Origin of the sequence: Streptomyces sp. NPDC127129, from assembly GCF_042671585.1 — a bacterium.
Classification (GTDB): domain Bacteria; phylum Actinomycetota; class Actinomycetes; order Streptomycetales; family Streptomycetaceae; genus Streptomyces.
In genome coordinates, this window is sequence record NZ_JBHXTV010000013.1 from 239,642 (window position 1) to 281,106 (window position 41,465).

Consider the following 41,465-nt stretch of genomic DNA (forward strand, 5'->3'; position numbering starts at 1 on the left):
CCGCCGGCCTCCCCGCGCGGCGGGGGCGTGACCCCGCCTCCGGCGCGGGGGGGGGGCGGGGGGGGGGCCCGCCCCCGCCCCGGGCGGTGTCGGAACCGGCGCATCCCGCCGATGCGCTCAGTCCAGCTGGAGCTCGGGCTTCCGCAGCTCCAGCCAGGTGTGCAGGTCCAGCACCCGCTCCAGGCCGGCCCGTACGGCGACCGTCACGGCCGCCGGGTCCAGTGCCACGGTCTGCTGCGCCCAGCTCCGGTCGACGAGGGCGAACACCTGCGCGTCCGGCTCCGCCACCAGCTCCTTCACCTGCTGCTGCAGATGCGCCGCGTACCCGGGGTTCTGCGGCGACGGGTAGGGGCTCTTGACCCGCTCCACGACCGACCGCGGCAGCACGGGCGCGGCCGCCGCGCGCAGCAGGCTCTTCTCCCGCCCGTCGAACGCCTTCATCGCCCAGGGGGTGTTGTAGACGTACTCGACGAGCCGGTGGTCGCAGAAGGGCACCCGGACCTCAAGACCGACCGCCATGGAGAGCCGGTCCTTGCGGTCGAGCAGCGTGCGCACGAACCGCGTCAGGTGCAGATGGCACATGGAACGCATCTGGCGCTCGAGACCGGACTCCCCGTCGAGGTGCTCGACCTCGGCGAGCGCCGTCGCGTACTGGTCGGCGGTGTAGGTCCCCACGTCGAGCTGTTTGCGCAGACCGGGCTCGATGTGGTCGGTCCGTGAGGAGAGGCTCATCGGAGGGATGAACATCATCCACGGAAACGTGTCGGCCTGCCGCGCCGCCTCGATGTGGAACCAGGGGTACCCGCCGAACACCTCGTCGGCCGACTCCCCGGAGAGCGCCACCGTCGACTGCTCCCGGATCGCCTTGAACAGCAGGTAGAGCGAGCTGTCCAGGTCACCGAAGCCGTTGGGGATGTCGCGCGCGCCGACGGTCGCCCGCCGCACCTCGGGGTCCGAGATGTCGGCCGGGTTCAGGACCACGTCGTGGTGCGCGGACCGCACGTGGGCCGCGACGTCGCGGACGAACGGCGAGTCGGGGGTCTCGCGCATCTCGTCGGGGACGAAGTTCTCCTCCTGGCCCGCGAAGTCCACCGAGAACGTACGGAGCCGGTCGCCGCGCGCTGCGAGCGCCTGCGCCGCGAGGCCGGTGATGGCGCTGGAGTCCAGCCCGCCGGAGAGCAGCGCGCACTGCGGCACGTCCGAGATCAGCTGCCGCCCGACGATCCCGGTGAGCATGTCCCGCGTCCGGACGACGGTCTCGTCGCGGCCGTCGGTGTGCTCGGCCGCGCGCAGGCTCCAGTACGTCCGCTGACGCAGGCCACGGCGGTCCACGGTGACGAGCGTGCCCGGCAGCATGTCGTGCATGCCCTTGTAGAGCGCCCAGCCCGGGGTCTTGGTCTGCGCGAACAGCTCCCGCATTCCGTCCGTGTCGACCACGGGACGCACCGTCGGGTTCGCCAGGATCGCCTTCGGCTCGGAGCCGAACAGCACGCCGTCGGGCGTCGGGTGGTAGAAGAGGGGCTTGATGCCCATGCGGTCGCGCACGAGCACGAGCTTCTCCTCGCGCTCGTCCCATATCGCGAACGCGTACATGCCTTCCAGGTGGTCGACGAGGCTCTCGCCCCACTCGAGGTAGGCGTGGAGAACGACCTCGGTGTCGCTGTCCGTACGGAAGGCGTGCCCGCTCGACGCGAGCCGGCTGCGCAGCTCCTGGAAGTTGTAGGTCTCCCCCGAATACACGATGGCGACGTCACCGGCAGGGGTGCTCACGCTCATCGGCTGGGTGCCGCCGGCCAGGTCGATGACGGCGAGGCGACGGTGTCCCAGTCCGACATGGGTACGCAGGTACGTGCCGCGACCGTCCGGCCCGCGGCACGCCATGGTCTCGGTCATCGCGTCCAGGGTGTCGCCCCGACGCGTCAGGTCGGAGTCGAACGAAACCCATCCTGCGATACCACACATTCCACAACCCCATTTCCCGTACGGTTCCGTGCATTTCTCATGCAATTCGAAGTGCAGCTGGCGCAGGCCGGGCAGAAACGAAAGTCCGCGGCGACGATTGATCCCCTCGCCGCGGGAGCGTAGCAATCCGATTCCGGGCCCAACAATGTTCGCTCCACCCGTCCTTGTATGAGGAATGCACATTCCCGCTCGTCCGTCCGGCGGAAAGGCGTGGGAGATGTCAGGGGACGGGGCGGAGGCGCAGCTCGCGGTCCGCGGCGAGGTCGAGGAGATCGGCGTCGTGGCTGATGAGGACGACCACCGCGCCCTCCTGGGCGACATCGCGCATCGCGGCGGTCATCGATCTCAGGTGGCGGCGGTCGACACCGGAGCTGGGCTCGTCGAAGACGACGATCCGGCGCCCGCTCAGGCGCGCCGTGGCGACGACCAGGCGCTGCTGCTGGCCGCCGGAGAGCGAGAGGGGGTGCCGGTCGCCGAAGGCGGCGAGGTCGAGGTCGGCGAGCACCCCGGAGGCATGTTCCGCCCGCTCCGGAAGGGCGCCGAGGCGCAGTTCGGCGGTGACGCTGTCGGTGAAGAGCTGGCGCTCCACGTCCTGCATGACGATGACGGCCTCGCGCTGCCGCTGTGAGCGGGACAGCGGGCGACCGTCGTGGAGCACCTGGCCGGAGTGGCGCTGCAGCCCGGCGAGGATCCGGGCCAGCGTGCTCTTCCCCGCTCCGTTCGCGCCGGTGACGGCGGTGACGGCGCCGCGGGGCAGATGGGCCTCGGCGATGTCGAGCACGGGCCGTCCGAGGAACGTGCACCGTACGCCGCGCAGCGTCAGCCCGCCGGCCGGTCCGGCCGGTTCACGCGGTCCGTGCGGTCCGGCCGGTTCACGCGGTCCGTGCGGTCCGGCCGGTTCACGCGGTCCGGTCGCCGTCGCGACGGCGTCGTGGTCGGGGTCGTACGCGGGGGCGGGGGCGGGGGCCGGGTCCTCGCCCGTGCCGTGACGAGGGGCCGTCGGCGGCTCCCCCGGCTCGACGCTCGGGCCGTGCGCGTACGCCCGGAGCATCCCCCGCCGTGCGGGGGTGCGGAGACCGCGCAGTCCCTCGGCACGCAGCATCTCGTCGGTCAGTTCGGGGAATTCGGCCCGCGTCCATTCCCGCCGGACGCGCCCGTTCTGGAGGACGACGATCCGGTCGGCCAGGTCGCGAAGGTAGTGGAGCCGGTGCTCGGCGATGACGAGGGTGGTGCCCCGGTCCCTGAGGTGCCCCAGGATCGCGGTGAGGTCCGCGATGGCCTCCGGGGACAGGTTGGAGGTCGGTTCGTCGAGCAGCAGCACCGGCGGGCCGTGGGTGACGGCCGCCGCGCACGCCACCCGCTGCTGCTGGCCGCCCGACAGCTCCCGCAGCCTGCCGTCGAGTCCGGCCAGGCCGAACTCGGCGACGACCCGGGCGACCCGCTCGCGTATCCGCGGCGGCGGCGTGCCGAAGTTCTCCAGGGCGAAGGCCAGTTCGGTGTCGACGGCGTCGGTGAAGAACTGCCGGCGGGGCTGTTGCAGGACGGTGCCCGTCACCCGCCCCACCTGGGCGAGGTCGGTGATCGGTGCGCCGTCGACCCGTATCTCGCCCTCGAGGGCGCCGTCGTGGAAGTGCGGTGCGAGGCCGTTCATCAACCGGAGCGCCGAACTCTTGCCCGATCCGCTCGGTCCGCACACCACCACGGTCTCACCGCGCCGGATGCTCAGGTCGAGGCCGTCGAGCACGGCGGAGTCGCCGCCCTCGTACGTCCACCTGACGTTCTTGAGCTCGATCATTGTGTGGACCTCCACCAGAGCGTGGCCGCCGTCAACAGCGCCACGGCGAGGACGGCGCCCGCGTCGGCGCGCCCGAACCGCGGCGGGTGCATCGCCGTCGGCCAGGGCTGCGACCCCAGCCCGCGCAGCAGCGCCGACGCCGAGAGGTCCTCCGCCGAGCGCAGGCTCGACGCGATGAGGGGAACCGTGAAGTACTCGATGCTGAGCAGGGGGTGGCGCAGCATGCCCGTCGCTCCGCCGAGCCCGCGCAGCCGCATGGCGTCGCGCACGGCGCGCGCCTCGGCGACGATGGTGGGGACGAACCGCAGCATCACCGCCCCGGACACGGTGAACGCCTCCGGCACCCGCATGGCCCGCAGGGCGGCGGTGAACCGGGTCGGCGGGATGGTCCGGATCAGATGGGCGGCGATGCCGCCCACGGCCACCAGGCGGAGCGTGAACTCGCCCATGACCCCCATCAGGCCGAGCAGCGGCCACGGTGCGGCGAGCGGGAGGAGGTAGGCCACCGCCGCGGCGGCCGCGGCGGCCGCCGGGAGGCCGATCGCGCGTTTCCAGGCCCGCTCGGAGAGCGCGAGCAGCACACCGGCGGCCAGGGTCGCCGGAACGAACCACATGCCGCCGGGCGCCATGACGGTGATGCTCGCGGCCAGCAGGATCGCGACGGCGGTACGCGGGTCGAGCGACCGTCGTACGGCCGTCCTCCCGGGTGCGGCGGTGACGCTTCCGGGCAGGGTGCGGTGGCCCGGCCGCGCGGGGGCTCCGCTCACGCCAGCCCGGCTCTGCGGAAGTGCTTGTCCAGGAGCCGCAGCCCCAGTACCCCGCCGATCAGGCCGAACACCAGCGTGGACACGTCGAACGCGATCAGCACGCCCGGCGACAGCAGGTCGTCGAGCCGCGCCACGTAGTCGCCGTCCATCGCCTCCATGTACGGGCTGGAGAGGAAGTCCTCGCGGGCGTAGAGCATCGGCAGGAACAGCCCGGCGAACCAGGTGCTGAAGACGGCGTAGCCGAGCACCGCGAGATACCGCGAGCGGTACCGGCCCGCCCAGAGCAGCGCCTCGGCGACCAGGGCCGCCACCACGCCGACGAGCAGGGTGACGGGCGGGCTGCCGATCAGCAGCATGAACCCGGTGACGATGACGGCGAGCACGGTGACCATGCCGGCGTGCCTGACCCGGGTAAGGAAGAGCATGAACGGCACTCCGGCAGCGACGATGCTGACCGCACTCGTCACCAGGGTCATCACCGGGCTGATGAACTCGAGCAGGTTGAACACGCCCACCGTCACGATGTAGAGGGCGCTGAAGACTCCGATGTTGATCAGGTCCTTGGGGCTCATCCGGACATCTATGCGGTGATCGGCGACGTCGGCGGTCACGGTGTCCTGTCCTCGTGTCGGTCGGGATGAAGGGTGGGGCCGCCGTCCGGCCACGGGGGCCGAACGGCGGCTCATGCGCCGCTCGTGGCGGTCAGGGGGCGGAGGGCCACGGGACCGCCGACTCCTCGGAGGCCGCACGTGCCCGCGCCGTCAGGAGCTCGACGACCGTGTCGCGGTGCTCCTCCAGATAGAAGTGACCGCCCTCGAAGGTGCGCAGTGCGCACCCGCCGTCGGTCACCTCGCGCCACCCCTCGGCCTCCCAGTGGTGGATCTCGGGGTCGGCGTCGCCGTACAGCACGTCGACCGGGCAGCGCAGCGCGAGGCTGGGAACCGGTCGGTAGGTCTCGCTCAGCCGGTAGTCCGCCCGGATGATGGGCAGGAAGGCCTGGACGAGTTCGGCGTTGTCGAGGATGTCGCGGTGCGTCGCGTCCGTGCGGCGCAGCTCCTCGACCAGTTCCTCGTCGGTGCCGAGATGGACCCGGCCGCGCCGGGTCAGCGCCGGGGCGGGGTGCCCCGACACGATGAGCCGCGTGGGGGGTTCGCCGGCCGCCGCGAGGCGGAGGGCGACCTCGTAGGCGACGACGGCGCCCATGCTGTGGCCGAACAGGACCGTCGGAAGCCGGGGGCCGTCGGCCGTCAGATCGGCCGCGAGGGCCTCGGCGACGCCGTGCAGGTCCGCCGGTATCGGATCGGAGTACCGGTCCTCCCGGCCGGCGTACTGCGCGGCGAGGAACTCGACGTCCCAGGGCGCCGCCGCGGCCCACGCGCGGTAGTAGCTCGCGCTGCCTCCGCCGTGAGGGAGGAGCAGCACCCGGGCCCGGGCGTACGGCCGCGGTGTGAGGCGGCGGAACGCGCCGAGGTGACGGTCGTGCGTCGCTGGATCGAACATGTCGGTTCAGTCCCTCGCTACCGGTGCCATGGAGATGTTCCAGAAGTTCGCGTAGCGGCCGCCGCGGCTGAGCAGCTCGTCGTGCGTCCCCTCCTCGACGACGTGTCCACCGTCCAGGAAGACCACCCGGTCGGCGCGTTGGACGGTCCGCATCCGGTGCGCGACCATCACCACCGTGCGCCCGGCCATCAGCCGCTCGATGCCCTCGTGGACGGCCACCTCGTTCACCGGGTCGAGGGCGGAGGTGACCTCGTCGAGGAGGACGACGGGCGCGTTCTTCAGGAGTGCCCGGGCGATCGAGACGCGCTGGCGCTCGCCGCCGGAGAGCAGCGCGCCGCCCTCGCCGACGTCGGCCGCCCAGCCGTCGGGCAGCCGCTCGATCACCTCGTCGAGCCGGGCCGCCGTGGCCGCCGCCCGTACCTCGGCGTCGGTGGCGTCGGGACGGCCGAGGCGGACGTTCTCCTCGATCGTGCCGTCGAAGAGGTAGACGTTCTGGAAGACGATGGAGATCTGCGCCATCAGGACCTCGGGGTCGACGTCCCGGACGTCGACGCCGCCGACGCGCACCGCGCCCGCGTCCACGTCGTAGAACCGCGCGAGCAGCTGCAGGAGCGTGCTCTTGCCGGCTCCGGACGGTCCGACGACGGCGAGGCGCTGGCCCTGCGGTACGGAGAGCGAGGCGTCGTCGATCACCGTGCGGTCGCCGCGCCGGAAGACGACGGAGTCGAACTCCAGGTCGTGGCGCTCCGGCAGGATCGGTTCGGCGGCCTCGGGCAGCGGCTCGGTGCGCAGGACGGTGTCGAGCCTGGCGAGGACGGACCGGGCACCGCGCAGCTTGCCGCCGATGTCCGTCAGCGACAGCAGCGGGTCGGCGCAGCGCGCCGCGAGGACCAGGATCGTGAGGATCTCGGCCACGCCGATGTCCCCGTCGAGGGCGAGGTAGACGCCGAGCACCAGGACGGCGGTGAAGAGGGCCTGGACCGTGAGCGTCAGGCCCACCGCGCCGGGCAGGGCCGAGAAGGTGGAGCGGCGGGACGCGCGCTCGACGTCCCGCAGCGCGTCGTCGAGGAGCCGGAAGCGTTCGGTGGTGCGGCCGCCGGCGCGCAGGACCGGTTGGGCCTGGAGGAACTCGATGACCCGGCCGGTGGCCTCGTGGTCGCGTTCCTCGCGCTCGACGTCCTCCGCGGCGGAGGAGCGTGCGGTCCAGATCTGGATCGCCGCCACGATGGGCACGCCGACGAGCGCGGCGAGGCCGAGCTGCCAGCTGTAGGCGAGCATGACGGCGACGATCGTCAGAGGGGTGACGGAGGCGGAGATGAAGGGTGCCAGCAGGTGGGCGATGACGCTCATCGCGTCGAGGACGCCGCGGCTGGCCAGGACGGAGACCTCGCCGAGACGGCTTCCGCTGTACCAGCCGATGGGCAGCCGGGCCAGATGGTCGCCGAGGCGGTGGTACATGCCGCGGAGCAGCGCGGTGCCGACGTGGAAGCCGGACAGGTCGCTGATGTAGCGCAGGGCGGCGTAGACGGCGATCGTGATGCCGAAGGCGGTCAGCCAGGGCCACGCGTCCTCGGGGGTGTCCCCGAACAGCTCCCGCAGGACGGGGACGACCAGCGCGTAGGACAGTCCCTCGACCACCGAGGTCAGCGTCATCAGCGTCACGGTGCGGCGCAGGGGCTGGGCGTACTCGCGTCCCAGTACGCGCAACAGCATTCGGATCATCGGGACTCGTCTCCTCGCAGTGCGCGACCGTCGGCTTCGGCGTCGTCGGCGACCGATGGGTGGGACTGCCAGAAGGCGGCGAACTTTCCGCCGGCGGACAGGAGTTCGGCGGGCCTGCCGCGTTCGACGATCCGGCCCTCCTCCAGCATCACCACCGTGTCGGCGTCGGCGATCGTCTCCAGGCGGTGGGCGATGACCAGGACGGTCCGCTCGCCCTCCAGCGTCCCGAGGGCGGCGCGCACGGCCTGTTCGGTCTGCGGGTCGGCGAAGGCGGTCGCCTCGTCGAGCACCAGGACGGGTGTGTCGGCGAGCAGGGCGCGGGCGACGGCGATCCGCTGGGACTCGCCACCGGACAGTCCGGCGTCCTCGCCGATCACCGAGTCGTATCCACGCGGCAGTTCGAGGATGCGGTCGTGGATGTTCGCCAGCCGGGCCGCGCGCACGACGTCCTCACGGTCGGCGTGCGGGACGGCGAGCGCGATGTTGTCGGCGATCGAGGCGCGCAGCAGCCGGACGTCCTGGAAGACGAAGGAGACCGTCTGGTACAGCTCCCGGCTGCCGAGTTCGCGCAGGTCCACACCGCCGAGGACGACGGAGCCGTGGCTCGGGTCGAAGAACCGCGGCAGCAGCTGGACGAGGGTGGACTTTCCGCTTCCGGACGGCCCGACGACGGCGGTGACCGTCCCCGGCTCCAGCACGAGGTCGATGCCGCGGAGCACCTCGCGGTCCTCCTCGTAACCGAAGCGGACGTCGCGGAGCTCCACGCGGTGCCCGCGGGGCAGGACCGGGTGGGCCGGCTCCGGCAGCGCCTCCACCGACAGCACGTCCTTGATCCGGCCGATGGCGCGGCCCGCGGTCTGCATCTCGTCGAAGCCGTGGCCGAGGGCCGCGACCGGGGCGGTCAGGCCGAGTCCCAGCAGCAGGAAGGGCAGCAGGTCGGCGGGGGCGAGGTCGCCGCCGGTGATGCGGATCGTTCCGCCGATCAGCACGACCAGCAGCACGAAGGGCGGCGAGAGGACGAGCTGCATCCCGGCGGCGATCTTGGAGATGCCGTGCACCCATCGGTTGAAGGTGTCGACGAAGGCGTCCGCGGAGGTGAGGAACGTGCGGTGGGCGCGCTTGGACCCGCCGAACGCCTTGACCACCGAGATGCCCTGGACGAACTCGATGACGGAGCTGGAGATCTGGGCCATGGCCCCGTCGAACTCCTCCTGTTCGCGCACCCGGGTGGGCGTCATCATCAGGGGGACCAGCGCGATGGCGAGGAAGACGGGGATCAGGGTGATCAGCGTGAGCTGCCAGTCGATGGTGAACAGGTAGATCAGTGAGGCCAGCGGGACGACGAAGGCGGACACCAGTTCGCCAGGAGTGTGGGCGATGAACGGGTGCACGGCACCGACGTCCTCCCCGACCACCTTGGCGAGTTCACCGGTCCTGCGCCGCGAGAACCAGCCGATGGGCACGCGCCCCAGCTGCGCGGCCAGCTGCCGACGGAACGTCAACTGGACCTTCCCGTCCAGGACATGGCCGATGCCTGACGACGCGGCCGTGAACACCAGCCGTACGAAGAGGCCCACCGCGCCGACGATCACGACCGTCCACGCGTGATCGCGGTCGACCGGTCCGGGCTCCAGCAGGGTGCGCCCCAGCTCCACGACCGCGAGCAGCGGCGCGAGGCCCGCGAGGGCGCCGATCACCTGCAGGACGACGACGGTCGCGAAACTCCAGATATGGGGGCGTACGAGCCGTCCCATACTCTGCTGTGCCCCTGAACCGGTACCCGATAACGGCGCGGACCGCTCGCTCACCGCAGCAGAGTCAATCGCGTTCATTGGACTCCTCATTGTGTTTTGAAACGCGTTCCGATATCACTGTAGCGCGAGCGGTCACGGTGGGCAGCACGGCTTCGGGCTAGAGATCCGCGGCCGTCAACGGGCTTCCGAGTTCGGGGGTCGCCACCTCCGGATATCCCAGAACCTCCGTCAGTTCCTGCCAGGTCCGGGCGACGGCGAGATGCCGCTGGCCGCCCCGCAACGGGTCGGCGCCCGCGTCGATCCGCCCGCGCAGCAGCTCCAGGGCGGTCAGCACCCCGTCACCCCACACGTCGTGCATCGCCGCCCTCCAGGTGGGCGTCTCGGCCGGCCCCACGTAGTCGCCGGTGACGGCGAGACCCTCCGGCCACAGCGCCTCCGGGTCGTCCCGGCCGGGGAGACGCTCCCCCGTCGAGCCGGAGAGCGTACGCAGCACCGGGCTCCAGATGACCGGGCCGTGGGTGTTGGCCAGCATCAGGTTGCCCGCGTCGGTGCCGACGGTGATCCGGTGCAGGAGCAGGCTGGTGCTGTCGTCCCCCGCCTGCATCCGGTTCTCCACGCGCAGAGTCAGGGGAACTCCCGCGATCTGCCCGTCGAGACTGACCATGGGGCGGCCGGCGGCCGTTCCCGCGGAGGAGACCGACCACGGCCGCAGTCCGTCGAAGATCTCGGCCAGCACGTCCAGCAGGTCGAACGAGACCTGTACGGCGCACATGGCGTCGACGAACACCGGCCGGCGCAGCCGGACCAGGCGGCGCGCGGACGCGATGAACCGCCGCACCGGCTCCACATGGGGATAGAAGGTGTTCACCATGTACTGGACGCCCGCCTTGCGGGCCGCCCGCAGACAGTCCGCCAACTCGTCCGGGTGCAGGGGGTGTTCCTGGAGGACGTGCACCCCGCGGTCGAGCAGGGCCCGGGAGAGTTCGGCGCCCCGTCCGCCGCCGACCGCGGTCGACACCACGACGCAGGCCGCGTCGATGTCGTCGGGGAGCTCCTCGACCGCGCCGTACAGCGGTACGCCGTACTCCTCGGCGAGGGCCACCGACCGCTCGCTGCCCCGCGCCAGGATGCCCGCGAGCCGGAAACGCCCGGGCGCGGCGTTCGCGAGGGCCGAGAGGTACACCTGGCCGAAGCGCGTGCCGCAGACCACGACCCGCATCGGCCCCGTCGTCGCGCGCGTCATCGGCGCTCCGTCTCTCGCGCCGCGATCACGTCCGCGAGTTCCGCGACATGCGGCGGCCGGAGGGAGCCGAGGTGGCCGCCGGGGACGTCGATCACCGTCACATCGCCCAGGCAGACCCCGCTCCAGAAGTCGGCCGCGTCGTCCTGCGGACCGGGAAGGAGGGGCGCGTGCGGGACCGGACGCAGAAGCGTCAGGTCTCCCGCGTACAGCTCCGGTTCGTAGCGGGCCGCCGCCTCGACCATCCGCGTGAACAGGGCGTGCATCGCCGCCGTCCGCCCGGGGTCGCCCGGGGCCGGGCCGGATCCGGCGAGGGCGCGGTACAGCTCCGTCCGTCGTTCGGTGACGTCCCGCTGCCCGAGGGCGCGGAACCGTCCGGCGATCTCCTCCAGCTCCGACTCGCCCGTCAGGCGCGCGAGGGCACCCTCGGCGACGGCGGCCGGCGAGCCGGTGGCCGCGGCGGCGATCGCCCGGCCCATCGCCGCCTCGTCCGCGGGCCAGCCGAGGGCGTCCGGATCGGCGCCCGCCGCCCGGATGAAGGCGTACTCCACCAGGAGGCCGTCCTGCGGCAGGTACGGGAGCCGGTGACCGGAGACGACGGTCAGCCGGCGCACCGTCACATCGGCCTCGCTCAGGGCGCGGGCCAGTTCCAGCGCGATCGGGCCGCCGAGGCCGTGGCCGACGATCTCGACCTCCTCGTGTCCGGCGGCCCGCACCTCGCGGGCGTAGCCGACGGCCAGCTGCTCGACGAGGTCCGGGCCATCGGGGACGGGCTCACCGGCGGGCGGTACGAGCCCCACCAGCGTTCCGTCCGTGGCGAGTTCGTCGATCAGCGCCCGGTACGCGGTCAGCGTTCCCGTTCCGTCGTGCACGAGCAGCCGGACCGGTCCGTCCCCCGGGCCGCCCAGCGGCACCAGCGAGGAGTGCCCGGCCCCGGCCGCCTCCACGGCCGGTTCCGGTGTGCCGGCGGTCTCCAGCCACTGGGCGAGACCGGCGACCGTCGGGGTGTCCAGGAGGACGCGGAGCAGTACGTCGAAGGGGGCCCGGTCTGCCTCGGGGACGCGCTCACGGACCCGGCCGACGAACTGCGCCGCCAGCAGCGAGTTGCCGCCCGCATCGAAGAACCCCAGGTCGCGGCCGGGCAGATCGCCGCCGAGGACCTCCACCCACAGCTCGGCGATCCGGCCTTCGAGACCCGGCCGCGGCGGTTCGGACCGCTCGGCACGCGGAGCGCCGGGGGCGGGCGCCGGCGCCGACTCCAGGAGTCGCTTGCGGTCGACCTTCCCGTTCGGGGTCAGCGGCAGCCCGTCGACGACCCGCACCCGTGCGGGAACCATGTGTCCCGGCAGCCGGCCGGCCACCCAGCCGACGAGCTCCGCCGGGTCGACGGGCTCGGGACCCTGCCGGGGTATGACGAAGGCCATCAGCGCCCGCTCGAACGCGTCGCTGCCCGCGGCGAGCACCACACAGGTGCCCACCCTCGGGTGCTCCCCGAGCACCGCCTCGATCTCGCCGAGCTCGATCCGGTGACCGCGGATCTTGACCTGGTGGTCCGCGCGACCGAGGAACTCGATCTCGCCGTTCGGCAGGTAGCGGCCGAGGTCGCCGGTCCGGTAGAGCCGCTCCCCCGTCTCCGGGTGTGCGAAGAAGCGCTCGCCGGTCCGCTCGGGATCGCCGAGATAGCCCTGCGCCAGACCGACGCCAGCGATGAACAGCTCGCCCGTGACCAGGTCGGGCCGGTCGCGCAGCGCGGCGTCGAGCACGTGGAAACGCTGGTTCGCCAGCGGAGTTCCGTACGGAATGCTGCGCCAGTGCGGGGCGACGGTCGTGATCCGGTGGTGGATCGACCAGATCGCCGCCTCCGTCGCGCCGCCCAGGCTGACCAGCTCGGTCCCGGGCAGGTGCCGTCCGGCGTGGCCGGGCAGCGAGAGCGGGATCCAGTCGCCCGACAGCAACGCGAGCCGCAGCGAGCCGAGTCCGGTGGGCTCGACGTCCAGGTAGTGCATCAGCATCTGCAGCTGCGCGGGGACCGAGTTCCACAGCGTGACCCCGTGCTCGGCGACCGTCCGCGCCCAGTGCGAGGGGTCGCCGCGGCGGGCCGGATCCGGCAGTACGAGGGTGGCTCCGACGGCCGTCGGGCCGAACAGGTCGTACACCGAGAGGTCGAAGCTCAGGGCCGCGAGTCCCAGGACCCGGTCGGAGTCGTCGACGCCGAAGCGCTGGTTGATGTCGTGCACGGTGTTGGCGGCGGCGAGGTGGGTGATCATCACCCCCTTGGGCAGGCCGGTCGAGCCGGAGGTGTGCATGACGTACGCGAGTTCCCCGGGCGCCACGGCGCGTTCGTCGGGCACCTCGGCCGGCGGCACCTCCCGTACACCGGTCACGTCCACGCCCTCGACACCGGGCGGCAGCGCGCCGGCAGCGGCGCCCGCGACGACGGCGAACCGGGTGCCACTGGCGGTGAGGATCCCGTCACGGCGGCTCGCGGGCTGCCCGAGGTCGACGGGGACGTACACACCGCCCGCGAGGAGGATGCCGAGCACGCCGACGGCCTGGTCCCGGCACTTGTCGATGAGCACGCCGACGAAGTCGCCGGGGCGGCACCCCGCCGCCCGCAGGCGTTCGGCCACTCCGGCGGCGCGCCCGAGCCACTGGCCGTAGGTGAGCGACCCTCCGCCGTCGACGACCGCGATCCGGTCGGGGTGCGCGCGGGCGTAGGCGACGAGCGGTTCGTGGAGCAGGCACGGGGGCGCCGGCGCCTCCGTGGCGTTCACCGTGCTCCGCAGGGAGCGCTGCCGGTCGGGCAGCGGCTGCGGATCCACCGCGCCCCAGGGTTCGTCCCGCTCGGCCAGCCGGCGCAGGAGCCCCTCGAAGGCGGCGAACATGTCCTCGACGAGGCCGTCGGGGAAGACGCCCTCCCGGACGTCCCAGTTCATGTCCAGCCGACCGCCGAAGGGGTCGCCGACCTGGCAGTCGATCCAGACCTGCGGGGTCTGGCTGATGCCGTACACCGGCCGGGGGTCGCGGCCGGCCGGAGAGGCGGGCGGACTCCCCACCCCGATGCTGCCGGTGAAGACGACGGGGAGCACCGCCGCGTCACGGCCGCGGCGCCGGGCGAGTTCGCGCAGCACCTCCACACCGCTGTACAGCCGGTGGTCGAGGTCGTCGAAGACCCGCTCGCCCAGGGCGCGGGCCCGCTCGGTCAGGCTGGTGCGGCCCTCGTTCTCCACCGCGAGCAGGCTGAGCGAGGTGAAGTCGCCGAGCAGCCGGTCCACGTGCGGGTGCAGCGGCATCCGGTTGAGCACCGGCAGCCCCAGAGAGAAGCGCTCGACGCTGCTCCAGCGGCCGATGGTCTCGGCGTACGCGGCGAGCACCGCGTTGGCGGGGGTGATGCCACGCTCGGTGGCGCGCGCCTTCAGCGACTGCCACACCCGGCTCTCCAGCGTCGCGGTCAGGCGGCGGAAGCGGGGCGGTGTCGTCGCCGGGTCGTGGTCGTCGCGCAGCGGCAGCACGGGGGCGCCGGGCAGCTCGTCGATGCGCTTCGACCAGTACGCGCGGTCGCGTGCGTACCGCTCGGTGTCGCGCAGGCGGCGCTCGGAGAGCACGTAGTCCCGGAAGGTGGCGTCCACCGGCGGCAGTTCGCAGTCGGGCCGCGCGTACCGGTGGTCGAGCTCGGACAGCACCTGCTGCAGGCTGATCCAGTCCAGGGCCATGAAGTCCACCGACACGTGCAGCACGCTGCGGTCGGCGGCCAGGGTCAGGCGCAGCTCGTACATCGGGCGGACGCCGGTGGGGTGCACCCGGTGGGAGAGCTCGTCGCGCACCCCGGCGATCGCCTTGTCGACGGTGTCGTCGGGCGCTCCGCGCAGATCGGCGACCTCGACGGCGGTCCCGGCGGGCTCGGACAGGACACGCTGGGTGCCGTCCTCGTGGATGACCGTACGCAGGGTGTCGTGGCGGCGGACGAGGCCGTCCCACGCCTGCCGGAACCGGTCCGGGTCCAGATCGGCCGGGTAGGCGAACTCCAGGTAGATGTGGCAGGAGACGCCGCCGTAGTCGAAGGCCGCGCTGCGGCCGAAGAGGTACGCCGACTGGATGTCGGTCAGCGGGAAGGGCTCCTCCCGCTCCTCGGGCCGGGCCTCCCACACCGGGGTGTCGCCGTTCCCGGCCCGCGGCGGCTCCGCGGTGTCGGGCACGACGGCCAGCAGCTCCGCCTTGCGGCTGCGCAGTTCGGCGAGGCGCTCGTCGGTCATGACGCCGCGGGGGGCGCGGAAACGCAGCTGGTCCCCGTCCCGCCAGAGGCGGATACCGGCGCCGCGAAACGCCTCGAGCAGTTCGTTGGCGTTCACACCGCACCCTCTTCGCAGTCGTCACCGTCGTTCCGGCCGTCGGCCGGCCGCTCGTCGCCGGCGGCGGCCAGCTGGTCGATCAGCGCGCTCAGCCCCGCGACGGTCGGCGTGCGCATCACCTCGCGCATGGGCAGTTCGACGCCCCTCGCCTCCCGGATCTCGGCGACGAAGCGGGTCGCGAGCAGGCTGTCGCCACCGAGCAGGAAGAAGTTCTCGTCCCTGCCGACCGAGTCCGCGCCGAGGAGCTTCGTCCATCGTTCGGCGACGAACAGCTCGGTGTCGCCGCGCGGCGGATCGCCCACGTCCCTGGCCCGCTCGACGGAGTGCTCCAGGACGGTGTGGATCCGTCGCCGGTCGACCTTTCCGTTCGCGCTGAGCGGCAGGTCGGGCAGGACGACCAGGTGCGCGGGCACCATGTGGTCGGGCAGCCGGTCCGCCGCCCAGGCGCGCACCTGCTCCACGTCGATCCCCCCGGCCGTCGCCGGCCGGTCGGCGCTGAGCAGGATCTCTCCGGTGGGCTCGGCGCGCAGGACGCGGACGTCGCCGAGCCCGGCCGCGGCGCAGGCCCGGGTCCACCGCTCGGGGCCGTACAGCCAGGGGCGCTCCGGCTCTCCCTCGGCGAACCGTCCCGCGCGTGCCTCCAGCGGCAGGGCCGCCACCAGGGCGAGCGGCGTCGGGTACGCGCGCTCGCACAGGTAGAGGCGTCCGCCCGGCGCGAGCAGCAGGGCCATGGTGGATACGGCCGTCTCCGGGTCCGGCATCCGGTGCAGCACGTTGTCGGCGACGACGGCGTCGTACGCGTGGACGTGCGGGCCGGCGATCGCGGCGGCTCCCTGCACGGCGGTGCGCACCTGACGTCCCCGCTCGTTCAGCAGCGCCTCGGCCTTGGCCAGCGCCGGCTTGGAGGAGCCGAGCAGGGTGTACGCGGCCACGTCCGCGTCGAGCCCGGCGAGGAGCCGCGCGGCGCCGAGGCCGCCGGCGACGTCCCACTCGGCGACGGCGGCCGGTGCGCCGGTGGTGCGGGAGCGGAGGTCGCGGGCGATGTCGGCGAGGCACTCGGCCGCCCCCGGCATCAGATCGTTGAGGGCCTCAGGAGCGAGGACCGGGTCGTCCAGCAGCGCGATGGCGTCGGCGTCGCCGGAGACGACGGCCGTGAGGAGCGGCCCGGCCCATTCCAGCGCGGTCGCGACGGGTTCGAGAGGCGTGCCGTGGGTGGCTTCGCGCGCCTGCTTGACCCAGAGCGCGTCCGTGACCTCGCTCCACCGGGGTCCCCGCTCGTAGGTCGCGTCGGCGCGGCGCACCAGGACGGAGCGCTGTGTCAGGTACTCCCGCCAGATGTCCACGACCGGGCGCTGCTGGGCGTGGACGGAGGTGTCGAGTGCCCTCCCGCCGGACCCGATCAGGGGTGCGACGACGCCGGCGAGCAGGGCCTCCACGAGCCGGTGCTCATGGACCCGCAGGGCGTTCTCCGCCGCGGCGTCGGTCGCGGGCGGCAGGAACGCGTGGTCCGCGCCCTCGCCGTCGCGGCCGGTCTCCTCGGGGCCCCGCTCCGGAGCCGCCGTCCGCTCGACCACGGCGGCGACCAGTTCGCGGCGGCCTTCGAAGAACGGTACGGCGACGGCCTGGGCCACCGTGGGATGGGCCTGGAGGCAGGTCTCGATCTCGCCCAGTTCGACACGGAAGCCGTTGATCTTCACCTGGTGGTCGAGACGCCCCAGGAACTCCAGGTTGCCGTCCGGCCAGTAGCGGCCGAGGTCGCCGGTGCGGTACCAGCGCTCGCCGTCGACGTCGGGGAAGCGTGCCGCCGTCAGCTCCGGATCGCCCCGATAGCCGAGGGCGACACCGCTGCCGCCGATCCACAGCTCGCCGGGCACCCAGTCGGGGCAGTCCCGGCCACGGCCGTCGACCACTCGGAACTTCTGGTTCCGCAGCGGCTTCCCGTACGGGATCGACCGCCAGCCCTCCGGCACCGTGGTGACCTCGTAGGCGTTCGACCAGATCGCCGCCTCCGTGGCGCCGCCGAGCGCGATCAGCCGGCACCGGCCGCCCGACGCGGTGGCCAGCCGCTCGGGCAGGTCGAGCCCGATCCAGTCACCGGAGAGCAGGGCCTGACGCATCGTCTCCGGCAGCGGGGAGCCGTCGGCCGCGGTCAGGAGCATGTCGAGCAGCGCCGGGACGGTGTTCCAGACGGTCACGCCGTGCCGGCGGCACAGGGCCAGCCACTCGTTGGCGTCGCGCCGGCCGGACTCCGGGACCAGGACGGCGGCGCCGCCCACCCCGAGGAATCCGAAGACGTCCCAGACCGAGAGGTCGAAGTCCAGGGCGGACACCGCGAGGACGCGGTCGTCGGCCCCGACGCGGAACCGCTCGTTGATGTCCTCGATCGTGTTGACCGCGGCGCGGTGACTGACCTCCACGCCCTTGGGAAGGCCCGTGGAGCCCGAGGTGAAGATGACGTAGGCGGTGTCGTCGGGGTCGACGCCCACCGGCGCGTCGAGGGGCGGCGCGAGCATCGCCTCGTCGATCGACAGCACCTCGGCACCGGTACCGGACGGGTCCAGGGTTCCGCCGCCGTCCAGGATCACCCGGGCGCCGCTCAGTTCGAGGATGCGGGCGCGCCGCTCGGCGGGCTGGTCCACGCCGATGGGGACGTACGCTGCACCGGCGGCGAGGACGCCGAGGACCGCCGCGATCTGCTGCGGTCCCTTCGGGGCGACCACGGCGACGTACGAGCCGGGGCCGACCCCGTGCCGCCGCAGCGCGCCCGCGACGCCGAGGGCGCGCCGGGCCAGGTCGTCGTGGGCCATCCCGTCCGCGTCGCCCCACAGCAGGGCGGGTCGCCCGGCTCGTCCGGCGGCCCCCGCGAAGAACGCGGAGTGCAGGAGGTTCTCGCTCAGCGGGCGGGTCGCCGCGTTGACCAGCTCCCGCTGACGCCGCTGTGCCGCGGGCAGGGGGAGCTCCGGCAGCGTGGTGTCCCAGCCGCCGGAGAGCAGGCCGCGGACCAGATCCTCGTAGGCGGAGAGCATCGCGTCGAGGACACCGTCCGGGAAGAGCTCCTTGACGGCGTCCCACACCAGCAGCACCCCGCCGTCGCGGGTGCGGTAGGTCTGGTGGTCGAGCCAGATCTGCGGGGTCTGGGAGATCATCCACGTCGCCTCGCCGAAGAGGGCCTCGAAGGCGTCCGGCACCAGCGGCGCGGAGAGGTCGCACGCGAAGACGACCGGCGCCGTGCGCGGCGCGTCGGGATCGGTGCGGACGAGGTCGCGCAGCACGTCGACGCCGGAGTAGGCGGCGTGGCCGATGTCCTCGTGCATCCGCTTCTGCAGGGCGCGGGCGCAGTCGGCGAAGCTCTCTCCGGTGAGGTCGACCTCGACGAGCACCAGGCCCGTGAAGTCGGCGACGATCCGGTCGATCTCCGGGTGGGCGTCGAGGTCGCGGTGGAAGAGCGGCAGGTTCATCAGGAAGTGGTCGTCCCCGCTCCACCGCCCCAGGACCAGGGCGAAGGCCGTGGCGAGCACCACCGAGGGCGTCAGGCCGGCCTCTCCCGCCCAGCGCTCCATGCGGCGCCACTCCTCGGCCGTGAGCGCGGCCGAGCGCCGGACGAACCTCGGTACGTCGACGGCCTCGGCATCGATCGCCTGCGGGAGCTTCGGGCCGCCGGGCAGCGAGGGGAGCCGCTGCTGCCAGTAGGCGCGGGCCCGTTCGCGTTCGGTGGCGCGCAGCCGCTCCTGGTCCGCGAGGTACCGGCCGAAGGTGTAGGCGAGGGGGTCGAGGCCGTCGGGGTCGTCGTAGAGGACGGCCAGGTCGGCGAGGAGCACCCGGATGCTGGCCAGATCGGCGGCGAGAAGGTCGACGTTGAAGTGGAGCCGGTCCACCGCGCCGGGCAGCCGGGTCAGATGGACGTCGATGACCTCGCCCAGATCGACCCGCAGTCGTCGGTGCGACAGCCGGTCACGCAGGGCCAGGGCCGCGGCCGTCGCCGCCTCGTCGTCGAGCTCGCGCACGTCCTGGACGGTCACGCCCGGCCACGGGGACTCCCGCTCGATGCGCTGCGTGGCGTTGCCGGCGAACGACGCGCGCAGCATGGGGTGGCGCTCGATCAGGGCGAGTACGGCGTTCTCCAGGCGCTCGGCGTCCACCTGCGGGGCGTCGAACTCCAGGTAGGCGTGGCAGCTGACGCCACCGAGCGGCTGGTCGTCGGCGCGGCCGATCAGATACGCCTGCTGCACCGCCGTGAGCGAGAAGGGCCGGTCCCCCAGGTCGTCCTCAGGGGCGGGGACGGGGGCCGGTGACGGCGCGGCCGGCGCGGCCTCGGTGCCGGGAGCGAGCAGGTCGAACCAGGCCAGCAGCCGGGGATCGTCGGAGAGCTGCGTGAACGTGATCTCCGTACCGGCCCGGCTGAGCCTTCCCGCGAGACGCATCATCTCCAGGGACTGCAGGCCGAGTTCGAATAGGCTGCTGTCGTCGTCCGCAGGGGTCAGTTCGATGCCGAGCAGCTCGGACACCATGCCGCGCAGGGTGTCGCGATCCATCCCGGCCACCGTGGCGACAGGAGCCCCCGCGCCGAGGTCCACACTGTCCGATGACATTCCAAGCTCCCTTGCACACGGTCGACTCCGGCGTCTTGCTGCACTGCTGGTTCCGGGGACGGAGGAACGTTCGGCCCGGCGGTGGTGTCAGGACGGCCTGGCCTCGTCGGCTCCCTTGGCCTCCGCCACGATCCGGGCCAGCTCGCCCAGGGTCTTGGCCTCGAAGATGGCCCGCATCGGGACGATCACGCCGAGTTCCTTGCGGATGCGGCTGGCCAGCTTCGCGGCGAGCACCGAGTGACCGCCCAGATCGAAGAAGTTGTCCTCCGGGTTCGCCTCGCCGACCTTCAGCGTCTCGCGCACCATGGCGAACACGAGCTCGTCGCCGGACCGCGCGGTCTCCGTGCCGGAGGCGGCGGGAGTGGCCGCGGCGGCGGCGCCGGCCGTGGAGCGCCGTGCCCGCTCGGCGAGCGCCTTCCGGTCGAGCTTCCCGTTCAGGAGTGTGGGGAAGAGGTCGGGCATCTCGACGTTCGACGGCACCATGTGCTCGGGAAGCGCGCGGCGCGTGTGCTCACGCAGCTCCGCCGCGGAGACCTCGTGACGCGCCGAGGTCTTGACGTAGGCGACGATGTGCTCGGTCGAGACGTCGTCCCCGCCGACGACCGCCACGGCGATCTCCACCGCCGGATGGGCTTCCAGACGGGCCTCGATCTCACCGAGTTCGATGCGGAAGCCGCGGACCTTGACCTGGTGGTCGACGCGGCCGGTGAAGTAGAACTGCCCGTCGGGCCCGCGCCGTCCGCTGTCGCCCGACCGGTACATCCGGCTTCCGGGAGGGCCGAACGGATCGGCGACGAACCGGCTCGCGGTCAGGCCCGGACGGTTCAGATAGCCGCGGGCGACTCCCGACCCGGCCAGGAACAGCTCGCCCTCCCGGCCGTCGTGGAGGTCCTGGAGGCCGTCGTCGAGGACGTAGACCGCGCCGCCGTCCCAGGGGGTGCCGACGGTCACCTCGTCCTGGAGGCCCTCGATCGGCCCGCCGATCGACGCGCCGACGGTCACCTCGGTCGGACCGTACGCGTTGTAGAGGCCCCGGCCCTTGGACCACTCCTCGGCCAGGGCCCTGGTACAGACGTCGCCGGTCGAGGTGATCGTGCCGTCGACCAGCAGCCCCTCGCTCTCGGTGATCCCCAGGGCCACCGGAGGCAGCACCGCGTGGTTCACCTCGTGCCGGAGCATGGTCTCGCGCAGCGACTCGCCCGGCATCAGCTCGTGCTGCTCGGCCATGACGAGGGCGGCACCCTGCAGCAGGGCGAGCGCGAAGTCCCAGAACCAGGCGTCGAAGCTGAACGACGCCCACTGCAGGATCCGGTCGCCGGTGCCGACGCCGTACAGCCTGGCCTGTGTGGTGACCAGGTCGGCCACGCCGGCGTGGCTGACGGCGACGCCCTTGGGTACGCCGGTCGACCCGGAGGTGTAGATGACGTACATCAGGTGGGCCGGGGTCAGCGGCGCCAGGCGCTCGTCCTGGGCGATGTCGTCGGCGGCCTCCCCGGCGCACTCCGCCTCGAAGGACGGGTCGTCCAGGACGACTTCGCGCACACCGAGCTCCAGTGAGCTGACGCTCCGCGTGCGCAGCAGCAGGACGGGACGGGCGTCCACGACCATGTGCGAGAGCCGTTCGGCCGGATAGGTCGGGTCCAGCGGCAGATACGCCCCGCCGGCCTTCAGGACGGCGAGGACCGCGACGATCAGGCGGGTCGAACGTGGCACGGCGATCGCGACCAGGGAGTCCGGTCCCACGCCCGCCGCCATCAGACGTCTGGCGAGCCGGTTCGCCCTCGCGTTCAACTCCGCGTAGTCGACGACGGAATCTCCGAAAATCACAGCTGGAGCGTCACTCGACCTTGCAACCACGGATTCGAAATGCTCCGAAACAGTATTCAACTCCGCTCCGCCTCCGACAGAGAGTCGAGCACGATTAACGGTCCCCACGATGGCACGGCACCGTGCCGCTCGGACAAGCCGTGAAAGAACTCTTTCCTCGGACGCCGCGGGGCTTCGGGCCGCCACATAATGACGAGGTGCCCGGCAACGCTGCCCAGTTGCCCGACCGTGCTGACCGAAGGCGCACACGGTACGAGTTCGTCACGGAGAGAGGGAATCAAAGTGACCGATGACGTGACCTATCAGGACTACCTTGAACTGGATACCTTGCTGTCCCTCCAGAAGCCCCGCACCGCCGGCTCCGCGGCCCTGAAGTCCACTGTTCTTTCGGAACAGTTCTTCATCGTCGCGCACCAGGCGAGCGAGCTGTGGCTCCGGCAGACGATCGCCGACCTGGAAGCCGTCATCGATGTGTTCACGACGACCGACGACACCTCCGACGCGGAGTGGATCGTCGATCTCCTGCACCGTTCCGCCGGCCTCGTCCATGTGCTGCACACCCAGCTCGTCGCGCTCGACCGCCTCCCGCTGACCGACTTCGCCCTGTTCAGGGAGTTCCTCGGGACGGCGAGCGGCGCGCAGTCGGAGCAGTTCCACCGGCTGGCCAAGCTCATCGGCCACTCGAAGCAGGACGGTCCGCTCTACGAGTCGTTCGCCGCGTGGGTCGCCAGGTCGGGTCACACGGTGGCCGACCTCGCGCGGTCGGGCATCGAGGCCGGTGTCCACTACCGGATCATCGAGGCTCTGCTGGAGCTGGGGAACGGCTACTTCCGATGGCAGGTCGGTCATGTCGGCCTGGTCACGAAGATCATGGGCAGCCATGCCGGAACCGGCGGCACCTCGGGGGCCGAGTACCTGCTGAGCCGATGTCATCTCCCCTTCGCGGAACTCCGCGAGCTGCGCAGCCAGGCGCACGTCGGGCTCACCGTCGCCACGTCCTGACCCGCCCGGGCGGGGCCGGCACCCGGCCCTAGACCGGTTCCAGGACGAACCCGCGCCCCCATACGTTGCGTACCGCGAGGCCCACCAGCTGGAGGCGCCGGCGCAGCCGCATCACGTGCAGATCCAGCGCGTTGCTGGACGAGCTGGAACCGGAGTGTTCCAGGATCTCGCGCAGTTCGGTCCGGTAGATGATCTGGCAGTACCGGGCCACCAGGGGCGCCAGCATCTCGCACTGGGTCAGGGAGAGCGTGACGGACAGGTCCTTGAAGTAGAGGATGCCCGCCGGGTCGAGGACCGGCTGCGACTTGAGAACGGCCCGGGCTGCCAGCTGACGCACCCGGGCCTGGAGATCCTCCTGCACGATCGGGGGGCGCACCCAGTCCTCGTAGAAACTCAGCTGGTCCGGCGGAGGCGCGCCGTGCTCGACCACGAGCAGACACAGGTGCCCTCTGACCTTGCACTGCTCGCGCATGTCGCGCTCGGCGGGCCATCGGACGAATTTGACCCGGCTTTTCACATCTGTCGTCACAGGTATCCCCCAGAACCCTTTTTCATTGACATCCGTACCAGGTGCGCTTTCGTACGAACCGATCAGGCCGGCACGTCCTCGTGCTCGGCCTGCACGTGTCGCAGGCTCTTCGGGCGCATGTCCGTCCAGACCCGGTCGATATGGCCGACGACCTTTTCCCGGGGCTCGGGTCCGTACACCACGCGCCAGCCTTCGGGTACGGCGGTTCCGTGCGGCCAGAGCGAATACTGCTCCTCGTCGTTGCACAGCGCGAGATATTCCCGGCTGTCGTCCTCGAACGCGTTGGACATGGCGTACGACCCCTCGGTTGAAGGAAAGACTTTCAGGCCTTGCGTCCGCAATTCCGCGGGCGATGGAGACGCTAACAGCGGGAGATCGCGACGGGCCAGGTTCGCACCGCATCGGCCACTGTGCGTTCCTCATGCGGGGACCGGAGGAATGAAGCGGGTGACGCGCGGGAGCCGGGGGGGGGGGGGGGGGGGGCCGCCCCCCCCCCCCCCCGCCGGGGGGGGGGGGGGGGGGGGGGGGGGGGGGGGGGTGTGCGCCCCCCACCCCCCCCCACCGGCTCCGGTCCACGGGGAGGTCGTTCGTCAGGCGCCGGCCGTCCTCCGGCGGTGGACGTGGGCGATGTAGTCCGCGTGGCTGGGCAGCGTCTCGACGAGGGTCTTGGCCTGGTCCCGGACCAGCTGGAGCTCCTTGACCGCGGCGATGTCGTCCATCAGGGCCAGGCCGGGCAGCGGCTGCACGTCGAGGCCGCCGAGCCCCAGGATCATCGCGGTGTAGGAGTAGGGCTCGAAGCCGTGGTAGTACGGGAAGATCGTGTCCTCGTCGGGGAGCTTCGCCTTCCACTGCTCGATGCGGCCGGCCAGCGCGTCGGGCATCGTACGGGTCTTGGCGTCACGCCAGTACGCGTTGTCGTTCCGCTTGGCGGCGACGTAGTGGAGCACGAGGAACTCCCGTACGCCGTCCATCACGTTGGCCACCTGCCGGTTGTACGAGACGCGCAGCTGCTCGTCGTTGCGGCCGCCGGGGAAGTGCTTGACCAGCTGCTCGATGGCGTTCTGGATGAAGAAGATGCCGGTCGACTCGAGCGGCTCGACGAAGCCGCTGGAGAGACCGATCGCCACGCAGTTGTTCACCCAGGAGTTCTCGCTGCGGCCGATCCGCATCCGGATGTGGTTGGCCTCCAGGTCCTCGGCGGCCTTCCCGACGTACGCGCGCAGCGTGCGCTCGGCCTCCTCCGGGGTGCAGTAGTCGCTCGCGTAGACGTAACCCGTGCCGGTCCGGCCGTACAGCGGGATCGTCCAGATCCAGCCGGCGGCCTGGGCGCTGGCCCGGGTGTACGGGCCCATACCCTGGTCGGCCATCTCCATCGGCACGCGCAGCGCGACCGCGCTGTCGTTCGGCAGGGTGTCCTGGTAGGAGAGGAACGGCACGTCGAGCTTCTTGTTGAGCAGCATGCTGCGGAAGCCGGTGCAGTCGATGAAGAGGTCGCCCGAGAGGTCGCCGCTCTCCTTGGTGCGGACGTGGCGGATGTCGCCGTGCTCGTCCACCGCGACGTCGACTACGTCGTCCAGCACGTGCCGGACGCCGCGGTCGGTGCCGTATCCCGTGAGGAGCTTCGCGAGCAGCGTCGCGTCGAACTGGTAGGCGTACGGGAACTGGGTCGTCTGCTGGGCCATGGTGGACCGGCCCACGGCCGCCGGGTCCTGCTCACCGGCGCCGAGCGCGAGGAGGCTGCCCTCGAACTGCCGGGGCGAGCTCTTCGCCTCGCAGAGCGCGGCGATCACGGAGCAGTCCCGGTCGTAGTCCGCGCTGGGCTTCTTCCGCAGCCACCAGTCGGCGAGGGAGACGCCCTCGACCGTCCGGGGCCGCTCGAAGGGGTGGTAGAAGTGGTGCCCCTCGGCCCGCCAGTTGTCGTAGCGGATCCCCAGCTTGTAGGTCGCGTGACAGTCCGGCATCCAGTCCGACTCCTCGAGGCCCAGATAGGCGAAGAAGTGACGGATCGTGCTGAACGAGGCCTCGCCCACACCGATCGTGGGCACGTTCTTGGATTCGACGAGGGTGACCGCCAGCCGGTCTCCGAACGCCGCCTTCAGATACGAGGCGGTCATCCAGCCCGCGGTCCCGCCGCCCACGATGACAACACTCTTGTTCATGACGTCCTCACTTCCTTCGCGCCGGCCGGCTTGATCGGGATTCACCGTGCCGCGACGTTCGCGCCGTCGCCGCACTCGTCGACGAACTCCAGGAGGCGGGTGACCCCGGTCTCCAGGGCCGTCGGGTCCACGCAGAACGCGACCCGGACCAGGTGCCGCGCCCAGGGGGCGTAGTCGTGGGAGTGGACCCGGCCCCGGTCGTCCGCGTCGGGCCGCATGGCGAAGCCCTCGCCCGGTACGACCGCGACGCCCTTGGTCTCCAGGAGCCGGGTCGCGAACGTCTCGGCGTCGAGGCCGGTCCGGGCCACGTCGAGCATCGCGTACCAGCCGCCGGCGGGCAGCTCGCGCAGGAGCCCGGCCTCGACGAGCGGCGACAGGATCACGTCCCTGTTGTGCTGCACCTTCTTGCGGTTGACCGCCGTCGACTCGGCGCGGCTGTTCAGCGCGGCGATCCCGGCGTACTGCACGGGGGTCGACGTGCCGATGATGTTCGCCTCCTGGACGACCTTCATCACGTCGGCGGCCCGGTCGTCGGCCAGCGCCACGTAGCCCAGCCGGTAGCCGGTCATCGCGAAGCTCTTGGAGAAGCTGAAGACGCTGTGCACGATGCGCTCGGCCGGCGGGAGGTCACGCTCCAGCGAGGCCACCGAGGTGTGCTCGCTGTCGTAGAGGAAGTGCTCGTAGGCCTCGTCGCTGATGACGTGCCAGCCGCGCCCGCGCGCCAGGTCGAGCAGGGTCCCGAGCTCGTCCCGGTCCAGGACCACGCCGGTCGGGTTGGCCGGGGAGTTGATGAGGAGCACCCGGGTGCGCTCGGTCGCGGCGGCGGCGATCACCTCGGGGTCGGGGCGCAGACCGGGCCCGAGCGGGTACAGCACCGGCCTGAACCCGGCGAGCAGGGCCTGCTGGAGGTGGACGGGCCAGTGGAGCTCCGGGATGAGGATCTCGGCGCCGGGTTCGGCCAGCGTCTGCAGCAGGGCGGCCAGGCCCTGGCACGACCCGGGGGTGATCAGCAGACGGGAGACCGCGCTGTCCACCTCGTTGTCGGTGCGGAGCTTGTCGACGACCGCCTCGCGGAGCTCGCCCAGGCCCTCCACGCCGGTGTACTTGGTGTCGCCCCGGCGCACGGCGTCGACGAACGCCTCGGCGACGTCGTCGGAGGGGTTGAAGTAGGGGTCGCCGACGTGCAGCTTCACCACTTCGACGCCGGATTCCACCTCACGCCGCTCGGCGGCCCGGAAGATGCGGTGCAGACACGACGAAGGAATCGATTCCGCGGCGGACAGGATGTCCCGGCTCACGCTCGTACCACCTTTGCTCCGTTGAGTTCTTCTTTCGAACGCGCACGACCGGTCATGCCGTGCGCCCACCGTCGACCGGGATCAGCGCACCGGTGACCCAGCCCGACGTCTCCGTGTCGAGCAGCAGGCACACCCACCGGCCGATCTCCGTGTCCTCCCCGAACCGCCCCATCGGGGTCGACGCGAGGAGGTCGACACGCAACTGCTCGGTGCCCGCCTCGTCCAGACCGGTCTCGCTCCACATCGGCGTGTCCACCGGGCCCGGGAGGATGGCGTTCACCCGTACGTCCGGGGCGAGTTCTCTCGCCAGCGAGCGGGTGAGGCTGTTGACCGCCGCCTTGGTCGCGCCGTAGAAGGCACGCCCCGGCATGGAGACGACGCCGCCCACGGACGAGATGTTGACGACGCTGCCGCGGTTGGCCCGCAGTTGGGGCAGCGCCTGCCGGGTCAGCTCGGCGGGCGCGCGGACGTTGACGGCGAACATCGCGTCGAACTGCGCGGGGTCGGTCTCGTCGAGCCGGCCGAACCGCGCCAGGCCCGCGTTGTTGACGACCGCGTCGACCCTGCCGAAGCTGTCGGTCGCCGTCGCGACGATCCGTTCGGCGGCGCCGGGCGCGCCGACGTCCTGCGCCAGCCATGCGACGGCGGACCCGTACCGGTCCGCCAGATCCCGCAGCGGTTCCTCGCGGCGGCCCACGACCGTCACGCCGGCGCCTGCCTTCAGCAGGCACTCGGTGATCCCGCGGCCGATGCCGGTCGCCGCTCCGGTCACCACGACCGACTTGCCGGCCAGGGTCATCGTACGACCACACCCTCCGCGAAGGCCGCGACGAGGTCGGCGATCAGCTCCGCCGGGTCCGACACGAGGTCGAAGTGTCCGCCCGGCCAGGTCCGTGCGCTGAACCGGCCCGTGCCGACCGCGGCCCAGGCCGCCAGCCGGTCACCGTCGACCAGGGGGTCCTCGGTGGTGCGGTAGCAGCGGAGCCGGCAGTCCAGCGGCTCGGCGTGCGGGTCGGGCCGGTAGGTCTCGTTGAGTCTGATGTCCGCCCGGACGACCGGCAGCAGCAGCTCCCTCAGCTCGGCGTCCTCGGCGACGGCGGGATCGATCCCGCCGAGCTCCCGCAGTCCGGACCACAGCTCGTCGTCGGTCGCCCGGTGCGTGGACCCGCCGCCCGCCCGGCCGGGTGCCGGAGCACCCGAGACGAACAGGTTCCGCACGGGCCTCGCGCGGTCCTGCAGCTCGCGGGCGGTCTCGTACGCGACGAGCGCGCCGAGGCTGTGTCCGAACAGGGCGCACGGAACGGGGTCGAGGTCGAGCAGCTCCGCGACGACGTGGGACGCGATCTCGGCCACGCTGTTCGCGGGGTCCTCGGCGATCCGGTCGGCGTGCCCCGGATACTGCACGGCCAGCAGCTCGCAGTCTCCGGGCACGGCCGACGCCCAGTCGCGGAAGGTCGCCGCCGTACCTCCGGAGTGTGGAAAGCACACCAGCCGACGGGCCGGGCGCTCCACGCTGTTGAGGGCCCGCACCCAACCTCGGTCACGCGTTCGTATGCGATTCACGCCACCGAGCTTCACCGAAACCCGTCGGCCTCCCGGGGCAATCTGTCAAAGCTCTGTCGGGATCGACTCGGCCGCGGGAGCCGGTGCCCGAACCTGAGGGCGTCTCAACCCGAGGAGGACACATGCTGGACGGGTTCGTTCCCTGGCCACCCGACTTCGCCGAACGCTACCGCCGCGCCGGCTACTGGGCGGGGGCCTCCCTGCGGCAGTTGGTCGATGCCAGTGCCGCGCGCCACCCGGACAGGACGGCCGCCGTGGACGCGACCCGGCGCACGAGCTACGCCGAGCTGACCGCGGAGGCCGACCGCGTCGCCTCCGGTCTGCTCGGTCTCGGCATCGGCCACCGCGACCGGGTGGTGGTGCACCTGCCGAACAGGATCGGCTTCCTGTCCACCGTCATCGCGCTGTTCGGCATCGGCGCGATCCCGGTCCTTGCGCTGCCCGGTCACCGGCGCGACGAGATCCTCCATCTGGCGCGCGCCTCCGACGCGGTGGCCTACATCGGCCCCGACCGGTTCCAGGGCTTCGACTACCGGGCGCTGGCCCGTGAGGTGCGCCGTGACGCACCGGGTCTGCGCCACGTCGTGGTCGACGGCGACGCGGCGGAGTTCACCCCGCTCTCCGAACTCGCCCGGTCCGACGTGCGGGAGCTCGCGCCGGTCGACTCCTCCGAGGTGGCGCTGCTGCTGCTGTCGGGGGGAACCACCGGTGTGCCGAAGCTGATCCCCCGGACCCACGACGACTACGCGTACAACATCGCGGCCTGTGCCCGGGTCGCGGAGTTCGACGACAGCGGCGTCTATCTCGCCGCGAACCCGGTGCCGCACAATGCCGCGCTCGGCTGTCCGGGGGCGCTGGGCGCGGTGATCCTCGGCGGGAAGGCCGTGCTGGCCGCCAACCCCAGCCCCGATCACGTCTTTCCGCTGATCGAGCGGGAGGGGGTGACCCTCACGACCCTGGTTCCGGCGCTGGCCCTGCTGTGGGCGGAGGCCGCGCGGACCACGCCGGTCGACATGTCCGGGGTGACCATCCAGGTGGGCAGCTCCAAGTTCGGGCCCGCCGCGGCGGCCCGGGTGAGCGAGAGCCTCGGCTGCCGCCTCATGAACGTGTACGGCATCGGTGAAGGGCTGATCACGCACACACGACCGGAGGATCCGCCGGAGGTCGTCTTCGGCACCGAGGGCAGGCCGGTGTGTCCGGACGACGAGATCAGGATCGTCGACTCCGAGGACCGCGAGGTCGCCACCGGCGAGATCGGGGAGCTGCTCACCCGTGGCCCGTACACGATCCGGGGCTACTTCGCCGCGCCGGACCACAACCGCCGGTCGTTCACCGCGGACGGCTTCTACCGCTCCGGCGACCTGGCCCGGATGACCGAGGACGGGAACGTCGTCATCGAGGGCCGGCTGAAGGACATCATCCATCACCTCGGCGAGAAGGTCTCGGCCGAGGAGGTGGAGGGACATGTGCTGACGCATCCGCTGGTCCGGGACACCGCGGTGGTCGGCGTCCCGGACGACGAACTCGACGAGCGGCTGTGTGTGTTCGTCGTCCTGGGCGGCGACGCGGCCGAGGCGGCGGACCAGGTCACGCTGCGTGCGATCAGGGACCACATCCGCGGCCGCGGGCTGGCGTCGTACAAGCTGCCGGACGAGCTGATCATCGTGTCCGAACTGCCCCACACCCCGGTCGGCAAGATCGACAAGAAGGCCCTGAAGGCGTCCCAGTCCCGGTGAGGGGCCTGGGGCGGACCTGGGGGTGGACCTGGGTCCGGACCTGGGGTGGGCCTGGGGTTCCGACACCGCCCGGGGATGGTCCCGCCGTCGCCGCCGCCCGCCTTCCGGGCTCGTGGCGGCGGCGGGACCGCCGCCCGGTGACCGGGTCCGCCCCGGTGCCGGGCGCAGGAAGCCGAGGTCATCGCGGCCCTCACGGAAAGGCATGATGGAACCGTGCCCCGTACCAATCCCACGCACGGCCGGGTCGGCCGCCCACCCGTGACCTCCCGTACGCAGATCATCACCGTCGCCCGCCGGCTCATCGACGAGAGCGGCTGGGACAAGCTCACGATCCGCGGACTGGCCGCAGAGATCGGCATCGGGGCGACGACGCTGTACCACCACGTACGGGACAAGGAAGACCTGCTGCTGCTCCTGATCCACGAGTACGCGCAGCAGATTCCCCACCCCGAGCCGTCGGACGAACCGCGGGACCGCGTCGTCGCGGCGGCCACCGCGATCCACGACGCCCTCACCGAGTGGCCGTTGTCCGCCGAGGTCCTCACCGGCGACCGGTTCATCTCCCGGCTCAGCACCCCGGCCCTCCGGCTGATCGAGGACATCCTGTCCGGCGCCGTCGACCACGGGTGCACGCCCGAGCAGGCCGTGCAGGTCTTCCGCAGCATCTGGTACTTCACGGTCGGCGAGGTCCTCATCCGCGACCACTCCGCCGACGGGCCGGAGGCGGCGGAGGAGCGGGCCGTGCCGTCCACCGACGGCGGTGCCTTCGTCAACGATCTCGACGCGGACCAGCTGCCGCACCTCACCGCTCTCAACGACCGGTGGACGGCGCTGGCGGCGCGGGACACCTTTCCCTCCACCCTGGGCGTCCTCGTCGACGGACTGCTCGCCCAGGCCGCTCCCCCGTCGCGGCGGAGCCGAACTCCCTGATCAGGGGCGCTCTTCCGGCGTTCCGGCCGGCCCTTCGGCCCCGGCCGGGTCTTGCCGGTTTCTTTCCGGTCGCCCGCCCGGGGCCCGGCGACGGAACAGGCTGGGCCCACAGACGTTTCCGATCGCCCAGGGGAGCTGACGGTGAGTGGCGAACGCGTGAGCGGCACGGACGGTGGGCGTACGGAGCCCTCCCCGCAGGCCGGCCCGAAGGCCCGGATCCCCGACTGCCCGCTGGCCCGCACCGTCGGGGTCATCGGCCCGTGGTGGACCCTGGAGATCCTGCACGAGGTCCTCGACGGCCATGACCGGTTCGAGGCGGTCCGCCGCAACCTGGAGACGCCCGCCGAGGTCCTCCGGGAGCGGATGGACCAGCTCGTCACGCGGGGCCTGCTCGACACCGAGGACGCGGCGGCGGCGCCGGAGGACCGGACGTACCGGCCGACCGACGGCGGCCGCGCCCTGCGCCCGCTCATCCTGGCCATGGCCGCGTACGGCAACCACCGGCTGTGCCCTCAGGACCGCAGCCTCATCGTGGTCGACGCCGCGACGGGCACGGAGGCGGACCCGGTCGTGGTGGACCGGGTGACCGGCCGGCGACTCGACACGGCCGACTTCCTCTTCGCCCGCGGTCCCCGGGCGAGCGAGGCGATCGCCGCCCGCTACCCGCAGGTCCCGGAACGGCGCTGACGCGCTCGTCGACCGGTCCGGCCCCGACGGCGGCACCCCGCTCCTGCACGCACAGCCCACCGGAACCGGCGCGGGCCCATGACGCCGCGCGCCCTGTCAGGACCGACCGAACCGGAACGGCCCACGAAAGGCCCACAGCATCATGGATCCCTCGGACTTCTTCTCCAGAGCCGCCCACGTGATCGTGGCGCTCGCCGCCCTCCTGCTCCTGGCCCGCGCCGGCCGGGCCGCCGCCCGGTGGCTGGGCCAGCCGGAGGTGGTCGGCGAGGTCACGATGGGCCTGATGGTCGGCCCCGTCGTCCTCGCCCTGTCCGACCGTGCCCTGTTCGACGCCCTGCTCCCGGCCGCCGTCATCGACATACTCAAGCTCGTCGGCCAGACGGGGCTCGTGCTCTATCTGGTCGGGCTCGCCCACAAGCTGCGGCCGGGGCCCGGCGGCCCGCCCCGGCAGTCGCTCACGGCTCTGACCGCGGGCGCCTTCGCCCTGCCCCTCGCCACGGGAGTGGCGTTGGTGGGCCTGATCGCGCTCACCGACGACAAGGCGGCCCGCGGCGACGTGCCGATGCCCGCCTACTTCCTGATGGTCGCGGTGACGATGTCGATCACCGCGGTGCCCGTCCTGTCCCGGATCCTCGGCGACCGCGGCCTGAGCGACTCGCCCGAAGGACGGCTCTCGCTGGCATCCGCCATCGTCATGGACAGCATGGGCTGGATCCTGCTCACCCTCGCCATCGGACTCGGCGCGGGCCACCTCGGAGGCCTGTGGCAGTCCCTCGGCGCGCTCCTCGCGGGCGGCACCTGCGCCCTCCTGCTGCGGCTGGGGCTGCGCACCGACGGCGCACGCCGGCTGTGCCGCCGGATGCCGAGGACCACCGCGGTCCTCCTGGGAGCCGCCGCGCTCGGCACCGCGATGCTGACCGAGCACTTCGGCATGACCGCCATCGTCGGCGCCGCGATGGTCGGCCTGGCGATTCCCGGCGAAGACCTCGCCCCCTGGGCCAAGCCGGTGGACGCGGTGTCGCGCACCGGACGCATGCTGACGCCGATCTTCTTCGTGGTCACCGGCGTCACCGTGCTCATCAAGGCCTTCACCGCCGCGTCCTGGACGCTCATCGTCGGCACGCTGGTGCTGGGCTGTGTGGGCAAGCTGCTCGGCGGCTACCTCGGCGCGCGGCTGGGCGGCTCGCCCCGCCTGTCGGCGGTCCGGGTCGGTGTCCTGATGAACACCAGGGGTCTGACCGAACTGATCGTGATCCAGGCCGGGTACAGCGCCGGCATCCTGCCCGCTCCGCTGGTCCTCGCCCTGGTGGTGATGGCCCTGGCGACCACTGCCATGACCGGGCCTCTGCTCCAGGTCGTCGACCGGGCCGAGCGTCGCCGCGCCGTACCGGTGCCCGCCGTACTCCCCACCGTGGTGACGGAAGGCAGTAGGCGATGAGCGAGCACTCGACCACGGCGGACTCGCCCCAGGCGACGGTGGCCGAGGCGTCGCCCGGGGAGTTCCGCGCCATGATGAGCGGCTTCCCCACCGGGGTGGGCGTGGTCACGAGCGTGGACGCGGCCGGGGCGCCGTGGGGCATGACCTGCTCCTCGGTGTGCAGCGTCGCCCTCACACCGCCGACGCTGCTGGTGTGCCTGCGCTCGGGCAGCCCGACCCTGGGCGCCACCCTGGCCCGGGGCGCCTTCACGGTCAACCTGCTGCACGAAGGCGCGCAGGACGCGGCCGAGTTGTTCGCCTCGGGCAATCCGCACCGGTTCGAGCTGCTCCCGTGGGAGCAGGACCCCGACGCCTCCGGGCCCCATCTGGTGCGCGACGCCCATACGGTGGCGGACTGCGGGGTGTCCCTGACCCAGACCGTCGGCGACCATGTGATCGTCTTCGGCGAGGTGCGCCGGATCGTGCGGCATGGTCCGCGGCCGCCCCTGCTCTACGGGCTGCGCCAGTTCCGGTCGTGGTCGGACACCTGACCCCGCACCGGCTCGCGGGGCAGGGCGCGCGACGCCGTCAGGCGACGCCCTGGCGCAGAAGTCCGTCGACGACGGCTTCGAGACCTCGCCGGTAGTGGCCCGTGCCCGCGATCTCGGTCAACTGGCCTCCGAGCCCGGCGAGGAGAGGGAAGGCGGCCGGGTCGAGCGAGAGCATGGCCCGCTCCCAGGGCGTGCTGTCGCCCTGCCGCCGGGCCCGCTCCCGGCCGAAGCGGACGAGCAGCTCACCGAGGGTGTAGTACCAGATCACGCGGTAGGCGTGGCGGGCCCTCTCATGGTTCATTCCGCAGGCGACCGCTGCGTCGATCATGCTCTCGACGATCCGTCTCGCCGGGGCGCTCACGCGGCCTTCGGGGGTCAGCGCGTCCACCGCCCAGGGGCAGTTGGCGAGCATCTCGTGGAGGCTGCTGGCGCCGGCGAGGAGCCGCTCGCGCGGCTCGCGCGGCAGCTCGGCCGGGGGCAGGCGCTCGGCGCGTACCTCAAGGAGGAGGAGCAGCAGTTCGTCCTTGTCCTTGACGTGGTGATAGAGCGCCATGGGCGTGCTGGACATGTCCTTCGCCAGGCGGCGCATGGACAGATGCTCCGCCCCCTCCTCGGTGAGGATCCGCTCGGCGCTGCGGAGGATCGCCTCCCGCGAGAGACGGCGTGGCCGGCCGACGCGTCGGCTGCGGGATTCCATGGGATCAGCTCTCCGAACCGTTGAGGAGTGGCGGCCGGCCGGACTGGGCAGTCGGAGAATTCGAACGACGTCGATCCGGTCGAATTCCCGGCCAGCGTATGAGGGCTGATCGGCACTCGGCAACAGGAGAAGCGAACGGCCGGACGTGTGTTCGTCACCCGGCCGGGACGGCCGTGTCCCGGGAATCGGAACAGGGCGCCGTCATCAGATCCAGTGCGCGTCCCGCGCGACGCGCAACGCGTCGATCCGGTTACGTACGCCCAGCTTCGTCACCACGTCGGAGAGATAGTTGCGCACGGTGCCCTCGGAAAGGCACAGCTTTCCCGCGATCTCCACCACCGTGTCCCCGCGGGAGAGCAGTTCGAGAACGGAGAGCTGACGCACGCTCAGGGGACAGTCCTCGTTCGCCACCGCCGCGACGGTCAGCGCCGCGTCGAAGACGCGCTCACCCTGATGCACCATGCGAATGGCCTCGAGAAAACGCCCGGGTGAGACATTGCGTCGGATCATGCCGGCGATCTCGCCCGTGAAAGCCCGGCGGACGACCGACCGCGTACAGGCGGTGGCCAGCAGAAGGGTGCGGCAGTCCGGCAGGCTCGATATCTTCTCGGCTATTTCGATGGTTTCGTCGTCCCGGCCCTCGTAGCTCATGATCGTCACATCCGGCCGGCACAGTTCTGCGAACTCGAGAGCGGCCCGATTGGTGTCCACCGCTCCGGCGACCCTGATCTCGCCACGCTGATCCAGTAATGCCGTGAGTGAGGCCCGGGACAAATGCAGTTCATCGAATACCAGGACATCAATACTCACCCGGCTCACCCTTCGTCACCGCAAGGACGCATGACCGCAGCATACGCGTACGAAAAATCGGATCGCCCTCATTCTGGCCTCGGAGCCGCCTTGGTCAAGCTCGGCTTAGGGGAGGCTAAGTGGCCGCTATAACGGAACTATAGATTCCGGATTCTCGGGCGAGGGGAGCCCGGACGCGTCACGGGGCGTTCTGGCTGAGCAGCCCGTCGATCACGGCTTCGAGACCCCGCCGGCGGTCGTCGGCGGAGGCCACGGCCCGCTCCGTGAAGGGCCGCGACGTCAGCTCGCCGACGAGGCAGAACCAGATGACGCGATAGGCGTAGACCGCGTCGGCCGGGCTCAGCCCGCAGAGCACCAGCGCGTCCACGATGCTCTCCACGATCCAGGTCGCGGAGGTGCTCACGAACCTGTCGGAGGCGAGGACCTCCACCCCCCAGGGGCAGCCCTCGAGAATGCCGTGGAGCGCCTGGGCGCCGGCGACGACCCGCTCACGCGGGTGGTCGGGAAGATCGGGCCGGGGGATTCGCCGGACGTACGCGTCCAGCAGGAGCATCAACAGCTCGTCCTTGTCCCGCACATGGCGGTACAGGGCCATGGGTGTACTGGACAGCTCCCTGGCCAGGCGCCGCATGGACAGGTGCTCAGCCCCTTCCTCGTCGAGCACGCGCTGCGCGGCTACGAGGATCGTCTCTCGGGACAGTCGAGGCGGTCGCCCGATCCTGCCGGGCCTCGTGTTGGGGGACTGCACAGGTTCCGCTTCCTTCGCCGTTCCGTGCCGTCGGCGCCGCTATGCGGGCGGCCCCGAGGTCGCAGAGTCTAGGCCCGAGATGCCGTCGGACAATCAGGAAGTACCACGCATCGGAAGCCGCCTTTCGCAACACCTCGCCGGGCGGCCGGAATACACGGGTGCCATGGCCCGGTGGCCGCAGGTCGGACGCACCGAACCCCTTTCCCGGCAGCGGATCGTGGCGGAAAGGAACCGGCAAGATTCCGCGCGGCACCCGGAGCCCGCTGTCAATCTGAGGCAATGAGTCAGCCCGCTCTCGATGTTCGTTCCCTGGACCTGACCGACCCGGCCGCCTTCGCCGAGAACGACGTGCACGAGTTCTGGCGCGAAGTGCGTGCACGGCGTCCCGTCTACTGGCACGAATCCACGGACCGGAACCCCGGTTTCTGGGTGGTGTCCCGCTACGCGGACATCCAGTCGCTCTTCCATCATCCGGCTCTGATCTCCGCCCGCGGAAACGTCCTCGACGTCGTCCTGCGCGGAGACGACTCGGCCGGCGGAAGCATGCTGGCGGTCACCGACGGCGCACGCCACCGCAGCCTGCGGAATCTCATGTTCACCGCGTTCACCCCGCGGGTCCTCGGCGAGGTCGTCGAAAAGGTCCGGCAGCGTACCGACGCACTCATGTCGGCCGTGGTCGAGAGGGGAACGTGCGACTTCGCCGCCGAAGTGGCCGAGAAGATCCCGATGAACACGATCTGCGATCTGCTCTCCATTCCGGCCGCGGACCGCGGGCAGTTGCTGCAGTGGAACAAGATGGCGCTCTCGTCGGACCGCGCGGACAGCAGTGCGCTCGACGCGATCGGCGCCCGCAACGAGATCGTGCTGTACTTCATGGAACTGGCCCAGGAACGGCGCGACGATCCGGGCGGCGACGTCATCAGCATGCTGGCGACCGCGGAGTTCGAGGGCCGGCAGCTGACCGTCGAGGAAATGGCCGTCAACTGCTACAGCCTGATTCTCGGGGGCGACGAGACGTCCCGGCTCTCGGCGATCTGCGCGGTGCTGGCGCTCATCGAGAACCCGGATCAGTGGGACGCGCTGCGGTCGGGCCAGGCCTCCTTCGACACGGCCGTGGAGGAGGTGATCCGCTGGGCGACCCCGGGCATCCACCTCGCACGCACCGCCGTCGAGGACTTCGAGGTCGGCGGGCAGCTGATCCGCGACGGCGACATCGTCACGCTGTGGAACATCTCGGCCAACAACGACGAGTCGGTCTTCACCGAGCCGCGCCGTTTCGATCTCTCCCGCACGCCCAACCGGCACCTGTCGTTCGGCCACGGCCCGCACTACTGCCTGGGCGCCTTCCTGGGGCGGGCCGAACTGCGGGCGCTGCTGAGCGCGCTGGTGGACAAGGTGGCACGGATGGAGCTGCGCGGGACACCCCGCCCCCTCTACTCCAACTTCCTCACCGGCTACGAGAGCCTGCCGGTCCATTTCGAAAGCCGCTGACCCGACCGGAGTGTCCGGCACCGGCGAGAGCACGTCCCATCAGAGAGAACACTCCGAGGCGGAGAGGTAAGCATGAGGAAGCGTGTCTGTGTCATCGGCGCCGGCCCATCGGGGCTGGTCGCGATCAAGGAGCTGCTGGACGAAGGTCATGAGGTGACCTGCTTCGACCGCAACGCCGAACTCGGCGGAGTCTTCCGGGAAGAGGTCGGGGCCGACGAGGCGGGCGCCTACGACTCGACGATGCTCACCATCTCCAACTACATGATGACCTTCTCCAGCTTCCCTCCGCCGCTGGGCCAGGAGCGGCTGTACTGGTCCGCGGGCGAGTACCGGCAGTACCTGAAGGACTTCGCGGAGAAGTTCGACCTGGGGCCCACCATCCGGTACGGCTTCGACGTGCTGAGCGTGGCGAAGAACGACAGCGGCGGGTACGACGTCGAGGTCGCCCCGGTGGACGCGCCCGAGAACAGGACGGTGCACCGGTTCGACTCGGTCGCCATCTCCACCGGAACGCACCGGGTGCCGAACTACATCGACCTGCCCGGCCAGGAGGACTTCGCGGGTGAGATCGTCCACTCGGCCCACTACCGGAACGCCGAGCCGTTCCGCGGCAAGCGGGTCCTCTGCGTGGGCATCGGCGAGACGGCCGCGGACGTCGTCAACGAGATCGCCCAGGTGACGGAGAGCTGCACCCTGTCCGTACGGCGCTACCAGCCGATCGTCGAGCGGTACCCGGCCGGCCGGCCGTTCACCAACGACGCGTACACCTCCCAGCTGCTGCACTCGGTCCCGCTGGCCGCCGCCGGCACCTTCATGCGGCTCGGGATGAACCGGAACAAGAGCCGGGGCAAGACCGCCGCCGCCCGCGCCGTGGCCGACTGGAACGCGAAGAACCCGCACTTCTTCAACCACTTCCTGACGAAGAACGACGCGTTCATCCACCGGATCGTCGACAACACCCTCACGGTCAACGCCTCGGGGATCGAGCGGCTCGGCAAGGACTACGTCCTCTTCAAGGACGGCCGGCGCGAGAAGATCGACACGATCATGCTCAACACCGGCTACATCGAGGACTTCAGCATCCTCAAGGACGTGAACGTCACCGATGTGCGCAGGCTGTACAAGCACATGATCCATCCGGATCTCGGCCTCGGCGTGGTCTTCATCGGCTGGGCGCGGCCGGCCGCGGGCGGGGTTCCGGCCTGCTCCGAGATGCAGAGCCGCTACTTCGCCCTGCTGTGCAGCGGCAAGAAGGCGCTGCCGGACCGGGTGCGGCTGCAGAACCTCATCGAGCGGCAGGCGTCGTACGAGAACGAGGTCTTCCACGGCAACCCCGACCTGCGGACCCTGGTCCACTACAACCACTACATGCTCGACTTCGCCAAGGTGCTCGGATGCCTCCCCTGGCACCCGGCCCTGGTCCTGGACCCGCGGCTGGCCCTCCGGCTCTGGTGCGGCTCCCAGACGCCGCACGTCTACCGGCTGTTCGGCCCGCACAGCAGTCACCGGGCCGCGCGGAGGACGGTCATGAGCCTGCCGCCGGCGTTCAAGCCGGCCCAGGTCCTGGGGATCACCGCGGTGGGCCTCGCCTCACGGGCGCTCATCGCCCTCGGGCTGATGAAGCCCGACCCGCTGTACTGACGAACCAGCACGGACTCCGTGGCGGTCGGCGACGTATGCGCGCCGGCCGCCACGGTCATGTCCGGGCCGTTCAGGCGGCCGGGACCGGCTGCCGCTCGGTGTCGTCCGCCGCGTCGCCCTCGCTGAGGCCGACCCGGTCGTGCAGCTTGCGCAGACCCTTCGGGGCGTACCAGGCGGCTCCGCCGAGGATCCGCATCGCCGCGGGCACCAGGACGCCGCGCACGAGGAGTGCGTCGATGACCACGGCGAGACCGCTGCCGATGCCGAACATCATCAGGAAGCTGATGTCGCTGGTGCCGAAGGCGAAGAAGCTCACCGAGAGCAGACCGGCGGCGACGGTGACGATCCGTCCGGTCCTGGCGAGTCCCTGCGTCACCACGGTGTCGCGGTCGTGACCCGCGTCGTGGAGTTCCTTCATCCGGCTGGTCACGAACACCTCGTAGTCCATCGAGAGTCCGAAGGCCACGCAGAAGAACAGCACGGTCATCGAGGTGTCCAGCGGCTGCGGTGTGAACCCGAGCCACGAGGAGAGATGGCCGTCCTCGAAGATCCAGACCATCACGCCGACCGAGGCGGTGAGGCTGACCGCGTTCAGCAGGAGCGCGCGCAGGGGCTGGACGATGCTGCCGGTGAAGAGGAAGAGAAGGACGAAGGTGGTGACGACGATCAGTCCGGCGGCGATGGGCAGCCGGACGCCGATGGAGTGCTTGGAGTCGACCAGGCGGGCGTCCTGACCGCCGACGAGCACCTCGGTGCCGCTGGGCGGGGCGACAGCGCGGATCTCCTTGGCGAGGCTCTGGGCCTCCTCCGACTTGGTCTCGTGGCCGATGGTGACGATGAGCCGCTGGGCGTCGTCGCGGCCGAGGGCCGCGGCGGCGGGGCCGGGCTTGCCCGGGGTGCCGTCGCGGTACGAGCCGGTGCTGGTGGCCACCTGCTCGACCCCGTCGAGCTGGGACACCTCCTTCGCGTACTCCTGGAAGGCGGGACCGGTCGCGCCGTTCAGCGCGACGATCTGTACGGCGTTGTTGTCGTCACCGGGGAAGTCCGCCTGGAGCTGGGTCGCCACCTGGCGGCTGCCCGCGCTCTCGGGCAGGACGCGCTCGTCCGGCGTGCCGAAGGTGACGGAGAGCAGGGGGCTCGCGGCCAGCAGCATGATGGCGAGGACCGGGAGCGCGGTCAGGGCGGGCCGGCGCATGACCAGGGCGGCGAGCTTGCCCCAGAACGGCGTGTCGGTGCGCTGCACGCGTGCCGCCCAGGGCAGGCGGCCCTTGTTCACCCGCGCCCCGAGGGCGGCGAGCAGCGGCGGGATGACGAAGAGGGCGCTGAGGGCCGAGATGAGGACGACGCCGATGCCCGCGTAGGCGAAGGAACGGAGGAAGAAGGGCGGGAAGATGAGCAGCGCGGCGAGCGCGGCGATGACCGTGGCCGCCGAGAAGACGATCGTCCGGCCGGCGGTCTGCACGGTACGGCGCAGGGCGTCGTCGACCTCCGCGCCCGCGGCCAGCTGCTCACGGAAGCGGCTGACGAGCAGCAGCGCGTAGTCGATGCCGAGACCGAGGCCGAGGGCGGTCGTCAGGTTGATCGCGAAGACGGAGACCTCGGTGGCGCTGCCGATGACGAAGAGCTCGGCGAAGGTCCCCATGACCGCGAACATCCCGATGACCAGCGGAAGGAGCGCCGCGACGACGCTGCCGAAGGCGAGGACGAGCAGGATGAGGGTGATGGGTACGGCGATGGCCTCGGCCACCGCGAGGTCCTTGCCGACCTGGGTGGTGACGTCGTTCATGATCGCGGAGAGGCCGCCGGCCTGGACGTCGACGCCGTTCTTGACGCCGCCGTACTCCTCGATCAGTTCCTTGGCGAGGTCGGCGCGTTCGTTCTCGTCACCGTTCACATGGGCGAGGACGAGGGCCTTCTTGCCGTCGTGGGAGGTCAGAGCCTTGGCCCCGGTCTCCCAGTACGAGATGACGTTGCCGACCTTCGCGTCCTTCTTGAGTCCCTCGGTGAGGGTACGGCCCCGCTCCTCGACGGCCGGCGAGTCGAGCGGGCTGCCGTCCACGGCACGGACCAGCAGAACGAGGTCCGTCTCGCCGCCGAACTTCTCGTCGATGACGCTCTGGGCGCGCGCGGAGGGTGCGTCGGGGTCGTCGAAGCCGCCGCTGAGCAGCTTGCCGAAGGCCCCGACGCCCAACGCGCCCATGAGCACGACGGCGGCGGCGGCGATCACAAGAAGTAACCGGGTTCTGCGCAGTGCGAGTTCGGCGATCCTGGTGAGCACGGTGGGCACTTCCCTTGGTGAGTCGAGGGTGGAGACGCGGTGGGACCGCGCGAGGACGTGGGGGCGGCGTGGCTCCGGCCGCACATTCGGGGCCACACCACGAGCCGCGATGCGAGCGGCGACGAACCCGCTCCGCACGGAGAGGGTGAAATCAGAATAGACAGTAGCACTAGCCGTTGTCTACTGAAAGGCTGTGCCGGGGAACGGGCGAAGCCCGGCCCTCGCGTACGGGGGCCGGGCTTCGTCGCATGCGCTGATCCTCGGTCAGCCGACGACGGTCCAGCTGTCGTTGCCGGTGAGCAGCGGGAGGAGATCGCCCTTGCCGTGTTGTTCGATGGCGGTTTCGAGCTGGTCGGCCATGAGGGTGTCGTAGACGGGGCGTCGGACGGAGCGGAAGACGCCGATGGGGGTCTGGTGGAGGGT

Annotated in this window: 29 protein-coding genes and 1 pseudogene; 8 read left to right on the forward strand and 22 right to left on the reverse strand. The window is 71.5% G+C overall.

Going from position 1 to position 41,465, the window contains the following annotated elements; translation table 11 throughout:
- Positions 1 to 117: 117 nt before the first annotated feature.
- The 11 genes from asnB to ACFVGW_RS25145 all read right to left on the reverse strand — a co-directional run bounded on the left by asnB (position 118) and on the right by ACFVGW_RS25145 (position 21,754).
- On the reverse strand, positions 118 to 1,962 hold the full coding sequence (gene asnB, locus ACFVGW_RS25095; protein ID WP_385853557.1) for an asparagine synthase (glutamine-hydrolyzing): 1,845 nt from the start codon (positions 1,960 to 1,962) through the stop codon (positions 118 to 120).
- 220 nt (positions 1,963 to 2,182) lie between these two features.
- Positions 2,183 to 3,757, reverse strand: coding sequence for an ATP-binding cassette domain-containing protein (locus ACFVGW_RS25100; RefSeq protein WP_385853558.1), 1,575 nt, complete (start codon positions 3,755 to 3,757; stop codon positions 2,183 to 2,185).
- Positions 3,754 to 4,524 carry an energy-coupling factor transporter transmembrane component T family protein gene (locus ACFVGW_RS25105; RefSeq protein WP_385853559.1) on the reverse strand — a complete coding sequence of 257 codons (771 nt, stop codon included), beginning with the start codon at positions 4,522 to 4,524 and terminating at the stop codon, positions 3,754 to 3,756. Before ACFVGW_RS25105 ends, ACFVGW_RS25100 begins: the two co-directional genes overlap by 4 nt.
- Positions 4,521 to 5,135 carry an MptD family putative ECF transporter S component gene (locus tag ACFVGW_RS25110; RefSeq protein WP_352191743.1) on the reverse strand — a complete coding sequence of 205 codons (615 nt, stop codon included), beginning with the start codon at positions 5,133 to 5,135 and terminating at the stop codon, positions 4,521 to 4,523. The genes ACFVGW_RS25105 and ACFVGW_RS25110 overlap by 4 nt, the downstream gene beginning before the upstream one ends.
- 91 nt (positions 5,136 to 5,226) lie before the next feature.
- Positions 5,227 to 6,024, reverse strand: a complete 798-nt coding sequence (locus tag ACFVGW_RS25115) for a thioesterase II family protein (protein ID WP_383228799.1) — start codon at positions 6,022 to 6,024, stop codon at positions 5,227 to 5,229.
- A gap of 6 nt (positions 6,025 to 6,030) precedes the next feature.
- A complete protein-coding gene (locus ACFVGW_RS25120) occupies positions 6,031 to 7,746 on the reverse strand; it encodes an ABC transporter ATP-binding protein (RefSeq protein ID WP_383296418.1) in 1,716 nt (571 codons plus the stop codon).
- On the reverse strand, positions 7,743 to 9,578 hold the full coding sequence (locus ACFVGW_RS25125) for an ABC transporter ATP-binding protein (protein WP_383296415.1): 1,836 nt from the start codon (positions 9,576 to 9,578) through the stop codon (positions 7,743 to 7,745). The genes ACFVGW_RS25120 and ACFVGW_RS25125 overlap by 4 nt, the downstream gene beginning before the upstream one ends.
- Before the next feature lie 79 nt (positions 9,579 to 9,657).
- Entirely contained in the window at positions 9,658 to 10,743 is a 1,086-nt protein-coding gene (locus tag ACFVGW_RS25130; protein ID WP_385853560.1) for a Gfo/Idh/MocA family oxidoreductase, read from the reverse strand.
- Positions 10,740 to 15,089: an amino acid adenylation domain-containing protein gene (locus tag ACFVGW_RS25135; RefSeq protein ID WP_385853561.1), complete on the reverse strand. Its 4,350-nt coding sequence runs from the start codon at positions 15,087 to 15,089 to the stop codon at positions 10,740 to 10,742. The genes ACFVGW_RS25130 and ACFVGW_RS25135 overlap by 4 nt, the downstream gene beginning before the upstream one ends.
- Positions 15,086 to 19,678 (reverse strand): amino acid adenylation domain-containing protein, encoded by a 4,593-nt coding sequence (locus ACFVGW_RS25140; protein WP_385853562.1) that lies wholly within the window; start codon positions 19,676 to 19,678, stop codon positions 15,086 to 15,088. The genes ACFVGW_RS25135 and ACFVGW_RS25140 overlap by 4 nt, the downstream gene beginning before the upstream one ends.
- An 87-nt stretch (positions 19,679 to 19,765) precedes the next feature.
- Positions 19,766 to 21,754 carry an amino acid adenylation domain-containing protein gene (locus ACFVGW_RS25145; protein WP_385853563.1) on the reverse strand — a complete coding sequence of 663 codons (1,989 nt, stop codon included), beginning with the start codon at positions 21,752 to 21,754 and terminating at the stop codon, positions 19,766 to 19,768.
- A 33-nt stretch (positions 21,755 to 21,787) separates the two neighbouring features.
- Here ACFVGW_RS25145 and ACFVGW_RS25150 point away from each other — a divergent pair, with 33 nt between their 5' ends.
- The gene (locus ACFVGW_RS25150; protein WP_352191735.1) at positions 21,788 to 22,507 is read left to right on the forward strand and encodes a tryptophan 2,3-dioxygenase family protein; all 720 of its coding nucleotides are present in this window, start codon (positions 21,788 to 21,790) and stop codon (positions 22,505 to 22,507) included.
- A gap of 28 nt (positions 22,508 to 22,535) precedes the next feature.
- Here the strand turns inward: ACFVGW_RS25150 and ACFVGW_RS25155 are convergent, their stop codons facing one another.
- From ACFVGW_RS25155 to ACFVGW_RS25180, 6 genes are all read right to left on the reverse strand, one after another.
- Positions 22,536 to 22,979: a helix-turn-helix domain-containing protein gene (locus tag ACFVGW_RS25155; protein ID WP_352191734.1), complete on the reverse strand. Its 444-nt coding sequence runs from the start codon at positions 22,977 to 22,979 to the stop codon at positions 22,536 to 22,538.
- A gap of 119 nt (positions 22,980 to 23,098) precedes the next feature.
- Positions 23,099 to 23,326 carry an MbtH family NRPS accessory protein gene (locus ACFVGW_RS25160; protein WP_352191733.1) on the reverse strand — a complete coding sequence of 76 codons (228 nt, stop codon included), beginning with the start codon at positions 23,324 to 23,326 and terminating at the stop codon, positions 23,099 to 23,101.
- 300 nt (positions 23,327 to 23,626) lie between these two features.
- Complete coding sequence (locus ACFVGW_RS25165; RefSeq protein ID WP_385853564.1) at positions 23,627 to 25,195, reverse strand: tryptophan halogenase family protein; 1,569 nt, start codon at positions 25,193 to 25,195, stop codon at positions 23,627 to 23,629.
- A 41-nt stretch (positions 25,196 to 25,236) separates the two neighbouring features.
- The gene (locus tag ACFVGW_RS25170; RefSeq protein ID WP_383228788.1) at positions 25,237 to 26,493 is read right to left on the reverse strand and encodes a pyridoxal phosphate-dependent aminotransferase; all 1,257 of its coding nucleotides are present in this window, start codon (positions 26,491 to 26,493) and stop codon (positions 25,237 to 25,239) included.
- Positions 26,494 to 26,545: 52 nt separating this feature from the next.
- Complete coding sequence (locus tag ACFVGW_RS25175; RefSeq protein WP_383228787.1) at positions 26,546 to 27,292, reverse strand: SDR family NAD(P)-dependent oxidoreductase; 747 nt, start codon at positions 27,290 to 27,292, stop codon at positions 26,546 to 26,548.
- On the reverse strand, positions 27,289 to 28,071 hold the full coding sequence (locus ACFVGW_RS25180) for a thioesterase II family protein (RefSeq protein ID WP_385853565.1): 783 nt from the start codon (positions 28,069 to 28,071) through the stop codon (positions 27,289 to 27,291). The genes ACFVGW_RS25175 and ACFVGW_RS25180 overlap by 4 nt, the downstream gene beginning before the upstream one ends.
- A gap of 107 nt (positions 28,072 to 28,178) precedes the next feature.
- On the opposite strand from ACFVGW_RS25180, the gene ACFVGW_RS25185 reads away from it, so the two are divergent.
- The 5 genes from ACFVGW_RS25185 to ACFVGW_RS25205 all read left to right on the forward strand — a co-directional run bounded on the left by ACFVGW_RS25185 (position 28,179) and on the right by ACFVGW_RS25205 (position 33,377).
- The gene (locus ACFVGW_RS25185) at positions 28,179 to 29,792 is read left to right on the forward strand and encodes a (2,3-dihydroxybenzoyl)adenylate synthase (protein WP_385853566.1); all 1,614 of its coding nucleotides are present in this window, start codon (positions 28,179 to 28,181) and stop codon (positions 29,790 to 29,792) included.
- 213 nt (positions 29,793 to 30,005) lie between these two features.
- Positions 30,006 to 30,722 (forward strand): TetR/AcrR family transcriptional regulator, encoded by a 717-nt coding sequence (locus ACFVGW_RS25190; RefSeq protein WP_385853567.1) that lies wholly within the window; start codon positions 30,006 to 30,008, stop codon positions 30,720 to 30,722.
- A 141-nt stretch (positions 30,723 to 30,863) separates the two neighbouring features.
- Entirely contained in the window at positions 30,864 to 31,409 is a 546-nt protein-coding gene (locus tag ACFVGW_RS25195) for a winged helix-turn-helix transcriptional regulator (RefSeq protein ID WP_383296688.1), read from the forward strand.
- A 142-nt stretch (positions 31,410 to 31,551) separates the two neighbouring features.
- Positions 31,552 to 32,847, forward strand: coding sequence for a cation:proton antiporter (locus tag ACFVGW_RS25200; RefSeq protein ID WP_385853568.1), 1,296 nt, complete (start codon positions 31,552 to 31,554; stop codon positions 32,845 to 32,847).
- The gene (locus ACFVGW_RS25205) at positions 32,844 to 33,377 is read left to right on the forward strand and encodes a flavin reductase family protein (RefSeq protein ID WP_385853569.1); all 534 of its coding nucleotides are present in this window, start codon (positions 32,844 to 32,846) and stop codon (positions 33,375 to 33,377) included. The genes ACFVGW_RS25200 and ACFVGW_RS25205 overlap by 4 nt, the downstream gene beginning before the upstream one ends.
- Before the next feature lie 37 nt (positions 33,378 to 33,414).
- Here the strand turns inward: ACFVGW_RS25205 and ACFVGW_RS25210 are convergent, their stop codons facing one another.
- From ACFVGW_RS25210 to ACFVGW_RS25220, 3 genes are all read right to left on the reverse strand, one after another.
- Positions 33,415 to 34,074 (reverse strand): TetR/AcrR family transcriptional regulator, encoded by a 660-nt coding sequence (locus tag ACFVGW_RS25210; RefSeq protein ID WP_385853570.1) that lies wholly within the window; start codon positions 34,072 to 34,074, stop codon positions 33,415 to 33,417.
- 204 nt (positions 34,075 to 34,278) lie between these two features.
- Positions 34,279 to 34,884 (reverse strand): response regulator transcription factor, encoded by a 606-nt coding sequence (locus ACFVGW_RS25215; RefSeq protein ID WP_352191722.1) that lies wholly within the window; start codon positions 34,882 to 34,884, stop codon positions 34,279 to 34,281.
- 178 nt (positions 34,885 to 35,062) lie between these two features.
- Positions 35,063 to 35,632 (reverse strand): TetR/AcrR family transcriptional regulator, encoded by a 570-nt coding sequence (locus ACFVGW_RS25220; protein WP_385853571.1) that lies wholly within the window; start codon positions 35,630 to 35,632, stop codon positions 35,063 to 35,065.
- Between the two features lie 279 nt (positions 35,633 to 35,911).
- Between ACFVGW_RS25220 and ACFVGW_RS25225 the strand changes: the two genes are divergently transcribed.
- Positions 35,912 to 37,123, forward strand: coding sequence for a cytochrome P450 (locus ACFVGW_RS25225; RefSeq protein ID WP_385853572.1), 1,212 nt, complete (start codon positions 35,912 to 35,914; stop codon positions 37,121 to 37,123).
- A 72-nt stretch (positions 37,124 to 37,195) separates the two neighbouring features.
- The gene (locus ACFVGW_RS25230; protein WP_385853573.1) at positions 37,196 to 38,764 is read left to right on the forward strand and encodes a flavin-containing monooxygenase; all 1,569 of its coding nucleotides are present in this window, start codon (positions 37,196 to 37,198) and stop codon (positions 38,762 to 38,764) included.
- A gap of 70 nt (positions 38,765 to 38,834) precedes the next feature.
- Here ACFVGW_RS25230 and ACFVGW_RS25235 read toward each other — a convergent pair whose 3' ends face one another.
- Both ACFVGW_RS25235 and ACFVGW_RS25240 read right to left on the reverse strand, forming a co-directional pair.
- Positions 38,835 to 41,042 carry an MMPL family transporter gene (locus ACFVGW_RS25235; RefSeq protein ID WP_385853574.1) on the reverse strand — a complete coding sequence of 736 codons (2,208 nt, stop codon included), beginning with the start codon at positions 41,040 to 41,042 and terminating at the stop codon, positions 38,835 to 38,837.
- 264 nt (positions 41,043 to 41,306) lie between these two features.
- Positions 41,307 to 41,465: pseudogene (locus ACFVGW_RS25240) on the reverse strand (2-oxoacid:ferredoxin oxidoreductase subunit beta); the annotation flags it as partial.

Bases quoted from the DNA above. Each gene is read 5' to 3' on its own strand.
- ACFVGW_RS25175 (WP_383228787.1), bottom strand. From the start codon at position 27,292: ATGACCCTGGCCGGCAAGTCGGTCGTGGTGACCGGAGCGGCGACCGGC.
- ACFVGW_RS25165 (WP_385853564.1), bottom strand. From the start codon at position 25,195: ATGAACAAGAGTGTTGTCATCGTGGGCGGCGGGACCGCGGGCTGGATG.
- ACFVGW_RS25155 (WP_352191734.1), bottom strand. From the start codon at position 22,979: ATGCGCGAGCAGTGCAAGGTCAGAGGGCACCTGTGTCTGCTCGTGGTC.
- ACFVGW_RS25205 (WP_385853569.1), top strand. From the start codon at position 32,844: ATGAGCGAGCACTCGACCACGGCGGACTCGCCCCAGGCGACGGTGGCC.
- ACFVGW_RS25230 (WP_385853573.1), top strand. From the start codon at position 37,196: ATGAGGAAGCGTGTCTGTGTCATCGGCGCCGGCCCATCGGGGCTGGTC.
- ACFVGW_RS25115 (WP_383228799.1), bottom strand. From the start codon at position 6,024: ATGTTCGATCCAGCGACGCACGACCGTCACCTCGGCGCGTTCCGCCGC.
- ACFVGW_RS25125 (WP_383296415.1), bottom strand. From the start codon at position 9,578: ATGAACGCGATTGACTCTGCTGCGGTGAGCGAGCGGTCCGCGCCGTTA.
- ACFVGW_RS25225 (WP_385853572.1), top strand. From the start codon at position 35,912: ATGAGTCAGCCCGCTCTCGATGTTCGTTCCCTGGACCTGACCGACCCG.
- ACFVGW_RS25140 (WP_385853562.1), bottom strand. From the start codon at position 19,678: ATGTCATCGGACAGTGTGGACCTCGGCGCGGGGGCTCCTGTCGCCACG.
- ACFVGW_RS25200 (WP_385853568.1), top strand. From the start codon at position 31,552: ATGGATCCCTCGGACTTCTTCTCCAGAGCCGCCCACGTGATCGTGGCG.
- ACFVGW_RS25185 (WP_385853566.1), top strand. From the start codon at position 28,179: ATGCTGGACGGGTTCGTTCCCTGGCCACCCGACTTCGCCGAACGCTAC.
- asnB (WP_385853557.1), bottom strand. From the start codon at position 1,962: ATGTGTGGTATCGCAGGATGGGTTTCGTTCGACTCCGACCTGACGCGT.
- ACFVGW_RS25120 (WP_383296418.1), bottom strand. From the start codon at position 7,746: ATGATCCGAATGCTGTTGCGCGTACTGGGACGCGAGTACGCCCAGCCC.
- ACFVGW_RS25130 (WP_385853560.1), bottom strand. From the start codon at position 10,743: ATGACGCGCGCGACGACGGGGCCGATGCGGGTCGTGGTCTGCGGCACG.
- ACFVGW_RS25100 (WP_385853558.1), bottom strand. From the start codon at position 3,757: ATGATCGAGCTCAAGAACGTCAGGTGGACGTACGAGGGCGGCGACTCC.
- ACFVGW_RS25210 (WP_385853570.1), bottom strand. From the start codon at position 34,074: ATGGAATCCCGCAGCCGACGCGTCGGCCGGCCACGCCGTCTCTCGCGG.
- ACFVGW_RS25160 (WP_352191733.1), bottom strand. From the start codon at position 23,326: ATGTCCAACGCGTTCGAGGACGACAGCCGGGAATATCTCGCGCTGTGC.